The organism is Actinocorallia longicatena (genome assembly GCF_039534125.1).
Lineage (GTDB): Bacteria > Actinomycetota > Actinomycetes > Streptosporangiales > Streptosporangiaceae > Actinocorallia > Actinocorallia longicatena.
The window spans coordinates 115,344-155,721 of the sequence record NZ_BAAAUV010000017.1 but is presented as its reverse complement, the minus strand read 5'-3'; the positions used below and the strand labels follow the sequence as shown (position 1 = coordinate 155,721).

Annotated in this window: 37 protein-coding genes (1 of these 37 running past the window's edge); 17 read left to right on the top strand and 20 right to left on the bottom strand. The window is 71.2% G+C overall.

What is annotated here, in order from left to right:
• Window positions 1-236: 236 nt before the first annotated feature.
• A complete protein-coding gene (locus ABD785_RS28480) occupies window positions 237-974 on the bottom strand; it encodes a polyprenol monophosphomannose synthase (RefSeq protein WP_425547828.1) in 738 nt (245 codons plus the stop codon).
• A 150-nt stretch (window positions 975-1,124) separates the two neighbouring features.
• Window positions 1,125-2,147, bottom strand: coding sequence for a glycosyltransferase family 2 protein (locus ABD785_RS28475; RefSeq protein ID WP_344834330.1), 1,023 nt, complete (start codon window positions 2,145-2,147; stop codon window positions 1,125-1,127).
• A gap of 218 nt (window positions 2,148-2,365) precedes the next feature.
• Here ABD785_RS28475 and ABD785_RS28470 point away from each other — a divergent pair, with 218 nt between their 5' ends.
• From ABD785_RS28470 to ABD785_RS28420, 11 genes are read left to right on the top strand one after another with little or no spacing between them, the layout of a single operon-like run.
• A complete protein-coding gene (locus tag ABD785_RS28470) occupies window positions 2,366-3,193 on the top strand; it encodes a glycoside hydrolase family 16 protein (protein ID WP_344834329.1) in 828 nt (275 codons plus the stop codon).
• A gap of 47 nt (window positions 3,194-3,240) precedes the next feature.
• Window positions 3,241-4,386 (top strand): glycosyltransferase family 4 protein, encoded by a 1,146-nt coding sequence (locus tag ABD785_RS28465; protein WP_344834328.1) that lies wholly within the window; start codon window positions 3,241-3,243, stop codon window positions 4,384-4,386.
• Window positions 4,383-5,528: a glycosyltransferase gene (locus tag ABD785_RS28460; protein WP_344834325.1), complete on the top strand. Its 1,146-nt coding sequence runs from the start codon at window positions 4,383-4,385 to the stop codon at window positions 5,526-5,528. The genes ABD785_RS28465 and ABD785_RS28460 overlap by 4 nt, the downstream gene beginning before the upstream one ends.
• A complete protein-coding gene (locus ABD785_RS28455; protein WP_344834322.1) occupies window positions 5,518-6,546 on the top strand; it encodes a glycosyltransferase family 2 protein in 1,029 nt (342 codons plus the stop codon). Before ABD785_RS28460 ends, ABD785_RS28455 begins: the two co-directional genes overlap by 11 nt.
• Window positions 6,543-7,424 (top strand): glycosyltransferase family 2 protein, encoded by an 882-nt coding sequence (locus ABD785_RS28450; RefSeq protein ID WP_344834320.1) that lies wholly within the window; start codon window positions 6,543-6,545, stop codon window positions 7,422-7,424. The genes ABD785_RS28455 and ABD785_RS28450 overlap by 4 nt, the downstream gene beginning before the upstream one ends.
• Entirely contained in the window at window positions 7,421-8,440 is a 1,020-nt protein-coding gene (locus tag ABD785_RS28445; RefSeq protein WP_344834318.1) for a glycosyltransferase family 4 protein, read from the top strand. The genes ABD785_RS28450 and ABD785_RS28445 overlap by 4 nt, the downstream gene beginning before the upstream one ends.
• A complete protein-coding gene (locus tag ABD785_RS28440) occupies window positions 8,437-9,741 on the top strand; it encodes a lipopolysaccharide biosynthesis protein (RefSeq protein WP_344834315.1) in 1,305 nt (434 codons plus the stop codon). Before ABD785_RS28445 ends, ABD785_RS28440 begins: the two co-directional genes overlap by 4 nt.
• Entirely contained in the window at window positions 9,738-10,583 is an 846-nt protein-coding gene (locus ABD785_RS28435; RefSeq protein WP_344834313.1) for a glycosyltransferase family 2 protein, read from the top strand. The genes ABD785_RS28440 and ABD785_RS28435 overlap by 4 nt, the downstream gene beginning before the upstream one ends.
• Before the next feature lie 10 nt (window positions 10,584-10,593).
• Entirely contained in the window at window positions 10,594-11,481 is an 888-nt protein-coding gene (locus tag ABD785_RS28430) for a glycoside hydrolase family 16 protein (RefSeq protein ID WP_344834311.1), read from the top strand.
• Between the two features lie 20 nt (window positions 11,482-11,501).
• On the top strand, window positions 11,502-11,975 hold the full coding sequence (locus ABD785_RS28425; protein ID WP_344834309.1) for a hypothetical protein: 474 nt from the start codon (window positions 11,502-11,504) through the stop codon (window positions 11,973-11,975).
• Complete coding sequence (locus ABD785_RS28420) at window positions 11,972-14,314, top strand: hypothetical protein (RefSeq protein ID WP_344834307.1); 2,343 nt, start codon at window positions 11,972-11,974, stop codon at window positions 14,312-14,314. The genes ABD785_RS28425 and ABD785_RS28420 overlap by 4 nt, the downstream gene beginning before the upstream one ends.
• Before the next feature lie 19 nt (window positions 14,315-14,333).
• On the opposite strand, the gene ABD785_RS28415 is transcribed toward ABD785_RS28420, so the two are convergent.
• The 5 genes from ABD785_RS28415 to ABD785_RS28395 form a co-directional block, all read right to left on the bottom strand.
• Window positions 14,334-15,374, bottom strand: coding sequence for an acyltransferase family protein (locus tag ABD785_RS28415; RefSeq protein ID WP_344834305.1), 1,041 nt, complete (start codon window positions 15,372-15,374; stop codon window positions 14,334-14,336).
• Entirely contained in the window at window positions 15,362-16,834 is a 1,473-nt protein-coding gene (locus ABD785_RS28410) for a hypothetical protein (RefSeq protein ID WP_344834304.1), read from the bottom strand. The genes ABD785_RS28415 and ABD785_RS28410 overlap by 13 nt, the downstream gene beginning before the upstream one ends.
• A 95-nt stretch (window positions 16,835-16,929) precedes the next feature.
• Window positions 16,930-18,177, bottom strand: coding sequence for an amidohydrolase (locus tag ABD785_RS28405; protein WP_344834340.1), 1,248 nt, complete (start codon window positions 18,175-18,177; stop codon window positions 16,930-16,932).
• 91 nt (window positions 18,178-18,268) lie between these two features.
• A complete protein-coding gene (locus tag ABD785_RS28400) occupies window positions 18,269-19,435 on the bottom strand; it encodes a glutamate--cysteine ligase (RefSeq protein ID WP_344834302.1) in 1,167 nt (388 codons plus the stop codon).
• Window positions 19,436-19,513: 78 nt separating this feature from the next.
• Complete coding sequence (locus ABD785_RS28395) at window positions 19,514-20,074, bottom strand: helix-turn-helix domain-containing protein (protein WP_344834299.1); 561 nt, start codon at window positions 20,072-20,074, stop codon at window positions 19,514-19,516.
• 53 nt (window positions 20,075-20,127) lie between these two features.
• Here ABD785_RS28395 and ABD785_RS28390 point away from each other — a divergent pair, with 53 nt between their 5' ends.
• A complete protein-coding gene (locus tag ABD785_RS28390) occupies window positions 20,128-20,862 on the top strand; it encodes an AzlC family ABC transporter permease (protein WP_344834296.1) in 735 nt (244 codons plus the stop codon).
• On the top strand, window positions 20,862-21,161 hold the full coding sequence (locus ABD785_RS28385; protein ID WP_344834293.1) for an AzlD domain-containing protein: 300 nt from the start codon (window positions 20,862-20,864) through the stop codon (window positions 21,159-21,161). Before ABD785_RS28390 ends, ABD785_RS28385 begins: the two co-directional genes overlap by 1 nt.
• Here the strand turns inward: ABD785_RS28385 and ABD785_RS28380 are convergent.
• Complete coding sequence (locus ABD785_RS28380) at window positions 21,145-21,930, bottom strand: class I SAM-dependent methyltransferase (RefSeq protein ID WP_344834291.1); 786 nt, start codon at window positions 21,928-21,930, stop codon at window positions 21,145-21,147. The genes ABD785_RS28385 and ABD785_RS28380 overlap by 17 nt on opposite strands.
• Window positions 21,931-22,116: 186 nt before the next feature.
• Here ABD785_RS28380 and ABD785_RS28375 point away from each other — a divergent pair, with 186 nt between their 5' ends.
• Complete coding sequence (locus tag ABD785_RS28375; protein WP_344834289.1) at window positions 22,117-22,749, top strand: TetR/AcrR family transcriptional regulator; 633 nt, start codon at window positions 22,117-22,119, stop codon at window positions 22,747-22,749.
• On the opposite strand, the gene ABD785_RS28370 is transcribed toward ABD785_RS28375, so the two are convergent.
• The 7 genes from ABD785_RS28370 to ABD785_RS28340 are packed head-to-tail and all read right to left on the bottom strand — an operon-like array spanning window position 22,739 to window position 31,654.
• Window positions 22,739-24,334, bottom strand: coding sequence for a xylulokinase (locus tag ABD785_RS28370; protein WP_344834286.1), 1,596 nt, complete (start codon window positions 24,332-24,334; stop codon window positions 22,739-22,741). The two genes, ABD785_RS28375 and ABD785_RS28370, sit on opposite strands and share 11 nt — an antisense overlap.
• 17 nt (window positions 24,335-24,351) lie before the next feature.
• A complete protein-coding gene (locus ABD785_RS28365) occupies window positions 24,352-25,785 on the bottom strand; it encodes an aspartate aminotransferase family protein (protein WP_344834284.1) in 1,434 nt (477 codons plus the stop codon).
• 13 nt (window positions 25,786-25,798) lie between these two features.
• A complete protein-coding gene (locus ABD785_RS28360; protein ID WP_344834281.1) occupies window positions 25,799-26,446 on the bottom strand; it encodes a class II aldolase/adducin family protein in 648 nt (215 codons plus the stop codon).
• Window positions 26,447-26,506: 60 nt separating this feature from the next.
• Window positions 26,507-27,484 carry a methylmalonyl Co-A mutase-associated GTPase MeaB gene (gene meaB / locus ABD785_RS28355; RefSeq protein WP_344834279.1) on the bottom strand — a complete coding sequence of 326 codons (978 nt, stop codon included), beginning with the start codon at window positions 27,482-27,484 and terminating at the stop codon, window positions 26,507-26,509.
• Window positions 27,477-29,612: a methylmalonyl-CoA mutase gene (gene scpA, locus ABD785_RS28350; protein WP_344834338.1), complete on the bottom strand. Its 2,136-nt coding sequence runs from the start codon at window positions 29,610-29,612 to the stop codon at window positions 27,477-27,479. The genes meaB and scpA overlap by 8 nt, the downstream gene beginning before the upstream one ends.
• Before the next feature lie 35 nt (window positions 29,613-29,647).
• Window positions 29,648-31,411, bottom strand: coding sequence for a methylmalonyl-CoA mutase family protein (locus tag ABD785_RS28345; RefSeq protein WP_344834277.1), 1,764 nt, complete (start codon window positions 31,409-31,411; stop codon window positions 29,648-29,650).
• Between the two features lie 33 nt (window positions 31,412-31,444).
• Window positions 31,445-31,654 (bottom strand): SCO4848 family membrane protein, encoded by a 210-nt coding sequence (locus ABD785_RS28340; RefSeq protein ID WP_344834275.1) that lies wholly within the window; start codon window positions 31,652-31,654, stop codon window positions 31,445-31,447.
• Window positions 31,655-31,706: 52 nt separating this feature from the next.
• Between ABD785_RS28340 and ABD785_RS28335 the strand changes: the two genes are divergently transcribed.
• A complete protein-coding gene (locus ABD785_RS28335) occupies window positions 31,707-32,816 on the top strand; it encodes a D-alanyl-D-alanine carboxypeptidase family protein (protein WP_344834272.1) in 1,110 nt (369 codons plus the stop codon).
• A 12-nt stretch (window positions 32,817-32,828) separates the two neighbouring features.
• On the opposite strand, the gene ABD785_RS28330 is transcribed toward ABD785_RS28335, so the two are convergent.
• Entirely contained in the window at window positions 32,829-33,278 is a 450-nt protein-coding gene (locus ABD785_RS28330; RefSeq protein ID WP_344834269.1) for a hypothetical protein, read from the bottom strand.
• Window positions 33,279-33,401: 123 nt separating this feature from the next.
• On the opposite strand from ABD785_RS28330, the gene ABD785_RS28325 reads away from it, so the two are divergent.
• On the top strand, window positions 33,402-35,102 hold the full coding sequence (locus ABD785_RS28325; RefSeq protein WP_344834266.1) for a PIG-L family deacetylase: 1,701 nt from the start codon (window positions 33,402-33,404) through the stop codon (window positions 35,100-35,102).
• Here ABD785_RS28325 and ABD785_RS28320 read toward each other — a convergent pair.
• From ABD785_RS28320 to ABD785_RS28305, 4 genes are read right to left on the bottom strand one after another with little or no spacing between them, the layout of a single operon-like run.
• Complete coding sequence (locus ABD785_RS28320) at window positions 35,077-37,008, bottom strand: DUF6077 domain-containing protein (protein WP_344834263.1); 1,932 nt, start codon at window positions 37,006-37,008, stop codon at window positions 35,077-35,079. The genes ABD785_RS28325 and ABD785_RS28320 overlap by 26 nt on opposite strands.
• The gene (locus ABD785_RS28315) at window positions 37,005-38,279 is read right to left on the bottom strand and encodes a lipopolysaccharide biosynthesis protein (RefSeq protein WP_344834260.1); all 1,275 of its coding nucleotides are present in this window, start codon (window positions 38,277-38,279) and stop codon (window positions 37,005-37,007) included. Before ABD785_RS28315 ends, ABD785_RS28320 begins: the two co-directional genes overlap by 4 nt.
• A complete protein-coding gene (locus tag ABD785_RS28310; protein ID WP_344834258.1) occupies window positions 38,276-38,782 on the bottom strand; it encodes a DUF2304 domain-containing protein in 507 nt (168 codons plus the stop codon). The genes ABD785_RS28315 and ABD785_RS28310 overlap by 4 nt, the downstream gene beginning before the upstream one ends.
• On the bottom strand, window positions 38,779-39,489 hold the full coding sequence (locus tag ABD785_RS28305; protein WP_344834256.1) for a glycosyltransferase family 2 protein: 711 nt from the start codon (window positions 39,487-39,489) through the stop codon (window positions 38,779-38,781). Before ABD785_RS28305 ends, ABD785_RS28310 begins: the two co-directional genes overlap by 4 nt.
• Before the next feature lie 120 nt (window positions 39,490-39,609).
• Here ABD785_RS28305 and ABD785_RS28300 point away from each other — a divergent pair, with 120 nt between their 5' ends.
• Window positions 39,610-40,378, top strand: the 5' portion of a protein-coding gene (locus ABD785_RS28300) for a YihY/virulence factor BrkB family protein (RefSeq protein ID WP_344834254.1). The gene runs 176 nt beyond the window's last position; the window shows 769 of its 945 coding nt (coding positions 1-769); it begins with the start codon at window positions 39,610-39,612; the stop codon falls past the right edge of the window.

Sequence of the window (40,378 nt, the reverse complement as noted above, 5' to 3'; positions counted from 1 at the left end):
CGAGAGCTATGAGGCCGGACTCCACCTCCGAGGATCGATCATGTGGCTGAAACTCCTCACCTCAACCACATGATCCGAACCCCAAACAGCCCCTAGGACGAATCAGCTCTTTCCCTCAGAGCGGTTCGCATCGATGCTCTCGGGCGTCCCGGTCTCGTACCGGGACGCCCGGCCGGCCGTCGCCCTCATGATCTTCGGTTTCGACCCGCGCCGCCTCTGGGACCGGCGCGAGGCGGTCACCTGGGGCGTTTGACGATGTCGCGGACTCCCCATTGGGTGACGCGCCACATGGCCTCGCCGATGATGTTGCCGCTCATCTTGCTGTCGCCGATCTCGCGTTCGACGAAGTTGATCGGGACCTCGACGACGTGGAGGCCGGCGCGGACGGTACGCATCGCCATGTCGATCTGGAAGCAGTAACCGCGGGAGTCGACCTCGTCGATGCCGATCTTCTCCAGGGTGCTGCGGCGGAAGGCGCGGTAGCCGGCGGTCGCATCGTTGATCTTCAGCCGGAGCATGAGCCCGGCGTAGGCGTTGCCGCCGCGTGAGAGCGCCTCGCGGCTGCGGGGCCAGTTGTGCACCTTGCCGCCTTTGACCCAGCGCGAGCCGATGACCAGGTCGGCGCCCTCCAGTGCCTCCAGCAGCCGGGGCAGCTCCTCGGGCCGGTGCGAGCCGTCGGCGTCCATCTCCACCATGACGTCGTAGCCGTCGGCGATCGCCTTCTGGAATCCCGCGATGTAGGCGGCGCCGAGGCCGTCCTTGCCGGCCCGGTGCAGGACCTGGATCTGGGAGTCCTTCTCCGCGAGCTCGTCGGCGAGCTCCCCCGTGCCGTCGGGGCTGCTGTCGTCCACCACCAGGACGTCCGCCTCGGGCGTGGCCGCACGGACCCGGGCCACGATCAGCGGCAGGTTCTCGACCTCGTTGTAGGTCGGAATGACGACGACGACCCGGCCGAGAGCCAGAGGGATACTCAAGGTGGGGCCTCTCTCGAAGTGTCCAATCCCAACCCGCAAGCCTACCGTGTAATTATCCTAGAATGCCCCACGCGATCCATATAGGCACATTATCCACGAACGCCCATCAATCCCTGTTGCCGTGAGCACAAGACCCGGTGTCCGCGCACCTCAGGCGCCTGATGCCGCGAAGTACGCCCGGTAACGCCAGGCCCCCTGGAGGAAGCCGAAGTTCTCGCAGGCCTCCTGCGCGAGCCGGACGTAGGGATCGAGCAGCGCCTCGGGTGACCGCAGGGTCTTCGCGCCGCGGACGCCGCCCGGATACAGCACGAGCGGGAGAAGCAGCCCGGCCAGTGCCAGGCCGATGTTCAGGGTTCCGGCCGACAGCAGGAGACCGACGAGAAAAGGCCAGGGAAACAGCGTGGGACGGACTTCTGGCCATTTGCAGTAATGCAAGGCGTTTCCCCGACCGTAACGGACACTTCGGCGCAGCAGATCCCGGGCCGAAGGCTCGTAAGTATAAGGCATGCAGGCGTCGCGGACGCTGACCATTCGGCCGTTGCCGAGCCCTCTGAGCCTTCGCGTTAGATCCTCTTCTTCGGCCCCGAATCGGAAGCGGGGATCGAACCCGCCGACCTCGAGCATGGCGGCCACTCTGAACGACATATTGCTTCCGGTGAGAGCGTGGACATCCTGACGCTCGGGCGTTTCCGGAACCGTCCATTGGCGGCGCAGATAGAGGTAGAAGCGGTACGGCAGTGCGGCGCTGACGGTCAGCGCGAGTTCCTGCGGCTGGTGCCGGTTGTTACGTTCCACGAAACGGCCCAGATATCCGCGTCCGCGAGTGGGCACCACGGGCCCGCCGACGCCCGTGACGCCGTCCTCGTACCCGCCGAGCAGCGCCTCGGCCCAGTGCGGCGGCGGGGCGCAGTCGTCGTCGAGAAACGCGACGACCGGAGCGGTCGCGGCCCGCATGCCCGTGTTGCGCGCGGCCGAGACCCCCTGGTTCCGCTCGTGCCGGATCACCTTGACGCCCCTGGCCTGCGCGATCTCGGCCGTGTCGTCGGCCGAGCCGTCGTCGACGACGATGACCTCGATCCGCGACCCCAGCGTCTGGGCGGCCAGGGCGTCGAGAGCGCGGCCGATGCGATGCGCTCCGTCGAGGGAGCTGATGACCGCGGTGAACTCGGGCACCACTGAGAACTCCGGCTTCTGTCGGGGTGGACGAGCTGTCGGGAAACTCCGGAATACTAACGATCCCCCGGAGGCAATGCATCGTCCGATCCGACCAATATGCCGGGCTCGAGTTGTCCGGATTCCCTACACAGTAGTAATGATCCGCAACTCAGGCGAACTGTGATAACTTGCCCGACTTGACCCCCGTCGAACGATTACACCGCAGAGAGAAACGCGTGCAACCTACGCCTCCCCCCAGCGGCCGCCTGCGCCGGCCGTTCCTCGGCGCCCTCCTCGGCGTCGGTTCACTCGGTCTCCTCCTCGCCCCGTCCGCCCCCGCGACGGCCGCGGCCAAGCCGAGCTGGAAGCTCGCCTGGCACCAGGAGTTCAACGGCAAGGGCCTGCCCTCGGCGAAGATCTGGAACGTCCACAACGGCAACGGCGTCAACGGCTACGGCCACAAGGCACTCCAGTGGTACACGGCCAAGAACGTCCTGCAGAACGGCAAGGGCCAGCTCGAGCTGATCGCCCGCAAGCAGGCCAACGGCGAGACCTGCTGGTACGGGAAATGCGCTTACACCTCGGGCCGGATCGACACCCGGGGTCTGGCCGCCGGCGGATACGGCCGGTACTCGATGCGCGCGAAACTGCCCACCGGCAACGGCCTGTGGCCCGCGTTCTGGCTCCAGACCACGGACAAGAAGCCCGCGAACTACGGCGAGATCGACGTCGTCGAGACCATCGGCAACGAGCCGCGGCGGGTGCAGGGCTTCGCCCATGACTCCAGGAAGCGCGTCGGCGCAGCCTCCAAGCTCCTCGGCAAGCCGCTCAGTTCCGCCTACCACGTCTACTCGGTCGACTGGACGACGACCGGCATCACCTGGTCGGTGGACGGCAGGGTCTACGGCCGGATGAAGAAGTACAAGGGCTGGACCTTCAACAAGAGGTTCTTCCTGATCCTGAACCTCCAGGTCGGCGGCGAATGGCCGGGAGCCCCCACTCCGAACGTGAAGTTCCCCAAGCGCATGACCGTCGACTGGATCCGGCTCTACAAGCGCCGTTGATCCTCGTCCGCCGGGTTCCCCCTCTCCCCCTCACCAGGAGTCTCCGCATGGTCCCCTCCAGGGGCACCGAGGACAGAAAACCGATCATCGCCATCGTCACCGACGCCATCCACCCCTACAGCCTGGGCGGACGGGAGATCCGCTACCACGAGCTCTCCCGGTACCTCGTGGCCTCCGCGGACGTGAACATCTACACGATGAAGTGGTGGAACGGTCCCGCCACCCGCACGGAGGCCGACGTCACCTTCCACGCCATCACCGGGCTGCTGCCCTTCTACCGGCACGGACGGCGGTCGGTCCGCCAGGCCCTGAGGTTCGCGCTCGCCTCGCTCCGCCTGCTCTGGCGGCCCTTCGACGTCCTCAACGTCGACCACATCCCCCAGTTCCAGCTGTTCACCCTCCGCCTCGTCACCTGGATCCGGCGCAAGCCGCTCATCGCGACTTGGCACGAGGTCTGGGGCCCCGAGTACTGGCGCGAGTACATGGGCGGGATCGGCGGGCGGATCGCCTGGGGCATCGAGCTCATGTCGATGCGGATGCCCGACCACGTCATCGCGGCCTCCCACCAGACCGGCCAGCGCCTGACCGAGCTGGTGCCGGGGCTGCCGGTCTCGATCTCGCCGAACGGCATCGACCTGGACGGGGTGAACGCCGCCATCCCCGATCCCGCCACCACCGATCTGGTGATCGTCACCCGGCTGATGGCCCACAAGCGCATCGACATGCTCCTGGAGGCGATGGCCCTGCTCCGCGCCGAGGGGAGGCCCGTCACCTGCCGGATCATCGGCACGGGTCCCGAACAGGAGTCGCTGCACCGCATCGCGCACGAGCTGGGCGTGGCCGACCTCGTGGACTTCCGGCACGACGTCCGCGAGCAGAAGGAGGTCTACTCGCTGCTCAAGGCCGGAAGGGTCTTCCCCTTCCCGTCCAACCGCGAGGGTTTCGGCATCGCGGTCCTCGAGGCGCTCGCCTGCGGCCTCCATGTCATCACGACCACCGCCCCGGACAACCTCGCCCAGCATCTCGTCGCCAGGGCCGAGCACGGCACCCTGTGCGACCACAACGCCAGGGCCTTCGCCGACGCCATCGACGCCGCCCTCGACCGCGGGAAGGGCGGGTCGGCCGAGCCCTGGCTCGTCGAGTACTCCTGGCCGGCGATCGCCGGCGGCATCCTGGAGGTGCTGCTGCCGTGAGGATCCTCTTCGTCAGCCCCTACCCCCCGGCCAGGGACGGGATCGGCACCTACACCCGGGTCATGTCCCGGGGGCTGGGCGAGGCAGGACACACGTGTGCCGTCATCACCCCGCGACCGCAGCCGGGAGCCCCCGCCGAGGTGATCGGCGCGCTCGGTGACACCGGCCTGATCGAGAGGATCTCCGCCTTCGCGCCGGACGTCGTGCACCTGCAGTTCGCCGTCCCCGCCTTCGGTGCACGGACCCCGGCGGCCGTCCGGCTGCTCGGGCGGCTGGCCCGGCTGGGCGTGCCGGTCGTCGCGACCCTGCACGAGGTCACCCGCGACACCGACCTGCTCGGCCCGGCCGGGCGCGCGCTCTACCGCAGGATCATCCGCGGCTGCGGCCGGGTGATCGTGCACACGGGCGCGGCGCTGGACCGCGCGCTCGCGCTGGGCGGGGCGGCGGAATCCGCCGTGGTCGTGCCGCACTTCTCCGCCGAGCCGCCGCCCGAGCTGCGCTCCGCCGCCGAACTGCGGGCCGAGCACGGGCTCGGCGACCACCGGCTGCTGCTGATGTTCGGCTTCGTCCACGTCCACAAGGGCCTGAACGACCTCGTGGACGCCCTGGGCCGGATCCACCGGGAGGACCCCGCGGTCCTGTCCGGGACCCGCCTGGTCATCGCCGGATCGGTGCGCAGGCGCAGCGGTCCGTTCCGTATCTTCGAGGCCGTGGACCATCTTCACTTCGCCCGCGTCCGCCGCCGGGCCCGCCGGGACGGCACCGCTCCGCTGGTCGTGCACACCAGCTATGTGCCGAACGGTGACATCGCGGGCTGGTTCGGCGCTTCCGAGGCCGTGATCCTCCCCTACCGCAAAGCGGAGCAGAGCGGGGTGGCGAACCTGGCCCGCGCCTACGGCAAGCCCGTCCTCGCCACGACCGCCGGGGGGCTGGCGGAGCTCTTCGCGGATTCGTCCTGGACGGTCCCGCCCGCCCGCCCCGACCGGCTCGCCGAGCTGATCCGCTCCTTCCTGGAAACCGGCGGCGATCACCCGGACCCCGTGAACGAGGACCTCGGCCTCGAGCGAGTGGCCGCCCTGACCTCGGAGCAGTACGCCCTCGCGATGAGGCTCGCCGTGAAGGAGGCCCCCGGTGCCGCCTGACCTGACCGTGGTCCTCTGCTCCCTCAACGGCGCCGGCCGGATCGCCACGACCCTCGCCGCGCTGCGGGAGCAGACCGTCGCCGACCGGATCGAGGTCCTCGTCGTCGACGACGGCTCCACCGACGGCACCGGCGGCGTGGCCGCGGAGTGGGGCGTCCGGGTGCTGCGCCGCGAGGTCAACGGCGGGCTGTCGGCCGCCAGGAACACCGGGACGGCCCAGGCGCACGCCCCGATCGTGGCGTTCATCGACGACGACTGCCGTCCGGCGCCCGGCTGGGCGGAGGCGCTGCTGTCCGGGCACGGGCCCGGCGTCATCGGGGTCAGCGGGCCGGTCGTCCCGGTCGGCGCGCAGACCTTCCTGGCAGGGTTCGTAGTCCGCAGCAACCGGCACCAGCCCCTGGAGCTGAACCTGGCGGCCGGTCAGGGCCTGCTGTACCGGCTCGGCCTGTACCTGCGGCGGCAGTGGCTGCCCCTGCCGGACGGGCGCCGCGACATCTACTGCCCGACCGGCGGCAACATGTCCTTCACCCGTGCCGCCCTCACCGCCGTCGGCGGCTTCGACCCGGACTTCCGCTTCGGCTCCGAGGAGGAGGACATGGTCCGGCGGATGCGCCGCGACCACCCCGGACGCATCGTCTTCCTGCCCGAGGCGCCGGTGGAGCACCGGCTCGAACCCGACCTCCGGGCGCTGCTGCGCCGCAGCGTCGCCTACGGCAGGGGCAACGCCCGCCAGTACCGCAAATGGCCGTCGGTCAACCCGACGCTGTTCCCCTGGCCGTTCCTCGTCGCCGCCACCGCCGCGGCGGCCGTGCTGTGGCCGCCGGCCCTGCTCGTCGCGGCCGTGCTGCCGCTCGTGCTCTACCCGGACGGCCTGCACAACCTCACCCGGCACCGCGTCCTGGCGGCGCTGGCCGACCCGTACCTGCGGCTGCTGCAGGAGGCCTTCGAGAACATCGGCTTCATCCGGGGAGCGATCGCGCACCGGGGGATCGCCGGAGAGAGCGAGGCGGTCCGATGATCTCCATCGTCGTCATCAGCAAGGACGAGCCCAGCCTGGAGGAGACGCTCGGCGCGCTCACCAAGCAGGCCGACGACCTCGGCACGCTCGTCGAGCTGATCGTCGTCGACGCCTCGGACGGCCGGCTCGCCCGGATCGCCGAGACCCACCCGGCGGTCGTCTGGATCGACTACACCGCTCCCGCCGGTGCCGGGGTCACCATCCCGCACCAGCGCAACGCCGGGGTCCGCGTCGCACGCGGCGACGTCATCGTGTTCACCGACGCCGGCTGCCTCCCGGGAACCGGCTGGCTCGACCGGCTCACCGCGCCGCTGCGCTCGGGCGAGGAGACCGTCACCGCGGGCATGATCACCGGCGGCAGCCTCTACGACGCCGACGCCGCTCACCGCGGGGCCGCCGCCTACCTGGACGAGTGCCCGACCGGGAACCTCGCGTTCCTGCGCACCGCCTTCGACGAGGTCGGCGGCTTCGACGAGCGCTTCGCCTACGGCTCCGACATCGACTTCTCCTGGCGCCTGTCCGACGCGGGGAACCGGCTGCGCAGCGTTCCCGACGCCGTCATCAGCCACGACTGGGGCACCGGGAAGCGGCAGCTCAAGCGCTCCTACGTCTACGGGCAGGCCAGGGCCAGGCTCTACCGCAAGCACTCCCGCCGGTGGCGGCGGCTCCTCACCCGCGAGCCGATGGTCGTCGTCTACCCGGTCTTCCTGCTCGGCCTGCCCGTCCTGCTCCTCGCCCCGCTGCTCCCCTGGGTGCTGCTGTACCCGCTGCTGCTGCTCGTGCCCGTCTGGCGCAACCGCGGCAACGGCGCCGTCCGGGTCCTCGTCGACCACCTCGCCTACGGCGCCGGGGTCCTTCGGGAGCTCCTCCGGCGATGAAGATCCTCGTTCTGCCCCGGGACGCCAACCCCTACCAGAGCCTCCTGTACGGCGCCATGCGCGGCGTCGAGGTCCGCTACCTCGGGGAATCGACGCCCTCCAGGACCCTCAACCAGCTCCTCATCCCCCTGGAACTGGCCGCCGGACGCGCCCGCGGCGCCCGGATCGTCCATCTCCACTGGACGTTCGGCTTCGGGATGCCGTCGCGGCGGCTCGCCTGGCTCTGGTTCCGGTGGACCCTCACCGTGATCCGGCTCCTCGGCCTGCGCCTGGTCTGGACGGCCCACAACGTGCTCCCCCACGGCCGGGTCTTCCCCGATGACGCCGCCGCCCGCCGCCTCCTCGTCCGGGCCTGTGATCTCGTCATCGCCCACGGCCCCCGCGCGCTCGACGGGCTCGCCGGGCTCGGGGCCGTGCCCGCCCGGTCGGCGCTCGTCCCGCACGGCGCCTATTCCGTGCGGGACCCCGGACCTCCTCCCGGCCGGGCGTCCTTCCTCTACTTCGGCCAGATCGCGCCCTACAAGGGCGTCGAGGATCTCATCGAGGCTTTCGAGGCCACCGACCTCGACGCCACCCTCACGATCGCCGGGAACTGCCGCGACCGGGCCCACGCCGAACGGCTCGAGACGATGGCCGCGCGCTCCTCCGGACGGCTCCGGCTGAATCTCGGCTACGTCCCGGACGATCAGGTCTCCGGATACTTCGCCGAGGCCGACGCCGTCGTCCTGCCCTTCCGGAACGTCACCACCAGCGGCAGCACCCTCCTGGCCCTCTCCCACGGCAGACCCGTCCTGCTTCCCGCCGGCGTCGGGCTCTGGCCGGACGCGGGACGGGCGGTCATGACCTACGACGGCACCGTGCCGGGGCTCTCCCGGGCCCTGCGCGACCTCGCCGCGGCCCCCGACCTCGCCGATCGCGCGACCGCGGCCCGCGCCCACGCCGGCGCCCTCGGCTGGGACGCCATCGGCGCCACCACCCGGGAACTCCTCACCGCACTCATCGAAGGAAGATCATGACGACCCTGCGCGACGTCGTCGCCGGGCGGCTCCGGGCGGTGAGCAGGGACGCCCAGTACCGCGCGTCCCTCCTGCTGCTCGCCAACACCGTGTCGCTCGCCGGGTTCGGCTTCGTCTTCTGGACGCTCGCCGCCCGCTCCTACCCCGACGCCGCCGTCGGCTGGCTCGCCGGAACCACCGCGGCCGTCAACCTGCTCGCCACCTTCGCGGCGCTCGGCCTGCCCAACACGATCCTGCGCCATCTCGGCGGCACCCCCAACGCCCGCGAGTTCATGCTCACGATCGTCGGGGCGGTCGCGGCGGTCGGCGGCGGGATGACCCTGATCGCCATCCTGGTGATCGGCCCGATCGCGCCGCACTCCCTGAACCTCGACCAGCGCGGCGGCTCCTCGCTCCTCGTCACGGCCCTCGTCATCCTGACGGCCGCCAGCTCGGCCCTGGACACCGGGCTCATCGCGATCCGCGCGGCCGGTCCGCTCCTGGTCAAGAACCTCGCGGGCAGCATCGCGAAGATCGTCGCACTGGGGCTGCTGACCGGGCACGGAACGCCGGGCCTCGTCGCCGCCTACAGCGTGGGCACGCTGCTGTCCTGCCTGCTCGGCGCGGCCGTGCTGTGGCCGAGGCTGAAGACCACCGGCCGGCCCGAGGGCCCGCTGAAGATCCTGCGGCGCAACCTGCTGACCTCCGCGGGCAACTACACGGGGACGGTCCTCGGCATCCTGCCCAGCACGGTCGTCCCCCTGGAGGTGCTGGCGATCCGCGGGCCCGACGAGACCGCCTGGTTCGCCATCGCCTTCCAGCTCGCCGGGTTCCTCAACTTCATCCCCGCCACCTCCTCCCAGGTCATGTTCGCCGAGGCCCGCAAGGGCTCGCTGCTCCGCTACCTCCAGAAGGCGTTCCGCAGCATCTACGCCATGCTGCTGCCCGCCGCGCTGGTGATCTTCGTCGCCGCCCCCTACCTGCTGTCGGCGTTCGGCCCCGGCTACGCGGAGCACGGCACCTGGACGCTCCGGCTGCTCGCGCTCGGCGCCCTGCTCACCGCGGGCAATTACCTCGTCGACGCCGCCCTCATCGCCCGCGACCACACCCGCTCTTACATGTTCATGAACGGGACGAACTCGATCCTGGTCCTCGTGCTCGTGGGCCTGCTGCTCCACCAAGGCCTGACCGCGGCCGCGCTGGGCTGGGTGATTGCGCAGGGCCTGTCGGCCGCCATAGGCGTCGCCGTGATGGTCGCCGCGTTCCACGACAAGCGCCGCTCCGACCTGCGCACCACCATCGGCGTCCGGAAGACGGCGTGAACCGCGTCGCCGTGGTCATCCCGGCGGGGCCCCGCGACGACGTCGTCGACACGGTGCACAGCGTCCTGCACTACCTCACCGATCCCGCCGCGGTCGTCGTGGTCGACGACACCCGCGGCCTACGCGACCTGTCGTCGCTTCCGGCGCTCGGGGTGGAGATCGTCCCCGCGCCGGGGAACGCCCGCGGCGGTCAGGGCGGGCTGTTCGTCAAACTGGCCGCCGGTTTCCGGCATGCCCTGGACCTGGGCGGGTTCGATCTGCTCCTGCGGCTCGACGCCGACGCCCTCGTCATCGGGCCCGGCCTGGAGAAGGCCGCGGCAGAGCGGTTCGCCGCCGCTCCCGGGGTGGGAATGCTCGGCTCCTACCGGATCGGGCCCGACGGCGGCCGGCGCGACTGGACGCCCGCCGCGACCTCCGTCCGGGCCGAGAGCGGACCACGGGGCCTGCGGCACCCCTCCCTGCGCGCCCGGATGCGGGAGCTGGTGGCGGCGGCCCTCCCCCACGGATACGAGTACGGCGAGCATCCCCTCGGCGGCGCCTACCTGCTGCGCGCGGACGTCCTCGGCGAGCTCGGCGCCCGCGGCTGGCTCGATCTTCCCGAGTTGGCCCGCAGCAAGGCGGGCGAGGACCATCTGTTCGGTCTTCTCGTCCGGGCCGCCGGATACGCCATCGGCGACTTCGGCGGACCGGACGATCCGCTCGCCGTCCGGTGGAAGGGGCTCCCCGCGTCCCCGGACGAGCTCGTTCACGACAAAATGGTCACGCACTCGGTCCGCCACTGGGCGGACCTGACGGAGACCGAGATCCGGCGCCGCTTCGCCGGGCACCGCGCCGGCCAGTGAGGAGACCCGGATGAGAGCCGCCGAACGGTTCCAGGTGACGCTCGTCGTCGGCCTGGTCCTCTGCGCTCTCCTCGTCACCTCGGTGGCGATCGCACTCCAGCCGGGCGACGCGGCGATCGCACCGTTCAGGGCCGCTCCCGGGGTGCGGCCGACCGAGAGCGCGCCCATCGGCATCGACCAGGCGAAGATCAACTGGAAGCTGGCCTGGCGCGAGGAGTTCAACGGCGCCGGGGCGCCCGATCCCGCGCGGTGGAACGTCGCGGTCGGGAACGGGATCAACGGCTACGGCCACAAGGCGCTCCAGTACTACGACCGGGCGTCGGCCGTCCAGGACGGCAAGGGCAGCCTGGTGCTGACCGCCCGGCCCCGCAAGAACGGCCAGACCTGCTGGTACGGGCCCTGCGCCTACACCTCGGGCCGCATCGACAGCAAGGGCAAGATCAGTTACGGCTACGGCCGCTACACCGCCCGCATGCGCACCCCCACCGGCGTGGGGCTGTGGCCCGCGTTCTGGCTCCAGACCGTCGCCACCACGGAGGCGGCCTACAGCGAGATCGACGTCCTGGAGACCATCGGCAACGAGCCCAACCGGGTCCAGGGCTTCGCCCACACCCTCAAGGGCCGGGTCGGCAAGGGCGAGCTGTGGCTCGACGAGCCGCTCAGCGCCGGCTACCACGTGTACGGCGCGGACTGGACGCCCACCGAGATCACCTGGACCCTGGACGGCCGCCCCTACGCCCAGCTCAAGCGCTACAAGGCCTGGCCCTTCACCACCCCGATGTTCCTCATTCTGAACCTCCAGGTCGGCGGCGAGTGGCCCGGCAAGCCCGACGCCGCCACCCGGTTCCCGGCCCGGATGCACGTCGACTGGATCCGCATCTACAAGGGCACCGCGTGACGGCCCGGAAGGACTCCCCCATGTCGACGGCCGACGCTCCGGGCGGCCTCTCACCGGCCCGGAAGTCCCTCATCGCCCTGGCCGTCCTGCTGATGGTCCTCGGAGGCGCGCAGACCCCGCCCGGCGGCACCGTCCTGCGGGCGCTGGGCCTCACCGCGGAACCACCCGCCTACACCGAGCTGTCCTTCACGACCCCCGCGGCGCTGCCGGACTTCGTCCAGGCCGGTGCGGTGCCGGAACACGCCTCCTTCGAGATCCGCAATCGGGGGACCACCGCGCAGGACTACCGCTGGTCGGTCTACGTCGAACGCGGCAAGCGGCGGGTCAAGGCGGGCAGCGGCGCGCTCCGGCTCGGCCCCGGGGCCGCCAGAACCCTCAAACCGCCCGCGCTGCGCTGCACCAGCGGGCCGGTCAGGGTCGTCGTGCAGCTCGACGGCCGGACCGAGCGGATCACCTTCCACTCGGTCTGCCAGCGCCCGGGCGACCTGGTATGAGCCCGCGCGACCGGTCCGGCGGGTCCCCGCTCGTCACCCGGGAGGACCGCCGGCGCGGCCGTTCCCCGTTGTCGACCCATCCCGACCTGCCGATCCACCGGGCGTCGAACCAGACCCTCGTGCTGGGCGGGCTGCTCATGCTGATGGACGCCCTGGTGGTCGTGCGGCACGTGTGGGCCGCGCAGCTCGTCCTGGTCGTCCTGCTCCTCACCCTGCCCGGATACCTCCTCCTGCGCGCACTGCGGATGCGGTCGGCCGCGATGACCGCCTTCCCGCTCTACATCCCGGCGGCGTCGCTGCTGGTCCTGCTCGGATCGGGGCTCCTGGTCAACCTCGTCGGCCCCATGGTCGGCGTCGCCGCGCCGCTGCGGCCGGTTCCGCTGCTCGTCTCGCTCCAGATCATCTGCGCGGTCCTGCTCGTGGCCGGGGCGCTCGCGCCCTCGGGCTCGGCCCTGCGGTTGAACGGCCTGCCGCCCGCCCGCTGGCTGACCCTGCCGCTGCTGGTGCCCGTCCTCGCGGCCGTCGGCGCCATCCGGCTCAACACCGGCCACAACATGGCGGTGGCCCTCACCACGCTGGTGCTGTGCGTGATCGCCCTGACGGTCGCCACTGCCGCCGCCGACACCCTCGACTTCGGCCGGCTCTCGATGATCCTTTACGTCGTCGCGCTGTCGATGATGTGGTCGTTCTCGCTGCGCAGTGATCTCGTCTACGGCTTCGACATCGCCTCCGAGTACGGCGCGACCCACCGCACCGCGATGGAGGGGCTGTGGCACGCGGGGGACGGCGACGCCTACAATGCCATGCTCAGCATCACTATGCTGCCCGCCCAGATCCACTCGCTGACCGGCATCACCGACGCCGTCGTCCTCAAGGCCGTCTACCCGGCGATCTTCGCGATCTTCCCCGTGGGGGTCTTCCGGCTGGCCGGCCGGTTCGTCCCGCGCCGGTGGGCCTTCCTCGCCGCGGCCTACGTGCTGGTGCAGGGCGGCATCATGAAGCAGCTCCCGGCGCTCGCCCGCCAGGAGATCGCCCTGCTGATGTTCGTCGCGCTCCTCGGGACCGTCTTCGACGACAAGATCGGCCGGACGGCGAGGGCCGTGCTCGTCTCGCTCTTCGTCGGCGGAATGATCGTCTCCCACTACTCGACGGCCTATCTCGCCGTGACCGTCTTCGGCGGGGCACTCGCGCTCCAGGCGGTGGTGTCGGTCGTGCGCCGGAAGAGGAGCGTCAACCTGGCCGTGGCGGGGGTGTTCGGCGCCGGTCTGCTGATCGGCGCGATCTGGTACGTCCCGGTGACCCATGCGGCGGCCAACCTCACCTCCTTCGGCTCCCTGCTCGACAGCAAGGGATTCCAGTTCCTCCCCGGCCTCAAGGACGGGAACTTCGTCAGCGCCTACATGAAGGGCACCGAGACCGCGGGCATCACCGCGAAGGACTACCAGCCGAAGATCGCCGAGGAGTTCCGGCAGCACAAGGCCTTCGTCAAACCCCACGCCGACGCGGCCCAGAAGAAGTACGACCTGGCGGCTAGGCCGCTGCCCAAGTCGCCCGTGCTCGTCCCGGCCCTGCGCGGCCTCATCAACACCGGCGAGCTGGTCGCCCAGCAGCTCGGCAACCTCCTGGGCATGATCGGCGCACTGGTCGTGATCTCCCGGCGGAAGTCTCCGGGACCCATCCGCGTGATCGCCCAGCTCGCCCTGCCCGCCCTGTTCATGCTCGCCCTCTTCCGGCTGTCCAGCACCTTCGCCACCGCCTACAACCAGGGCCGCGCCCAGCTCCAGGCCATGGTCATCCTCGTCATCCCCCTCATGTGGCTGATCACCAGGCTGCCCCTGTGGGTCCGGCGGCGCTCGGGGGCCCGTCCCGCTTCGCTGGTGGACCGGGGGCTCAGCACGCTCACGGCCGGCGGGCTGATCGTGATCTTCCTCAACACCTGCGGGTTCACCGGGGCGTTCTTCGGTGGCGACAAGGCCGGCAACCTCAGCTCGTCGGGCGAGGACTACGACCGGTTCTCCATGAAGCGGCCGGAGCTCGCCGGGGCCGCGTGGCTCGGCCGCAAGGTCGAGTACGACCGTGAGTTCGTCTACGCCGACCGGTACGCCGTCCTGCGCGTCTTCGCCGAGACGACCATCACCGACCGGGTGTTCACCGACGTCACCCCGCAGACCCTCGACCAGCACGCCTGGATCTACGCCAGCCGCTCCAACACCGTCGACGGGCGGGCCCGCGGCCAGATCGACAACTCGGTCTCGGTCTACGCCTTCCCCACGGCGTTCGTCCACGACCACTACAACCTCGTCTACTCCAACGGCATGTCCGAGGTCTTCCACCGCTGACCGGCGAGAACGTGCCCTGCTAGAACGTGCTCCGCTGGGACGGCTTCGGCGCGGTCGGGTAGCGGAGCGTCCAGGCCAGGGGCGGCTCCATGAACCAGCGGAAGATCATATAGGACGGGCGGCTGCACAGGGCGGCGCCCAGGGCCACCGCGACGGCGACGAGAAGGAGCGCCCCGGGGATCCCCGACGGGAGCACCCCGTACCAGCCGAACCTGACCGCGAGCATGACGAACGCGTAGTGCAGCACGTACATGTAGAGGGACCGGGATCCCAGCCCGGAGATCCACGATCTGCGGCCGGGGATGAGCGCGAGGACCATGGCGGCGACGACCGTCCCGGTGGCGAGCGCGGCGAGCCTGACCGCCATTCCCGCCGGGGCCGACCATCCGGCCGGGCCGTATCCGTTGGTCCACACCTCGTGGAAGACCCCGGGTCCGGCGAACCGGGAGGGCACGATCACGTAGAAGACCAGCGTCAGGAACGCCAGCCCGGCGAGCGAGACGGCACGCGCGGCCGGGTATCGCAGCCACCGCAGCAGACGGCGGTCGAAGACCAGCCCAGCGACGAAGAACGGCAGGTAGGCCAGGGTCTGGACGATGACCGTCAGGCCCAGGTCGGCCATCCCGGAGACGAGGGAGACGAACACCGCCAGAGCGACCGGATGGCGGAAGCGGAGCCACAGCGGGGCGGCGGCGCGCCACAGGAGCAGCGCGGCCAAGAACCACATGTGGTCGAAGGGCACCATCGGATCCCAGACGAGGGCCTTCCCGTCGAGGACGGCCTCCAGCGCCGAATAGGCCAGTTCGAAGAGCAGGTAGGGCGCCATGACCTTGGTGAACAGCCGCGCGGCACGATCTTTGCCGCGCAGGAAGCCGCGGCTGAAGTGCCCGGCGAGGAACACGAACAGCGGCATCCGGAAAGAGGCGAACAGCACCTCGACGGCGACGTAGGTCTGCGGCGGCCCGGAGATCTCGTGCCCGAGATGCCCGATGATCACCAGGCAGCCGACGACGAACTTGACGTTGTCGAAATAGGACTCGCGGCCCGTCACCGGCGGCATGCCAGGACCACCTCTCCCGCGGTGGCGACCGGGACGAAGGCCCGCAGGCCGAGCGCGGGGCTCCCCCGCCCGGCGAGCAGGCAGGAGATCCCGTAGCGGTCGACGACCTCCTGCCGGTCCGCGGCCGGGGTGCCCGCGGCGAACAGGGTCTCCACGGCGCGGATCCGCTCGGGCTCGTCCCGGACGAACGGGTAGGGCCAGGCGGGGACGAGGGAGAGCCCGCCGTGGGCGTTGACGACCCGGCCCGACCAGGTCGTCTCGGTCGCGACGACCTCGCCCGAACCGATCCGGCCGGCGAGCGGGGCGTAGCCCACGGCCGGATCGCGGGACTCCCAGGTGGCGAGCGTCCCGGCCTCGACCGGCCGCCAGAGGAGCCGGGTGAGCCCGCCGTTGCCGCCGTACAGGCCCGTCAGGCACGCGGCGGCGGTCGCCCCCGCGTAGAAGCGGACGCGCGGCGCGCCGCGGGCCGCCTCGGCGAACCAGGCCGCCGGCGACAGGTGGAGGGGCAGCATCACCACCGGGATCACCCGGGCGAGCCCCCAGGAGTGCACGACGACTCCGGTCGCCACGACCGCGGCGCCGAGGCCGCACAGCAGCAGCATCTCGCGGCCGAGCGGACGCTTCCTGCGGGCCCACAGCGCGGGCAGGCCGACGAGCGCGAGCCCGTAGTGGGCCAGCCCGAACTGCCGGGTGAGGTCGTCGGCCAGCGGCCGGTGGATCTCCGTCAGGGCCTCGGCCGCGCCGAACAGCCCGGTGACGTCCCCGAACGGCCAGAGCAGGGCCAGCCCGAGCGCCCCCGCTCCCGCGAGATACAGGCGGTGGTCGCGCAGGGCGGCGCGCGGATCGGCGAGCGCGAACGCGCCCAGGCCGAGGACGGTGTTGACCGCCGTGAACGGATGCACCAGGACCACGAGGGCGAGCAGCACGGCCAGCGCGGCCGGACGGGCCCGTCCCCGGGGATCGGCCCGGTGGCCCAGGAAGAGGTCCCAGATCACCAGCATCAGCGCCGAAGCGATCATGCTGGGGTAGGCCATCGTCCAGGACAGCGAGAAGAGGCCGAGGAACCCGCTCCACGCCCGCGGCGCGAGCCCCCAGAGCAACAGGGTGAACAGCAGCGCCAGCGCCGGGATCAGCGGACCGGGCCCGAGCCTGCGGCAGAAGCGGTGCAGGGCCCAGAGCCAGAGCGCGACGTTCAGCACCCCGGCGACCTCGAGGACGGCCTGCGGGGCGAGGCCGGTCAGCCGCGAGACCCCGGCGAGAAGGTAGGTGTACGGCGAGTAGTACGGGCTGCCGTGCACGGCGCCGACCAGCGGGTCCAGCGGATCGGCCGGATCCCGCAGGATGCCGAGGACGGTGGCGACATGGAGCCTCATGTCGCCACCCCAGGTGTGGCCGAGCGTCAGGGCCGCCGCCCAGAGCACCACCGAGATCGGGAACAGCCAGGCGAGCCTACGAACCACGAACGCATCCCCAGGAAAAGGCTGCTCCAGGCAGACCCGCACGTCAAAGACGTCCGAGGGTACCTGTTTGAACGTGGTTCAGAGGGTTCGTCCCGTTACAACTGGATCTCTGTTTCCGCCGTGCCCGAGGGGACCTCGCAGAGGGCCGTGAGGGCGGTGGCGGCCAGGATGCGGACGCCGACGGGGATGGAGGACTCGTCGACGTCGAAGTCGCCGCGGTGGAGGTCGTACTCCGAGGTGCCCGGGGTGCGGACGCCGAGGCGGCCGTAGGCGCCGGGGATGTTCTCGAGCATGTAGCCGAAGTCGTCGCCGCCCAGGGACTGGGGTGCGGCCACGACGTTGCCCGCGCCCAGGACGGTCTCACCGGCGTCCCGGAACATCTGGACGCTGGCGTGGTCGTTGACCGTGGGCGGGACACCGCGGACGTACTCGAGGCTCGCCTCGACCTCGTAAGCTCCCGCCACGGACTGGAGCAGGGCCTTCATCAGCTCGGGAGCGCGGTGCCAGGCCTCGTCGTCGAGGCAGCGGACCGTGCCCTCGGCCAGCCCCTGGTCGGGGATGGCGTTGGCGACCGAGCCGGCGTTCATGCGGCCCCAGACCAGGCTCAGGCTGGAGCGCGGGTCCACCCGGCGGGACAGCGCCGCCGGAAGCTCGGTGACGATCTTGGCCAGGGCGTAGACCAGGTCGGCCGTCAGGTGCGGGCGGGCGGTGTGGCCGCCGGGCCCGGTGACCTTGACGTAGACCTTGTCGCAGGCCGCGGTGATCGGGCCGGTCCGCACGCCGAGCTGGCCGACCTCGAACTTCGGCTCGCAGTGCAGCGCGAAGACCCGGTCGACGCCGACCAGGCCCCCCGCGGCGAGGATGTCCAGGGCGCCGCCGGGGTTCTCCTCGGCGGGCTGGAACAGCAGCCTGACCCGGCCGGGGAGCAGGCCCTCGGCCGCCTGGGCGGCCAGGAACAGCCCCGCGCCGAGCACGACGGTGGTGTGCACGTCGTGGCCGCAGGCATGGCTGACGCCGGGGACCGCCGAGGCGTACTCGACGTCCTTCTCGTCCGGCAGCGGCAGTGCGTCGATGTCGGCGCGCAGGGCGACCGTCGGGCCGCCCTCCGGTCCGATGTCGCAGATCACGCCGGTTCCCTTGGGCAGCACCCGCGGTGAGAGACCGGCCGCCTCCAGCGCCTCCACGATCTTGGCGGTGGTCCGGTGCTCGGTCCACCCCAGCTCGGGGTTGCGGTGCAGGTCGCGGCGGAAGCCGATCAGCTCGTCGGTGTGGTGACCGAGGAAGACGTCCAGCTGCGCGCGCAGGTCGGGCGCGGCGGCCGTCAGATCGTCCAGGGAAGACATCACCCCGGGGTTCTGCGGAACGTCCAGTTGTGTCATCTGCGCCCCCTCAGGCATGACAGATATGTGGTCAGACTCTTGTTCGGGGGGCTCCTCAGGTCGTCCCTGCATGGACCACCTCCCGTGGGCCGACGAATCTGTTCTCGTCGAACTCCGTGATCGTCGCGGACACGACGTCCTCCAGGCTTCCGCCCTCGGCGCGGATCGCGCGCTGGCGCTCATAGGGAGCCCCATGTTCGAGGACCTCGCCGACCACCTTCAGTTCCTCGGAGCAACCGAGACGATCAGCCACGGGCTCGAGTTCAGAAGTCAGTTCATAGAGGACGTCACGGAGCGGCGCCGTACGTCCGGAGTCATCGGTGATGATGATGGCGTCGAGCCCGTACCGGGTCGCTCGCCATTTATTATCACGGACAACCCACGCCGCAGGGCGCGGAAGCGCATATCCGCGGTCGATTTGGTGCTCGAAAAGCGTGACCAGGCTCTGGCAGAGCGCTGTGACCATCGTTACCTCCCGGAGTGTCGGGATTCCGTCGAACATCCGGACTTCGACCGTCCCGAAGTCCGGATGGGGCCGGATGTCCCACCAGACCTCCTTGATGGAGCGGATGGTCCCGGCCCGCAGGAGGGTGTCCATATATGCCTCGAACTCGCCCCAGTCGGCCATCGAGTGCGGCGGCCCCGCCGTCGGCAGCGAGCCGAAGACGATCGACCGGCTCGACGCCAGGCCCGTGTCGTGACCGTTCCAGAACGGGCTCGACGCCGTCAGCGCCAGGAAGTGCGGCAGATAGGCCGAGAGCGCGTTGATGACCGGAATCGCCCGGTCCTGCGCGGTGACCCCCACGTGGACGTGCACCCCGAAGGTCTGGATCCGCCGCGCCAGCCACTGCATCTCCTCGATCAGCTCGGCGTACCGCTGGACCGGTGCCATGACCGCGTCACGCCAGTCGCTGATGGCGTGACTGCCCGTGCACGCGAGCGCGGTGCCCCTGCCGTGGACGACGTGCCGCATCTGGTCGACGGTCGCCTGAAGGTCGGCGGCGATTTCGGACACGGTGAAGCAGGGGTCCGTGACGACCTCTACCGTCGACTCCATCAGCTCGTGCCGGACCTTGGTGAACTTCCCCTCGCTGAGCGAGGGCAGCGCCGCCAGCACCTCGCGGGCGTCCTGCCGCAGGTGGCGAGTGTCGGCGTCGATGAGCTGGAGTTCCCACTCCACGCCCAGAGTCGCGCCGCGTGACGGGTTGAAGCGAATGGACACGGCCAACCTCCACAGGGCAATACTTGCAAGGACTTCACCATGCAATGCCCGGTATGCAGAAATTGACGCCCCTGGCGGTCAGATGTGTTCCATCACCATCACGGCCGTTGTGCCCGATTCAAGCGCTTTGAACAGGTGAGCCGAGTCACCCGGATACACGATGTAGTCACCGGGCCCCAGTTCCACCGGGGCCTCCGAGGGCCCCACGAGGGCGCGTCCGGTACTGATCACCACATGCTCCCGGGTGCCGGACTGGTGCGGATCGGACATCCGGGGCTCGCCCGGCTGGACCTCGATCCGGTAGATGTCCCGGCGGGCGTTCGGCGGGCTGGACGACAGCAGGGTCGCCGCGTAGGACGACCGCTCGGAGAACGTCATCGGGCCCTCGCCCGAGCGGATCACCCGGATGTCCCGGCGGGGCGGCTCGACCAGCGTGCTGAACGGGACGTCCAGGGCCACGCCGAGCGCCCACAGGGTCTCGACGCTGGGATTGCCGACCCCGCTCTCCAGCTGCGACAGCGTGCTCTTGGCGATGCCGGCCCGCCGCGCCACCTCGGTCAGCGACAGCCCGGTGCGGGCCCGCTCCCGGCGGATCGACGCCGCGATGACGGCGATCAGATCCACGTCCGTTCGTTCCATCGGACCTCTCGTTCGGCTTGACGAACATCTCGATTTCGTTCATCCTACCGGACATGCGTTCATTGTCCCGAACAGTCCGGAGAGACGTCGCCCTGGTGTGCGCCGCGGACGCCATCGTCGGGATGTCGTTCGGCGCGATCTGCGTGTCCGGCGGCCTCGACTGGTGGGTTCCGGTGCTGATGTCCCTGGCCGTCTTCGCGGGCGGCGCCCAGTTCGCCGCGGTGGGCGTCGTGCTGGGCGGCGGCGGCGCGGTCGCGGCCGTCGTCGCGGGGCTCGTGCTCAACGCCCGGCTGCTCCCGTTCGGCTTCGCGATCGCCGACGTGCTGCGCGGGCCCTGGTGGCAGCGGCTGGCCGGGGCGCACCTGCTGACCGACGAGGGGGTCGCCTTCGTGCTCCAGCAGGAGGATCCGAAGGCCCGGCGCTCGGTCTACTGGCTGTGCGGGATCGCGCTGTTCACCGTGTGGAACGTCTCGGTCGTGGCCGGGGCGGTCGCCGGCCAGGCCATCGGGGACACCGGGGCGCTCGGCCTCGACGCCATGTTCCCCGCCGTCCTGCTGGCCCTGGTCCTGCCCTCGCTGAAGGACGGGACCACCAGGAACGCGGCCGTGTGCGGCGCGGTCGTCGCCGTGGCCGCCGCCCCGTTCCTGCCCGCCGGGCTGCCGGTGCTGCTGTCCCTGCTGGGGCTGCTGCCCGTCGCCCGGACGCTGCTGCGCAAGGAGACCCGCGAGGAGCCCCGCAGGGAGACCCCCGCGAAGACCCTCGAAGAGAACAACGAGAAGGTGAGCTGATGCCGGTCTACGCGATCGCCCTGCTGGCGGCGGGGACCCTGGGGTTCCGGCTGGCGGGACCGATGATCAACCTGCCGGAGCGGCTGAGCACGCTGCTGACCGTGGCGGCGGCGGTGCTGCTGGTGGCGCTGACCGTCACGGCGGCCTTCACCGAGGGACATGACTTCGCGGGCTGGGCGCGTCCGGCCGGGGTGCTGGTGGCGGGGGGCCTGGCCCTGCGGCGGGCGCCGTTCCCCGTCATCGTGATCGCCGCCGCGGTGACGACGGCGGCGATCAGGGCCGTCATGCCGGGTGCGTGATCCGGATCTTGGACTGGTTGTGCTTGAGCTCCTCCCAGTCCTGCATGAACTCGGCCTTGAGCCCGTGCTTCTCGGCCAGGGCGACGAGCGTCTCGGTCCGGTAGTAGAAGTCCTCGTTCAGGACCTGGTGCTCCTCGCCCTCGGTCCGGTCGAAGGTGAAGTCGAAGTGCCCGGACGGCTTGAGGATCCGGCCCACGTGGACGAAGCACTCCTCGATCACGTTGATCGGGCAGTGGGAGTAGACGCTGTGGGCGTGGATCACGTCGAAGGCCGCGTCGGGGAAGGCGCTGAACCTGTTGTCCGAGACGAGGCTCAGCGAGGGCCGCTTGGCCTCGATCCCGTACTCGGCGAGCGTCCTGCGGGCGGCCTTGAGGATGTCGCGGGAGATGTCGATGCCGCTGTAGTTGCCGGTGTCGAGGTACTCGATGAACAGGCGGCCCGCCCGCAGGTTCCCGCAGCCGATCTCCAGCATCGTCTGCGACGGGACCAGCCCGTGCTTCTTGAGGTAGGTGAACTGCATCTTGCCGAGCGCGACCCAGCGGCCATGGGTCTGGCTGCCGACCGCCGCCTCCGGATTGCGTGCGGTGTCCGACTTCATCACCGCCGCGTAGTAGGCCAGGTGGTCGTCCCCGGTCCTCCACTTCAGCCAAGTGTCCCGCGCCAGCCGCCGGGCGTAGCGCGGCACCTTCCCTGGGTTCTTCACCGCGAACGAGATCTTGTGACTCAGACTCGAGCGGTTCTTCTTGACGAAGTCAGCTTCACGGACCATGGCCGGAGATTAGGGTACAAACCGACAAAAAGTAAATACTTCCTAAAAATTAGATACTATCTTCCGATAGGCACGTTCTCCCAGGTCACAGCACTGATCATCAGTACCGGCGCCCTCTTCGCGATCTCCCCTCCCAGCCGAGGGCCCGCACAGGGCCCCCGATAGGCTCGGGGGCGGGGAGGTGGCGTGGTGGAACCGGTGGCGGCGGGGGCGGAGCTCAAGCGGAGGCCGCAGCAGGCGCGGAGCCGGGCCCGGGTGCAGGCGATCCTCGACGCGGCCGACGGGATCATCGCCGCGGGCGGGTTCGAGGCGCTGACGATCAGGGCGATCACCGAGCGGGCCGGGGTGCCGGTCGGGAGCATCTATCAGTTCTTCCCCGACAAGAGCGCGATCGTCGACGCGCTCGGGCGGCACTACCTCGAAGGGTTCGACGGCGCCATCGCGGTGCTGGTGGAGCGGTCCGAGCAGGGGCCGATGGACGACCTGGTCGGCACCGTGGTCGACGCCTTCGCCGACATGTACCGGGAGAATCCCGGCTATGTGGCGCTGTGGACCGGCCGCCATCTCAGCCCGGAGCTCGCCCAGGAGGACCGCCTCAACAATGCGACGATCATGGTGGGCGTCCGGCGGATCCTCAGGGCCCAGCTCGGCCTGCGCGACGGCATCGAGCTGGAGCGGGCCGGCCGGATCGCGGTCTGGGTCGCCGACTCGGTGCTCCAGCACGTGTTCCGGGAGAACGCCGAACCGGAGCACCTCGAGGACCTGAAGCGGATGCTCCGGCTCTATCTGGACGATCTCGTGGCCCGGATCAGCCGTTGATCCTCGCGTACAGGGACCTGTTGTTCTTGTAAAGCGCCCGGAACGTCGCGAAGGCCTTGTCGTAGACCGCGCGGTTGGCCGGGTCGGGCGTGAAGACCCGGGCGATCTCCACCTGGTCCGGGATCTCCTCCCAGGTCAGCTCGCCGAGCGCCACCGAGGCGATCAGAGCCGCCCCCCGGACGTTCGCGAGGACCGGGTCGGCGACCTGGCGGATCTCACGGTCGAGGATGTCGGCCATCGCCTGGCACCACAGGGTCGACTTCGCCCCGCCGCCGATGAAGTTGAGATGGCCGAAGGGCTTCCCGGTGAACTTCTCGACCGACTCGTTCAGCCAGCGGGCGTTGAGCGCGATCCCCTCGAACGTGCTGCGGACCAGGTCGGCCCGGGTGGTCGTCAGGGAGATGTTGAACCAGCCGCCGCGGACGTTCCTGTCGTCGACCGGGGTGCGCTCGCCGTTGAGCCACGGGGTGAACACCACGCCGTTGCTGCCGGGCGGCGAGGTCTCGGCGAGGCGGTTCAGCCGTTCCAGGACCTCCTCGGGCGTCCCGTGGTCGCGCTCACCGGTCTCGAAGACGTCGCCGGGGATGAAGACGTTGTTGATCAGCCAGTCGATGCCCTTGCCGGCGACGTCCTGGATGGTGGCCACCCAGTACTTGCCGGGCACGACCGACGGCATCGAGGCCACCCCGGTGAGGATGTCGGTCTTCTTGTAGGGCACATGGCACGACAGCCAGGCCGACGTGCCGATGTAGAGGTGGCCCTGGCCGTCCAGGACGGCGCCCGCGCCGACCGCGGCCGCCGTGGTGTCCCCCGTGCCGGTGACGACCTGGACGCCCTTGTCCAGGCCGAGCTCATCGGCGACCCCGGGAAGGATCGGCCCGACGATCGAGCCGGGCGGCACCAGCTCGGGCAGCTTGGCCGGGTCGAGCCCGGCCATCCTGATCAGCCGGTCGTCGTAGGCGACCCCGCCCCTTCCCTTCGTGCTCCGATTGTCGGTGCACCAGCGCAGCACGATCGTGTCGTGTGCCGCTACCGGGCGGCCCGTCATCCGCATCGTCAGGTACTCGGGGACGTCCAGGAGATGGGCCGCCGCCCGGTACACCTCGGGGCGCTCGTGCTTCAGGAAGGCGATCTGGCCGACGGGGTCCTTGCCCGTCAGGGTGGGGACTCCTCCGGTCTTCTTGATCCATTCCCGGAGCTTGAAGGCGTTGTAGCCGACGCCCGGAACGGTCAGGCCGCTCCCGGCCAGCTCCTTGGAGTACCCGGCGCCCCGGCCGTCCATCCAGATCACGGCGTTGTGCAGATGCCGTCCGGAGGCGTCGACGGGCACGATGCCGCCCCACTGGGACGACATGCAGATCGCCCTGATCTCGCCGAGGGGGGCGAGGTCGCGGGCGAGCAGCCGCTGGAGCGCGGTGGAGATCGCCCTCCACCAGTCGTCCGGGTCCTGCTCGGCGCCGCCGCCGGGCAGGAAGTGGACGGGAGTGGGCTCGAACTCGTGGCCGAGGACGCGCCCGCCGGTCGTGGCGAGCGCGACCTTGGGGCCGCCGGTCCCGAGGTCGACGCCGATGACGTAGCCGCTCATTCTCCGTCCTTCCGGACCTACACGCGCGCGAAGACGCGGTCGAAGCGGGCGAGCGCGTCGTCGATGACCTCGTCGGTGTCGGCCATCGAGGTGTACAGGCGGCTGCCCGCCAGGGTGACGACGCCCTCGGCGGAGAACGCCATCGACATCTGGCCGAGCATGTCCTTGCGCGGGCCGAGCTCGGTGAAGAACTCGGGGTCGTGGATCGACAGGTGCAGCACGCCCGAGGTGTGCAGGTGCACGACGGAGCCCACGTTGTAGACGACGTAGGGCAGGTCGTACCGGGCGATCAGCGCCGACAGCCCGGCCCTGAGACGGTCGCCCGCGCGCCCGGCGATGGCCGGGGCGTTGGTCCGGTCCATCTCCAGCAGGGTGTGGTAGCCCGCCGCGCAGGACATCGGGTTGGCCGACAGCGTGCCGCCGACCAGGGCCCGCTTGCCCGCCGCGGTGAGCCCACCGGCGAAGACGTTCATCACCTCGTCGCTGCCTCCGATGCCGCCCGCCGCCGGGTACCCTCCGGCCACGCACTTGCCGAAGACCGTCAGGTCGGGCTTCACCCCGAAGTACCCCTGGGCGCCGCCCATGCCCAGGCGGAAGCCGGTGACGACCTCGTCGAAGACCAGCAGGGCGCCGAACTCGTCGCACAGCTCGCGGACCTGGGCGTTGAACCCGTGCCGCACGAGGTGGGCGCCGGACTCGGGGCCGATCGGCTCGACGAACACCGCCGCGGTCCCGCCGTTCCCGGCGTTGGCCGCGAGCTTGGCGCGCAGCTCGTCGAGGTCGCCGGGGGCCACCTCCTGGGTGAGCTGGAGAGCGCCCGCGGGGATGCCCGCGGCCTCCAGCGAGCCGGTGCCGGGGATGCGCAGGCCGAAGACGACCTGGTCGGACCAGCCGTGGTAGGCGCCGCCCACCTTGATCACGTGGGACTTGCCGGTGTAGGCGCGGGCCGCCCGGACGGCCGCCATGACGCCCTCGGTGCCCGAGCCGAGCATCCGGAACTTCTGGACGTTCGGCATGAAGTCGTGGATCAGCTTGGCGAGCTTGACCTCGTAGGCGTGCAGCATCCCGGTGACGGGGCCGCAGTCGGCGATCAGCTGGGTGATCTCCTCGCGGACGGGCGCGTAGTTGCTGCCGAGCACGGTCGGCCCGCCGGCCTGGAGGAAGTCGATGTACCTGTTGCCGTCGACGTCCCACAGGTGGGCGCCCTCGGCCTTGACGATGTCGAGCGCCCACGGGTCGTTCAGCGCCAGGTTGTGCTGGACTCCGCCCGGGATGTAGCGCTGGGCCTCCTCGAAGGTGGCCTTGGAGCCGGCCGCGTTCGCCTCGTACCAGGCGTGGTACTCGGCGAGGATCTCGTCGCTCAGCCGCCGGATCGGGGTGTGGACGAGGCGGTCGAGGTCCTTCTCGACGGCGTCGACGTCCGGCCACTGGGAGATCGCGTTGTCACTCATCGGTCGGGTCCTCTCAGAGCTTCTTGGTGGTGCCGTAGCCGCCCGCGAGGGCCTGCATGATGACGTCCTCCTGCTCCTTGGCGTCCAGGACGCGCGGGGTGCCGAGGGCGAGGGCCTTCACGTAGACCTCGCAGAGCCACTCGGTGAGCTCGAGGTTGTCGACGGCCTTGGCGAGCGTCGAGCCGATCGCGATGGAGCCGTGGTTCTGCATGAGGGCCGCCTGCCGGCCTTCGAGGGCCTTGACGACGTGCGCCGCCAGGTCGTCGCTGCCGTAGCAGGCGTAGGGGGCCACGCGGATCGGGCCGCCGAGGCCGAGCATCGTGTAGTGGATCATCGGGATCTCGTCGAGGGTGACCGAGACGGCCGAGGACGTCACCGCGTGGGTGTGCATGATCGCCGCGGCGCCGGTCGCGCGGTACACCGACAGGTGCATCGGGACCTCGGAGGTGGGGGCCAGCTCGCCCTCGACGATCTCGCCGTCCAGGTTCATGACCGTCATGTCGGCCGCGGACAGCTCGCTGATCACCCCGCCGGTGGGGGTGACCGCGATCAGGTCGTCGATCCGGACCGACAGGTTGCCGCTGGTGCCGATGACCAGCCCGCCCGCGGCCAGCCTGCGGCCCGCGGCCGCCAGCTCCGCGCGTTCCTTCTCGAGCAGCACGATCTTCCTCCCCGGTCCATCATGAACATGAACTCACTTTCATATTAGCCGGGGAGGTTACTACAGGGAATCCGGGTCGAAAACCCCCAGGAGACGTTCGGCGGCGGTCGAGGGCGGGAGGACACCCTCGGCGATCATGGGTTCCAGCTCGGCGGCGAGCTCCCGGACGGCCGGATGGGTGTGCAGCGCGGTGAGCAGGCGGTCCTCGACCATGGCCCAGGTCCAGCGGATCTGCTGCCCGCGGCGGATCCGCTCCAGCTCTCCGGACGCCCGCAGCTCGTCCTGGTGGGCGACCAGGTGGTTCCAGACCTCCTCCAGGCCCGCGCTCTCCAGAGCGCTGCACGTCAGGACGGGGACGACCCGGCCGCCCGACCGCAGCAGGCGCAGCGCTCCGGCCAGCTCGCGCGCGGCCTTCTGCGCCTCCAGGGCGTGCGCGCCGTCGGCCTTGTTGACGGCGATCACGTCCGCCAGCTCCAGGACGCCCTTCTTGATGCCCTGGAGCTGGTCGCCGGTCCTGGCGATGGTGAGGAACAGGAACGAGTCGACCATCTCGGCGACGGTCGTCTCGGACTGGCCGACCCCGACCGTCTCGACGAGGACGACGTCGTGGCCCGCCGCCTCCATGACGACCATGGCCTCGCGGGTGGCCTTGGCGACGCCGCCGAGCGTCCCCGCGGTCGGCGACGGCCGGATGAAGGCGTTCTCGTCGACCGCCAGCCGGGCCATCCGGGTCTTGTCGCCCAGGATGGAGCCGCCCGTCCGGGTGGAGGAGGGGTCGACCGCGAGAACGGCGACCTTGTGGCCCTTGCCGGTGAGCAGCGTGCCGAGGGCGTCGATGAAGGTCGACTTCCCGACGCCCGGCACCCCGGTGATGCCGATCCTGCGGGCGTTCCCCGCGAGCGGGGTCAGCTCGGCCAGGACCGCCTGGGCCAGATCATGGTGCCGGGGCCTGGTGGACTCCACGAGCGTGATCGCACGGGCGATCCACGCCCGGGAGCCCTCCCGGACCCCGGTGACGTACTCGGCTACCTCAGGCATGGCCAAGACGGGCGGACAGCTCCTTGAGCAGATCGGTGGCGGCGTCGGCCAGCACGGTACCGGGCGGGAAGATCGCCGAGGCGCCCGCCGCGCGGAGCTCGTCGAAGTCCTGCGGCGGGATGACGCCCCCCACGACGATCATGATGTCGTCGCGGCCCTCGCCCGCCAGCGCCTCGCGCAGCGCGGGGACGAGGGTGAGGTGTCCGGCGGCCAGGGAGTTGACGCCGACGATGTGCACGTCGGCCTCGACCGCCTGGCGGGCGACCTCCTCGGGGGTGGAGAACAGCGGGCCGACGTCGACGTCGAAGCCGAGGTCGGCGAAGCCCGTGGCGATGACCTTCTGGCCGCGGTCGTGGCCGTCCTGGCCCATCTTGGCGACGAGGATGCGCGGGCGGCGGCCCTCCTCCTCGGCGAACGCGTCGGTGGCCGCGCGGGCAGCCTCGATCGAGGACACGTTCCCCGCCTCCTCCCGGTAGACGCCCGAGATCGTGCGGATCGTCGCGGCGTGACGTCCGTACACCTTTTCCAGCGCGTCGGAGATCTCACCTACCGTCGCCTTCGCGCGGGCCGCGTCGATGGCGAGCTTCAGCAGGTTGTGCTCCAGGTCGCCGACCGCGTCCGAGCCCGCCGCCGCCGTGAGGGCGTCGAGGGCGCGGGAGACCTCGTCGGGGTTCCGCTCGGCCCGCAGCCGCTCCAGCTTGGCGATCTGCTGGGCGCGGACCGAGGCGTTGTCGACCTTGAGGACGTCGATCAGCTCGTCGGCGTCCGGACGGTACTTGTTGACGCCGATCACCGGCTGGCGGCCCGAGTCGATCCGCGCCTGGGTGCGGGCGGCGGCCTCCTCGATGCGCAGCTTGGGCAGGCCCTCGTCGATGGCGCGGGCCATCCCGCCGAACTTCTCGACCTCCTGGATGTGCTCCCAGGCGCGGGCGGCGAGGTCGTGCGTCAGCTTCTCGACGTAGAACGAGCCGCCCCACGGGTCGATCGTCCGGGTGGTGCCCGACTCCTGCTGGAGCAGGAGCTGGGTGTTGCGGGCGATCCTCGCGGAGAAGTCCGTCGGCAGGGCGAGCGCCTCGTCGAGGGCGTTGGTGTGCAGCGACTGGGTGTGGCCCTGGGTCGCGGCCATCGCCTCGATCATGGTGCGGGCGACGTTGTTGTAGACGTCCTGGGCCGTCAGCGACCAGCCGGAGGTCTGCGAGTGCGTGCGCAGGTTGAGCGACTTGTCCGACTTGGGGCCGAACTCCTTGACGAGCTTCGCCCAGAGCAGGCGCCCGGCCCGCAGCTTGGCGACCTCCATGAAGAAGTTCATCCCGATCGCCCAGAAGAACGACAGGCGCGGCGCGAAGGCGTCGATGTCGAGGCCCGCCTCGCGGCCCGCCCGGATGTACTCCACGCCGTCGGCGAGGGTGTAGGCGAGTTCCAGGTCGGCCGTGGCCCCGGCCTCCTGGATGTGGTAGCCCGAGATGGAGATCGAGTTGTACTTCGGCATCTTCTGCGAGGTGAACGCGAAGATGTCGGAGATGATCCGCATCGAGGGCGTCGGCGGGTAGATGTAGGTGTTGCGGACCATGAACTCCTTGAGGATGTCGTTCTGAATGGTCCCGGCGAGCTGCTCGGGTGCGACGCCCTGTTCCTCGGCGGCCACCACGTACAGCGCCAGGACCGGCAGGACGGCCCCGTTCATGGTCATCGACACGGACATCTTGTCGAGCGGGATCCCGTCGAAGAGCTGCCGCATGTCGTAGATCGAGTCGATGGCGACGCCCGCCATGCCGACGTCGCCCGCCACCCTGGGGTGGTCGGAGTCGTAGCCGCGGTGGGTGGCGAGGTCGAAGGCGACCGACAGGCCCTTCTGCCCGGCCGCGAGGTTGCGGCGGTAGAAGGCGTTGGACTCCTCGGCCGTCGAGAACCCGGCGTACTGGCGGATCGTCCACGGCTGGGTGGCGTACATCGGGGCGTAGGGGCCGCGCAGGAACGGCTTGATCCCGGGGAAGGTGTTCAGGAAGTCGAGCCCGGCGACGTCCTCGGCGGCGTACAGCGGCGGCACCGCGATGCCCTCGGGGGTGTCCCAGGCGGGCCGGGGCCCGGAGAGCCCGCGCCACCGGTTCTCCAGGACGCTCGGCGCCATCGGCTCTCCCAGGGAGAGCTCGGAGAAGTCGGGGATCACTGTGCCTCCTTCGAGGTCGGGACGGCCGCCTTGAAGGCGTTGAGGATCTCGACGGCGTTGCAGCCCGCGAACAGGTTGCCGTCCACGCCGTCGAAGCCGCCCTTGCCCGCCAGCCAGACGGTGCCGGCGCCCTTGGCCTTCAGCGTGGCGGCGGCGTCGGCCGCCCCCTCGGCGTACAGCTTGTCGCTGGAGCAGATCACCGCCGCGAAGCCGCCGGGGAAGTCCTCGGGGGTGCCGGTGACGGTCGCGAAGCCGCCCGCCTGGAGCAGGTTGGCGGCGAAGGAGGCGCGGGCGGTGTGCACGGCGACCGGGCCGAGCGTCGCCAGGTAGACCTGCGGACGCTCGGGCTGCTCGTCGGCCCAGGCCCGCAGGTCCTCGTAGTCGAGGTCGTAGTGCACCGCGGGAAGCCCGCCCGACAGCGCCTCGGGGGCGGTGTCGCGGATCGGGAGCGTCTCGGCGAGGTTGGGGAACTCGCTGACGCCCGTCAGCGGGGCCTTGCGGCGGGCGAGGTCCTTGCGGCGCAGCGACCAGGTGTCGGCGACGGCCGTCTCGATCAGGCCGTTCTGGAGGGCGGCCGCCAGGCCGCCCGACCGCTCGATCTCGACGAAGAACGCCCAGGCGCTGCGCGCCAGCTCCTCGGTGAGCCGCTCGACGTACCAGGAGCCGCCCGCGGGGTCGACGACCCGGGCCAGCGAGGCCTCCTCCAGCAGGAGCGTCTGGGTGTTGCGGGCGATCCGCCGGGAGAACCCGTCGGGCAGCCCGAGCCTGGCGTCGAACGGCTGGACGGTCACGGAGTCCGCGCCGCCGACCCCGGCCGCGAAGCAGGCGATCGTGGTGCGCAGCATGTTCACCCACGGGTCGCGGCGCGTCATCATCGCCGAGGAGGTCACCGCGTGGATCCGGCAGGACGGGTCGGAGATCGTCGAGACCTCGGCGACCCTGGCCCACAGCCGCCGGGCCGCGCGCAGCTTCGCGATCGTCGCGAACTGGTCGGCGTTCGCGGCGTACCGGAACTCCAGCTGGCCCGCGGCCTCGTCGGCGCTCAGGCCCGCCTCGGTCAGCTCCCGCAGGTAGGCGACGGCCGCGGCGAGCGCCGCGCCGAGCTCCTGGGCGTCCGAGCCGCCGGCGTCGTGGTAGACGGTGCCGTCGACGGTGAAGGTCCTGATGCCGGGATGATCGGCGACGACCTGCCGGGCGAGGTCCACCGGGGTGGGCACCAGGAACCCGGTCCTGGCGGCGAGCCCGAGCGGGTCGGCCCCGAGGTTGCCGAGCGTCCCCGGAACGGCGATCTTGAGGAAGGCCTCGGCGGCCTGGCGGGTCTGCGGGCCGGCGTCGATGACCACGGGCGCGAGGTCGGTCAGCACCCCCTCGAGGACCTTGCCGAGCAGCGGCACCGGGATTCCGGCCGTCCCGACGGTCAGCCACACCGAGGTGGCCCCGCTCTCGAGATCGGCGAGGATCGCGGGGCCCGTGACCTCGGGCCGGGGATCGGCGTGCCGCTGCCGTACGTCCCAGCCGGCGAGGGTGTCGTCGCGCGCCCCGTCCCGCAGGTAAGCGGGGAAGGGCCGCGAGGCGGGCGCCTCGTCGGCGGTGTACAGCGGGGCGATCGGGACCCCGTCGTAGGACTGCCCGGTCAGCAGTTCCTCGACGGCGTCGAGTGAGGTTTCGTCGGTGGCGGCTCCGGACTTGCGGAGTACGCCCTTCAATAGCTCCCGCCAACGCTCGCGCTCAGCTGGGGGGAAGGCAGCAGCCAACTCCATGGCCCGCATCGTAAGCGAGCCCCGACTCACCGCCTACGACCGGGGTGACTTCCAGGCCTTCCAGCCGATCGCCGCCAGCACCCCGGCCAGCACGACATTGAAGGCGACCAGGACATAGTGGACGACATAGAAGGCGGTCTCCCGCTTCGGGCCGCTCCCGAGGTTCTTCGCCAGCATCAGCCACTCGAAGACCATGAAAGCGGCCAGACCGATCAGAAACCCGGAGACGCGTCGAGAAGTCACGGACGCAGGATATGGCGCTCTCCGGCCCAAATCCGATTAGGCTCCTTTGCCTATGGGAGCACCTCTGCGCGCAGCCGCCCTGCTGACGGCTTCGGCCCTGACCCTCGCCACCTGCCCGGTCGAGGCCGGGGCGGCGCCCAAGGCGGCCGGCCCGAAGTTCAAGGGCAAGGGCTCCTACATCGTCGTGGACGGTGACACCGGCCAGGTTCTGGCGGGCCGGAACGAGCGCGTGAAGTACCTGCCGGCCAGCACCCAGAAGGTCCTGACGGCCCTCACGCTGATCCCGCTCCTGCACCCCGACGACAAGATCAAGGCGACCGCGAAGTCCTGCTATCCCGAGGGCACGAAGGTCGGGATGGACCCCAAGCTCAGCTACAAGGCGTCGGACCTGTTCAAGGCGATGCTGATGATGTCGGCCAACGACGCGGCGATGACCCTCACCCTGCCCAACGGGTACAAGCAGACGATCGCGCTGATGAACGCCAAGGCCAAGGAGATCGGCGCGACGGACACCGTCGCCGGGTCGCCCAACGGCCTGGACGTCGACCTCGGGCTGAACCTGAAGACCCAGCACACGACCTCCTTCGATCTGGCGATCCAGATGCGGGCGGCGCTGAAGCTGCCGGAGTTCGTCCAGTACGCGCAGACCGTCAACGCGAAGTTCCCCGCGCTGTCGGTGCCGAAGAAGGACAAGAAGACCGGCAAGAAGACCAAGCCGAAGATCTACCAGATGCCGATCTACAGCCACATCCGGCTGCTGCCGACCGAGTCCCAGGAGTACAAGGGGTTCATCGCCGGCAAGAACGGCTACACCAACGCCGCCCAGCAGACCTTCGTCGGCGCGGCCAAGCGGAACGGCCACACGATCATCGTCGCCCTCATGAAGGCCGAGACGCTGTGGTCCAACGCCTCCGCGCTGTTCGACTGGGGCTTCGCCAACGACGGCAAGGTCACCCCGATCGGGAACCTGCCCGACGAGTCCGCGCCCGGCAAGGCCGCGATGTCGGCCGCCCTGCCGCCCGCCGTCCCGGCCGGCAAGACCAGCGGCGGCGGTACCGACCGCTCCGACGACTACCTGCTCGGCGGCATCGGCCTCGCCTTCATCCTGGCCGGGGTCGGCGTTCTGCTCTTCCGCCGCAAGCGGCCGACCTCCTCCTCCTAGAAACGGGCGAGTTCAGAAGCGGGCGGTGTTGTTGGCCGGAGCCCAGTCGACGGCGTCGGTCTTGAGGGGCAGGACCAGCGGGCCGCGCCGGCGGGTGACCAGGGTGAAGGTGAGGTCGTCGCCCGGGTCCAGGCCCCGCGGCCAGTCGCACTCCAGGATCCGGCCGTCCTTGCGGCAGGCCGGGGAGCGCACGGAGAACGTCCCGGGGACGGTCGTGCGCAGGCGCAGCCGGCCGGTGGCGTCCGGGCCCGCGTTGCCGACCCGGACGGTGTGGACGTACCGCTCGTGGTGACGCCTCGTCCGGACGGTCACCGAGGCGTCGGCGACCCTCCGGGCGACCGCCGCCGGGGTGCCGTCGCGGACCGGCACGGGAATCGAGGCGACGCCCACGCAGACGCTCCCGGCCAGGATCACGCCGATCGCGACCGGCACCAATGCCTGTTTTCTGGACCGCTGTGCCATCAGACGCCCCCTAGTGGTCAAATCCTTACAGACGGTAGCGCGACGGCTACGGGAACGTCACGTGTTCGGTAGGATCCGCTCGGCGCCCTGACGATCCGGGCCCCCGTCCCGGAGGTTCCCCCCTTGCACCGTCTCCGCCGCAGGACCGCTTTCGCGCTGTCCCTGACCCTGTCCAGCGTGCTCAGCGTGACCCGGCTCGACGCCATCCACGCCACGGCGCGGCCCCGGGCCGAACGGCCCCGGCCCGCGCACGCCGTCCGGTACATGCAGGTCGTCGCCCACCCCGACGACGACCTGCTGTTCATGAACCCCGACCTGAGCCGGGTCCTCGCCTCGGGCGACCCCGCCGTGACGGTCTTCACGACCGCCGGGCAGAAGACCGGCGCCGGGACCACCGGGGCGGAGCGCGCCCGCAACCGCCAGCGCGGCATCCTCAACGCCTACGCGGCCATGGCGGACGCCGCCGACGGGGACCGCGACAGCCAGCGGGAGTGGGCCTATGAGCTCCTGACCCTCGGCGTCCACCAGGTCGAGCGCTACCGGCTGAGGGCGCGGCCGGAGATCCAGGTGGTCTTCGCCGGGCTCCCCGACGGCGGGATGCACGGGCTCGTCCAGGGGGCCGACCTTCTCTCGGTCATCCCGGCCGGGCGGCCGGTCACCGCCACCCGCTACCTCCGTGCCGACGCCGTGGGGCTGCTGCGGACGCTGATGCTCCGGTACCGGCCGACCGTGCTGCGCGTCCAGGACGTCCGGCCCGAGGGGCGCGACCACGCCGACCATGTCACGACGGCCCGGCTGGCCACCGAGGCGGCGGCCGGGATCGTCCCGGTCGTGCTGGGCTACCGGGCCTACAACATCAGGCTGGCGCCGCCCAACCTGTCGGAGGCCGAGGCGGCGAGGAAGCTGGCGGTCTTCGACGAGTACCGCCACCGGGAGCCGGACGGCTCGTTCCGCTACCACGCCTTCTCCAACCAGCTCGAGAAGTACACGCGCCGCATGTACCCGCGCAGTCCGCTCGGCACCGGCTGGGCGGCCCGCCAGGACGGCATGATCACGCTCTACCGGGTCGTCGGCGGCTCCGTGCGGGTCGTCCGGCGGATCGGGGAGGGCTGGGCGTCGCTGGACCTCCCCCCGGGGGGCGGGGCCCTGGCTCCGGGCGTCACGGCGGATGAGCAGGGGGTGCTGGGCGTCCGGCTGGACGATCATCACGTGGTGCGGTGGGACGGGGCGTCCTGGCACGACCTCGGGTGCCCCGGCGGGCGGCGTCCCGAGCTGACCGGCACCCCGCTGGCGGCCGGGCCCGACGTCTACGTGCGCGACGGCGACGGCGGGGTGAGCGTCCTGCGCGGTGGTGAGACGCGGTGGCGGCGGCTGGGCGGGCGGTTCGTGCAGGACGGCCTGGCCACCGACGGTTCCGCGGTCTACGCCTCGACCAGGGCGACGCGGAACGGACCGCCCGCCCGGCTGCTGCGCTACGCGGGCGGCCGGGTCGTCGCGCTGGCCGCCTCGCCGTCGGGCCCGCCGACGGTGGCGTCCGGGGGACGGGTGGTGTTCCGGGGGCGGGGCGGGCTGTCGTCGCTGACGGGCGACCTCGGCGGCGGCGGTTCCGGCCAGGCGGCCGCCGCGGGCGCGCTGCTGTTCGAGCGGGACGCCTCGGGCGGGGTCTCGGTCCACGGCGAGGAGGGCTGGACCTCTCTCGGCGGGACGATCGTCGACTCGCCTTCGGCCGTCCGGGACGGGAGCTCGTTCTGGGTCTTCGGGCTCGGCGCCGACGGGCGGATCTGGGCGCGGCACGGGCTCAGCCCGTGGGAGTCCCCGGCGTGAAGCAGACCAGCTCGTAGACGCGGGCGGACCGGGTGTACCCCGACTGCTGGAGCAGCTTCTGGCCACGCGAGTTCCGCTGGTCGACGCAGGCGTAGGTGACGCCGACCCGGCCGAGGGCGGCCTGGACGTCGGCGGCCGGCATGGTCGCGGTGCCGTAGCGGGTCAGGGCGGTCAGCAGCTCCCGGTCGTCACGGAACCGCTGGTCCACCGGCAGCAGGATCAGGTGCCGGGACTGCGGATTGACGGCGTTGAGCCGGGTCGTGAGCAGCGGGAACCACCGCATGTACTTCTGCGGAGCGAGGACGACGGCCCTGTCGGGGAGGGTCCTGGCGATCTGCTGGACGGTCAGCATGTCCCACCGCTTGACCTTCCAGGCGGGGGTGCCGGCGACCTCGGTGCCGGTCTGGAGCGACCAGATCGGCAGCCCGGTCGGGATGATCGTCGCGATGAGCGCGGCGGCCGGGAGCGGGGCCAGCCACCTGGACGGCAGCGGGACGGCCGCGATCAGCCCGACCAGCGCCGGGATCGGGGCCACCCACGGCATCCGCCACATGATCTGGGCGGCGCCGGTGGTGTCGCCGAGGAACTCCAGCACCCCGGGGATCAGCATGACGGTGAGGACGGCCGAGGCTCCCGCCGCCATCAGCGCGGGCCCGCCGCGCCTGGCCAGCCAGGGCCCGCCCCAGAGCGCCACGCCCGCGATCACCCCCATCGTGCCGGTGAGCAGGACCCTGGCGTAGGTGTGCGGGGCGTCGTAGAAGGCGCCGGTGACCTCGTGGTTGCTGGTCGGGATCAGCGCGACGGCCAGCCCCGCGCCGACCGGGTAGACCGCGGCGAGGCAGGCCCAGGCGGCCTCGAAGAACTTGCGGGCCAGAACCAGGGCCAGCACCGCTCCCCCGACGATCAGCGGCACGATGAAGGTCGAGGTGGTGGTCAGGCCCGTCGCGGCGACGCCCGCGACGCCCGCCATCCCGAGGTCGAACTTGGAGCGGGCCGAGGCCCAGCGCGTCAGGTAGGTGTAGATCAGCGGGACCAGCAGCGACAGGAAGATCGCCTTGCCCTGCCACATCCGCAGCAGGTGGAAGGGGCCGAACGCGGCGCCGTGGGCGCCGGTCCACAGCAGGTAGACCGCCGCGACGGCGAAGCAGAGGAACGCGCGGCGCGGCGCCCACTCGCGGACCAGCCGCCACAGCGCCCAGACCGAGCAGAACACCACGAACGGCAGGACCCTGAACCACAGGAACTCCTGGGCCGACACCCCGAACGCCCGCGCCAGCCCGCCGACCAGCACCTCGAAGGACGGAACCGGCGGCTCTCCGGAGATCTGGCCGACCGCGCCCTGGGTGAAGATCGCGTCCTTGACGGGGATGAACCCGGTCTCGGCGGTCCTGATCGAACGGGAGACGTAGAAGACGTCGTCGCCGTCGGTGTTGACCGTGGAGAGCGAGAGGACCGCGGCCGCGGCCGCCGCGGCGAGCACCGGAACGGTCCCCCAGGCCGGGGCCCTGGGTCCCTCGGGACCGAGCGCCCGTGCGGCGATCCCGGCCAGCGAGAGCAGGGCCGCGATCCCGGCCACGACGCAGGCCAGGACCCAGGAGTAGCCGAAGTCGCGGTGCAGGCCCGCCAGCCACCCCGCAGCGAGGGCGGCGATCACCCCCGCGGTCCACAGGACGCCCCGGTCCGGGCCCTCCTGCCCCTCGGGCCAGCCGCCGAGCCGCCGCCACTGGAAGAACCCGTACAGCACGAACGCCATCCCGGTGACGATCAGCCAGAGGGTGAGGAGCACCAGCACCTCGGGCTTGAACACCAGGCCGACGTGGAAACAGACCGTCCAGACCGCGAACGAGACCACGACCAGGTCCAGTGCCCCGTCGACGACGCGCCGCGGCCAGCTCGCGAACCTCACCGCACGGCCCCGCTCGCCGTGACCCCGCCCGGCCGGGCGGATCTGAGCCGCAGGGCGGTACGGGCGGCGGCGGTGGCGCAGGAGAGCATCAGGGCGAGTTCCACACGGGCTAGGGGCGGGAGGGGAAGCGCGCAGGCCAGGACGAAGACGCCCAGGGCGGCCAGCCAGGACAGCGCGTTGTCGCGGTGGCGGCCGAGCGAGACCAGGGCCGACTGGAAGACCTGGGCGACCATGTAGAGGGCGGTCGCGGCGGCCAGGACCACCAGGTGCACGCGGCCGAGGGTGAACTCCGGGCCGAACAGCAGCCGCAGCAGCCACGGCCCGAGCAGGGCGGCGCCGAGCACGCCCGCCCCGCCGACGGCGGCCGTCGCGGCGAGGACCCCGCGCAGCTTGGCGCGGAACGCCGTCCGGTCGCCCGTGGCCAGCGCCGCCGACAGGCCCGGCAGCAGGACGGCCTGCACCCCCTGGAACAGGAAGAGCGGCACCCGGGCGATGACGAACGCGGCCAGGAACTGCCCGGCGGTGTCGTCGTGCGGCGACAGCAGCTTCAGCGCGACCATCGCGGCGTTCGCGACGCCCTGCGCGCACAGGCAGCCCAGCAGCAGCCAGCCGAGGTTCTCCGACAGCTCCGACCAGGGCGCGGGCGGCCCCGCCGGCACGGCCCCGCGCAGGCCGGGCAGGGTCAGCAGCAGGGCGAGGAGCGGGGCGAGGGCCAGCAGCCAGAAATAGGGCGCCGCGCTGTGGACGCCCCAGGCCAGCAGGGCCGCACAGGCCGCCATCCGGACGACGCCCTCCACGCCGAGCTGCGCGGAGTACCAGCCGAACCGGGACGATCCCGCGAAGACCCCCCTGGTGACGTACTGGGCGGCCATCACCCCGAGCGCCAGGGCGAGCGCGCCCGCCGCGGTCCAGGCGCCGTCGAACAGCCGCGGCACCAGCGCGGGCGCCAGCAGCGCCCCGGCCGTGAGCAGCGCCGCCAGCACGGCCCCGGCGGCCGCGGCCACCCGGACGACCAGCGGACGCGTCCCGGTGCCGAGGGCGGTCCGGTGCGCGTGGGCCCGGCCCAGCTCCTGCTCGAACGGCAGGAACGCGCCGATCCCGAACGTGTAGATCAGGGTCCACAGGGTCGACAGCGAGGAGAAGGCATCGGGCCCGACCGCGCGGGCCGACACCACCAGATAGACGCTGGCCGACAGCCCGAGCAGCACCAGCCCGCCGCCCATGGTCAGGGCGCCGGTCCTGATCGTCGGGGCGGTCCGGACCGCGCTCATCCGGCCTCGTCCCAGGTGCCGGGCCCGTAGCCCTCCAGCGGCCGGTCGATGCCGGGACGGTCGAGCTCCTCGGTCTCCCAGGCGTCCGGATCCTCCATCCCGGCGGTGTACCGGTCGTCGGGACTCTTGTCGCCGGAGCTCTCGTCGTGGGCCCTCCGGCCGGTGCGGACCTGGCGTTCGAGGGTCAGCCGCTGGAGGCCGAGCTCCTCCGCGAGGGTGCGGACGCGTTCCTCCAGCCGTCCGACCTCCGAGCTGAGCTGGACGTTCACCGCCAGCAGCACCAGGCTCGCGACGAAGAACAGCAGGTTCGCCGGGACCTCCACACCGGCCATCCGGGCGGCCCGCTCCAGCAGCGGCGGATAGACCGCGACCGCCGCGATCAGCACCGAGAGCAGCACCCAGAACACGGCGTACTTCTCCCGCAGCTTGCGGCGCCGCAGCATCTCGAAGATGACGCCGAGCGTCACGACGGCACCCACGAGGCCGAGGGTGTAGACCGTCACACGAACGCCCTGCGCCGGACCAGGGCCAGCCCGAGCGCGGTGACGGCGCGCACCAGGTAGGCGGCGGCCCGGAGCGGGGACTGGCTGGCCCGGCCCGCGTACCTCGGGCGCATGACCACCGGCACCTGCTGGACGGTGCAGCCCGCCCTGATCGCGATCACCAGGGACTCGACGGTGTCGCCGAGGTACTCCGCCGGATAGTGGTCGGCGAAGATCGGCAGCGCCCTGGCCCCGGCGGCACGGAAGCCGCTGGTGGTGTCGGTCAGCCGGGTGCCGGCGAGCCGGGAGAGCGTCCCGGCGAGCAGGCTCATGGCCCAGCGGCGCGGCCCGCGGCCCGCGTCGTAGCGGCCGGCCCCGGCGAAGCGGGCGCCGATCACGACGTCGGCCTCGCCGAGGGCGTCGAGCAGGACCTTGACGTAGGCGCAGTCGTGCTGGCCGTCGGCGTCGACCTGGACGACGGCGTCATAACCCTCGCGCCGGGCGTACCGGAAACCGGCCCGCATGGCGCCGCCGACGCCGAGGTTGAAGGGCAACCGCACCACGGAGGCGCCGTGCAGGGAGGCCACCCCCGCGGTGCCGTCATGGGAGCCGTCATCGACGACGAGAACGTCCAGAGCTGGGCAGACGGCATGAAGTTCGGACAGGACCCCGGCTATCGAATCCTCTTCGTTCCACGCCGGCACGACGACGAGGGGTCGTTCGGGCACGGTGGTTCCTCGATTCGGAGGGTGGCGGGGGTCCTCTAATAGAGACACGCCGGAAGGCCAAAAGGTTGCCGGAAAGCGACCTGGAAGTGAAACGGCGCCGCTCGGGGTAGGGTCTGCGCCGTGGCGAAGGTGATCGACAGCATGATGGCGCGCTACGAGGCAGCGCGCCGCGGTCTGGTCGCCTTGCTCCGGACCCGGCGCGCGGGCTGGCCGTGGTTCGACCATCTCGCGCGGGCGTGGGTCCGCTTCGAGGACAAGCGTGGCAGCCAGCTCGCCGCCGCGCTGACCTTCTACGCTTTCCTTTCCTTCTTCCCGCTGCTCGCCCTGGCCTACGCCCTGCTCGGCTACGTGGTGAACATCAGCGAGACCACGCAGGAGTACCTGATCAAGGCGATGGAGGACTACCTGCCGGGCCTCGCCGACAAGCTGGACGTCCAGCAGATCGCCCAGGCCCGCCAGGGCGCGGGCGTCATCGGCCTCATCGGCCTGGCCCTGGCCGGGCTCGGCTGGGTCGCCAGCCTCCGCGCCTCGATCCGCGACCTGTGGGACCAGGATCCGAACGGGGCGGGCAACTACTTCCTGGTCAAAGGCCGCGACCTGCTCATCCTGCTGTTCCTTGGCCTCATGCTGATCTGCTCGGTCGCCGCGACCACGGTGACGACGAGCCTCACCAACCAGTTCCTCGACCTCATCGGGATGTCGGGCAGCTCGGGCGGCGCCGTCCTGGTCGTGCTGGCGGCGCCGATGGTCGCGCTGGTCTTCAACACGATCATCTTTCTGGTGCTCTACACCCGGCTGTCGGGGACCAACGCGCACTGGCGCCACGTCTTCAAGGGCGCGATGCTCGCCGCCGTCGGCTTCGAGGTCCTGAAGACCTTCGCCGCCCTCC

Coding starts and splice junctions, on each gene's coding strand:
- ABD785_RS28365 (WP_344834284.1), bottom strand. CDS start 25,785: ATGAGTGACAACGCGATCTCCCAGTGGCCGGACGTCGACGCCGTCGAG.
- ABD785_RS28450 (WP_344834320.1), top strand. CDS start 6,543: ATGATCTCCATCGTCGTCATCAGCAAGGACGAGCCCAGCCTGGAGGAG.
- ABD785_RS28315 (WP_344834260.1), bottom strand. CDS start 38,279: ATGAGCGCGGTCCGGACCGCCCCGACGATCAGGACCGGCGCCCTGACC.
- ABD785_RS28395 (WP_344834299.1), bottom strand. CDS start 20,074: ATGGAACGAACGGACGTGGATCTGATCGCCGTCATCGCGGCGTCGATC.
- ABD785_RS28430 (WP_344834311.1), top strand. CDS start 10,594: ATGAGAGCCGCCGAACGGTTCCAGGTGACGCTCGTCGTCGGCCTGGTC.
- ABD785_RS28330 (WP_344834269.1), bottom strand. CDS start 33,278: ATGGCACAGCGGTCCAGAAAACAGGCATTGGTGCCGGTCGCGATCGGC.
- scpA (WP_344834338.1), bottom strand. CDS start 29,612: ATGGCGCCGAGCGTCCTGGAGAACCGGTGGCGCGGGCTCTCCGGGCCC.
- ABD785_RS28445 (WP_344834318.1), top strand. CDS start 7,421: ATGAAGATCCTCGTTCTGCCCCGGGACGCCAACCCCTACCAGAGCCTC.
- ABD785_RS28425 (WP_344834309.1), top strand. CDS start 11,502: ATGTCGACGGCCGACGCTCCGGGCGGCCTCTCACCGGCCCGGAAGTCC.
- meaB (WP_344834279.1), bottom strand. CDS start 27,484: ATGCCTGAGGTAGCCGAGTACGTCACCGGGGTCCGGGAGGGCTCCCGG.
- ABD785_RS28405 (WP_344834340.1), bottom strand. CDS start 18,177: ATGTCTTCCCTGGACGATCTGACGGCCGCCGCGCCCGACCTGCGCGCG.
- ABD785_RS28415 (WP_344834305.1), bottom strand. CDS start 15,374: ATGCCGCCGGTGACGGGCCGCGAGTCCTATTTCGACAACGTCAAGTTC.
- ABD785_RS28370 (WP_344834286.1), bottom strand. CDS start 24,334: ATGAGCGGCTACGTCATCGGCGTCGACCTCGGGACCGGCGGCCCCAAG.
- ABD785_RS28335 (WP_344834272.1), top strand. CDS start 31,707: ATGGGAGCACCTCTGCGCGCAGCCGCCCTGCTGACGGCTTCGGCCCTG.
- ABD785_RS28380 (WP_344834291.1), bottom strand. CDS start 21,930: ATGGTCCGTGAAGCTGACTTCGTCAAGAAGAACCGCTCGAGTCTGAGT.
- ABD785_RS28420 (WP_344834307.1), top strand. CDS start 11,972: ATGAGCCCGCGCGACCGGTCCGGCGGGTCCCCGCTCGTCACCCGGGAG.
- ABD785_RS28385 (WP_344834293.1), top strand. CDS start 20,862: ATGCCGGTCTACGCGATCGCCCTGCTGGCGGCGGGGACCCTGGGGTTC.
- ABD785_RS28465 (WP_344834328.1), top strand. CDS start 3,241: ATGGTCCCCTCCAGGGGCACCGAGGACAGAAAACCGATCATCGCCATC.
- ABD785_RS28390 (WP_344834296.1), top strand. CDS start 20,128: ATGCGTTCATTGTCCCGAACAGTCCGGAGAGACGTCGCCCTGGTGTGC.
- ABD785_RS28440 (WP_344834315.1), top strand. CDS start 8,437: ATGACGACCCTGCGCGACGTCGTCGCCGGGCGGCTCCGGGCGGTGAGC.
- ABD785_RS28345 (WP_344834277.1), bottom strand. CDS start 31,411: ATGGAGTTGGCTGCTGCCTTCCCCCCAGCTGAGCGCGAGCGTTGGCGG.